This is a genomic window from Mycobacterium ostraviense (genome assembly GCF_002705925.1).
In the GTDB taxonomy this organism is placed as follows: domain Bacteria; phylum Actinomycetota; class Actinomycetes; order Mycobacteriales; family Mycobacteriaceae; genus Mycobacterium; species Mycobacterium ostraviense.
Map to the genome: position 1 here is coordinate 3,194,962 of NZ_NKRE01000001.1, position 54,332 is coordinate 3,249,293.

Genomic DNA, 54,332 nt, shown 5'->3' on the forward strand with positions numbered 1-54,332 from the left:
AAGCCATGACCGCATGGCTCCAACAGCAACGCCACTGGCTCACCGTCGAACGGCTACCGGGCTACGCCCACGACCTCAACCCCATCGAAATGGTATGGGGCAACCTCAAAACCGTCGAACTGGCCAACCTGTGCCCCGACACAATCGACGACGCCCACGCCGCAGCCGAATCCGGACTCAACCGCATCGGCTCCAACTACGACCTGTGTTTCGCCTTTCTCAACCACACCGGCCTTTCTCTATGACCAAGAGTCACCGTATTACCGAAAGCTCTTTAATTGTTCAACGAAGAACGGATATGCGGGAGTTAAACCCTATTCCCGCGCAACAGCTTTCAGCCCGGCAGTCAGGGCCGCAGCCTACTCTGCCAGCATGCCTTCCACGTCGTCCTTGATTGCCACGATCGCGTCGACGGGGGTGAGGTTCTGGCCTTGGCTGTTCTGCCCGAGTTGTGGCCAGCCGGCGCCGTCGGGCCCGCGCAGTTGGTCCCAGATCTCGCGGACTTTGGTCAACAGCTCGGCCTGTTCCTCGTCGGTGAGCGCCATCAACGGTCCTCCGTTCCCTGTAATGCCGCAGGCGGCGGCGAATTGCCGTGGTGTCAGTCCGTCGGCAGAGTTCATGTCGCACCGGCCGAACGGCGGTGCCCCCTGCGGCAGATTCGGGCTGTAACCCGAGCCGTCGGTGTACTGGTGGGCGACCTGGCCGGGAAGGTGGGGATTGGAGCCATATCCGGCCGCGATCACCCGCAGGCCCGGTGGACGCACCCGCCACATATTCCAGAAGTCATATGCGTTGGCATAGCCAATGATTCGCCTGGGCGAACCGGCGTAATCGGCCAGGTTCCAATACAACTGGTTGATCCACGCCGACCCGTCGCCCGGCGGGTTTCCGCCCGATTCGACGTCGAGCATCAATGCCACCCGCCGGTGCAAGCCGCCTCCGGTGTCGATCATGGTGCGCACGGTATTGGCGTTGGCCAGCCAATTCGGACGGACGTAGGTGTAGACGATCCCGAATTCCAAACGCCTGCTGTCCAATGCGGCCCGCATCCACGTGTAGTTGCGCGCAAAGTTGTGATCGCGATAGGTGCCGTCGGAAACCCGAATGGAAAGCACTCGATAGGGATATGAGTCATCAACGGGCACTTGATATTCGGATACGTCGGCGAACAATGTATCGGGCACGGCCCCCAATCCCCTTTTACCGCAAGGTTTGTCGCCCATGGTACAGACCCGGTTCCCGGGTATCGGGCGGGTATTGTCCCGGTCATGGCTGACCGACCCGCCACGGTTGACGACGTGCACCGGATCGCCGCGTCGATGCCACACGTCAACCGCGTGGCCGGGCCGCAGGGCAACCCCATCTACCAGGTGGGCGGCAAGTCGTTCGTGTACTTTCGCACCCCGCGACCGGACGCGACCGACCCGGACACCGGTGAGCGCTACACCGACGTCATCATGCTGTGGGTGGAGTCCGAGGCCGACAAGCTGGCCCTGACCCAGGATCCCGCGTCACCGTTTTTCACCACCCCGCACTTCGACGGACATATGTCGGTGCTCGTGCGGGCTAGCCGATTGGCGGAAATCGGGACCACGGAACTGGCCGAACTGATCCAGGACGCGTGGCTGTCACGGGCTTCGAAGAGGCGCGCCGCACGATGGCTCGCCGCCCAAAACCGGTAGTTTGCCAACCCGCGGAAATTCTGACCGCTAATTCGCCTCGGGTTCGCCTCGGCACCATGTTTGAACATGGGTGCAACGGGTATCTCAGGTGCTGCGGGATTTTTCTCGAAACACAATGGAGGTCACCATGCGTGGGCGCGGAGTCGTCGGGGCGATTGTGCTCGTGTGGTTACTCATCGGAGTCTTCGCGACGTGGCAGCGAGGCTACTTCAAGGGTGAGCAAACAAGTTGCGCTTCAGCGGGAACCGTTGCGGTGACGGTGATCGCGGGACCGTTGAATTACTTCGGTGTGAACCCGAAAGTAACAAATTGCCGTTTGCCGCAGCCCAGCTCAATGCAGCTGGTCGATCACCTCCCCTCAATGTAAAGGAAGTCGCCATGATCGTCGTCGGTGCCATCTTGCTCATTCTCGGATTCGTGTTCGGCATCCATTTGCTGACGGTGCTCGGGATCATCTTGCTGGTGATCGGAGCCGTGCTTTGGGCCCTGGGCTCCATGGGTCGCCCGGTCGCCGGCCGGCGGTACTGGTACTAGCGCTCGGCGCCCAAGCTCGCGTGGCCCGCCTGTGCCCACAGTGACCACGCGACTTTTCACAGCTTGCGCATAGCAACGGCATAGCGTCGGCCTAGTCCGGTGCGGATACTGGGAACCGTGACGAGCCCGCGAACTCCGCCCGGGCGAGTCGTCATGTCCCGCGCCGACGGACAACCGATCAGTGTGCTGGTCGTTGATGACGAACCCGTTCTCGCCGAAATGGTTTCGATGGCGTTGCGCTATGAGGGCTGGAATATCACCACGGCGCAAGACGGCGCGTCGGCGATCGTAGCGGCCCGCGCCGCGCGGCCCGACGTCGTCGTACTCGACGTGATGCTGCCCGACATGAGCGGCTTGGAGGTACTGCACAAATTGCGCCGGGAGAACCCTCGCCTGCCGGTGCTGCTGTTGACGGCCAAAGATGCGGTGGAAGACCGCATCGCCGGGCTGACCGCAGGCGGCGACGACTACGTCACCAAACCGTTCAGCATCGAGGAGGTCGTGCTGCGGCTGCGCGCGCTGCTGCGGCGCACCGGCGTCACCACCGTCGACAGCGGTGCCCAGCTCGTGGTCGGAGATCTGGTGCTCGACGAGGACAGTCACGAGGTGGCCCGCGCCGGCGAACCGATCTCGTTGACCTCCACCGAGTTCGAGCTGCTGCGCTTCATGATGCGCAACTCCAAGCGGGTGCTGAGCAAGGCCCAGATTCTGGACCGGGTATGGAGCTACGATTTCGGCGGCCGGTCCAACATCGTCGAGTTGTACATTTCCTACCTGCGCAAAAAGATCGACAACGGACGCGCACCCATGATCCACACGCTGCGCGGCGCAGGCTATGTCCTCAAGCCGGCCCGTTAACGTTCCGCGGACCTGGTCATTGCGCCTGCGACTGCTGGTCGGACAGGTCGTGGTTCTGGTGCTGGTCTGTATCGGAATCACCGCGGCAACCGAACTGGCCCTGCGCCACCATCTGGTGAAGCAGCTCGACGGCCAGCTCAGCGGGGCCTCCTACCGCTCGGCGTTGCTGTACCCCGAGCCGTCGCACCGGCACGAACCGCGCTACGTGCGGACCGGCCCCGGCCCCAGGTTTCTCGACGCGCCCGGTCAGCCGGCCGGCATGGTCGCGGCGGTGGTCAGCAACGGCAAGACGATCGACGCCGGCTATCTGACCGGCAGTGGCGCCCGGGCCGCGTTGAGCGACAAGGCCCAGGCGCAGCTGGCCGCAATCGCCGGCAGCCGCGCGCCGGTGACCCTGAACCTGGACGGTCTGGGTCGCTACCGTGTCGTTGCGGCCACCAGTCGAAACCGCACCGACGTCATCGTCACCGGCCTGTCGATGTCGGGTATCGACGCCACGATGTTGCGGATGCTGATCATGTTCGGGATCGTCACCGCGGTCGCGCTGCTCGCCGCGACCACCGCCGGGGCGATGATCATCCGGCGGGCGCTGGCGCCGCTGCGGCGCGTCGCCCACACCGCAACCGAAGTCGTCGATTTGCCCTTGGACCGGGGCGAAGTCGCATTGCCGGTCCGGGTGTCCGACACCGACGCGAACCCCTACACCGAGGTGGGTCAACTCGGGTCGGCCCTGAACCGGATGCTCGACCACATCGCGGCCGCGCTGTCGACGCGGCAGGCCAGCGAAACCCGGGTGCGCCAGTTCGTCGCCGACGCCAGTCACGAGCTGCGCACCCCGCTGGCCGCGATTCGCGGCTACACCGAACTCGCGCAACGCATGAGCGACGACCGTGCCGCGGTGGCTCATGCCATGACCCGGGTGGCTTCGGAGACCGAGCGGATCACCCGCCTCGTCGAGGACCTGTTGCTACTGGCCCGCCTGGATTCCGGACGGCCGCTGGAACGCGAACCGGTGGACCTGTCCCGCCTGGCGGTTGACGCGGTCAGCGACGCACACATCGCGGGCCCGGATCACAAGTGGGAGCTGGACTTGCCGCCGGAGCCGGTGGTGGTCACCGGTGATGCCGCGCGATTGCATCAGGTAGTAGCCAACCTGCTTGCCAACGCCCGCATCCACACCGGCCCCGGCACGGTGGTGACGACCCGGTTGAGTGTCGAATCGGCGCGCGCCCTGCTGCAGGTGGTCGACAACGGCCCGGGCATTCCGGCAGGACTGCAGTCGGAGGTATTCGAGCGGTTCGCTCGCGGGGATACCTCTCGCTCCCGCAAGGGCGGCAGCACCGGGTTGGGTCTGGCGATCGTGTCGGCCGTTGTCAAGGCCCACAACGGAACCATCACCGTCAACAGCTCGCCTGGGCATACCGAGTTCGCGGTGCGGTTGCCACTCGACGAGTGGCAACCGCCCGCATCGTCACACGGTTGAATCGCGCTTGGCTGGCCGGGCTGCTAGGGGCAGGTGACGTCGATTTCGAACGGCTTGTTCACGGGCTGCATCGGGTTGGCCATGTCGACGCCGGTCGCCGTGCCAGTGATCTTGTAGGTGCTGCCGCTCTTGCTCGCCTCGGCCTTGCCCTGGCCGGTGCCGGAGGTGTATCCGAGGGTCACGCCGTTGACGTTGCCCAGGCCGACCGACTTCACCTCGGGTGGGTTGGCGTCGGTGAGCACGGCAGCGATGCCGGTGGCTGCCCCACCGATCGCGATGTTGACGTTGCCGGCCGCCGTCGTGCAGACGACCGAGCCGGTCACGTGCTGGTCCTGACCGTCGATGATGACCTTTGTTCCCGAGGCCCCACCGGCGCTTGCCGACGTGGCGCCGCTGCTCGAGCTTCCACCACCGCTGGTCGATTTGTTGCTCGAACATCCGGAAAGGCCCGCGGCCAGAATCGCCGCTCCGGCTACCGCTACAGCCAGTCCACGCTTCACCTGTGCTCCTTTGCCGTCGTAGCGATCCACTGGCTTTGAGGACCGCCCCGGCAGTATGCAAGTTAACCGAACAAAGGTCTAGGGTCCTAAGCAACTATTTCTATCCTCTATATTTCCTGTTAGTCACTTAAGAGGACCTTCCGGGGACCGTCGCGTTAATGGCAATGTATTGCCGGTGAACGCCAAACCCCCTTCCGCGGCCATCGAGTCCGCCCATCGCGAATATGTTCCGCCGAGCGATGACCCGACCGACTTCGACAATGCCGATCGCGGATTCATTGCGGCATTGTCCCCGTGCGTGATCAAGTCGGCCGACGGCCGCGTGGTTTGGGACAACGACGCGTATTCATTCCTGAGCGGACCCGCGCCGACATCGGTGCATCCCAGCCTATGGCGGCAATCGAGACTGGCCGCCAAACAAGGCTTGTTCGAAGTGGTGCCCGGTATCTACCAGGTCCGGGGCTTCGATATTTCGAATATCAGCTTCGTCGAAGGCGATACCGGCATCATCGTCATCGATCCGCTGGTCTCCACCGAGGTCGCCGCTGCGGCGCTGGATTTGTATCGCACCCACCGCGGCGGTGACCGCCCCGTCGTCGCGGTGATCTACACCCACAGCCACGTCGATCATTTCGGGGGCGTGCTGGGCGTCACGTCACAGGCCGACGTCGACACCGGCAAGGTCACGGTGCTGGCCCCGGAAGGTTTCACGGCGCATGCCGTCCAGGAGAACATCTACGCCGGCGGCGCCATGATGCGTCGCGCCGGTTACATGTACGGCTCCTACTTGCCGCGCGGCCCTCAGGGGCAGGTGGGCTGCGGTCTGGGACAGACACTTTCGACCGGTGAGGTGTCGCTCATCGTGCCGACCGTCGACATCAGGCAGACCGGCGAGATACACACCATCGACGGGGTGGAGATCGAATTCCAGATGGCCCCGGGCAGCGAAGCCCCCGCCGAAATGCACTTCTACTTCCCGCGCTTCCGCGCGCTGTGCATGGCCGAGAACGCCACCCACAACCTGCACAACCTACTGACGTTGCGCGGGGCGCTGGTGCGCGATCCGCGTGCCTGGTCGGGGTATCTCACCGAGGCGATCGAGACCTTCGCTGATCGCGCCGACGTCGTGTTCGCCTCACACCACTGGCCAACTTGGGGGCACGACAACATCGTTGAGTACTTGTCGCAGCAACGCGACATGTATTCCTATCTGCACGACCAGACGCTGCGGCTGCTGAACCAGGGGTACACCGGTGTCGAGATCGCCGAAATGTTCCAAATGCCGCCGGCGCTGGAGCGGGCATGGCATACCCATGGCTACTACGGGTCGGTCAGCCACAATGTGAAGGCAATCTACCAGCGCTACATGGGCTGGTTCGACGGCAACCCCGGACGATTGTGGCCCTACCCGCCGGAAGCCATCGCTCCCCGTTACGTCGAGGCGATGGGCGGCATCGATCGGGTCGTCGAGCTGGCCGGTAAAGCCATTGCTGACGGTGACTTCCGCTGGGCGGCAATGCTTCTAGATCATGCAGTGTTCACCGACAGTAACCATGCCGCAGCCCGACACCTCTACGCCGACACCTTGGAACAGCTTGCCTACGGCGCGGAGAATGCGACGTGGCGCAACTTCTTCCTGTCCGGGGCGACGGAGCTACGGGACGGCAACCTCGGCACGTCGGGGCAGGCGCCGTCGCCGACGTTCTTCGACCAGCTGACCCTGGACCAGATCTTCGATGTCGTGGCCATCAGCATCAACGGCCCACGGGCGTGGGACCTGGACCTCGCGATCGACTTCAGCTTCACCGAGCCGGCGGAGAATTATCGGTTGACCCTGCGCAACGGTGTGCTGATCCATCGCAAGGTCCCGGCCGACCCAGCGACGGCGAACGCGACCGTGGCCGTAGGCGACAAGGTGCGGCTGGTTACCGCGGCGCTGGGCGACACCAGTTCACCGGGTTTCGAGGTATACGGAGACGAGACGGTGCTGCAGACCTTCCTGAGTGTCCTCGATCGGCCCAACCCGGCTTTCAACATCGTCACGCCCTAGCCCGTGCCTGACCGGCCGCTGGCGGTGTCGAGTGTGCGCTTGTGGCGCGGACTGTCCGGCCACCCGACCGGTCCGATCGTCAAACTCCCGCCCTACATACACAGTCAAAGCCGTCACTGCACACTCGATACGGCGGCATGACAGCCGATTCGGTGAGCACGTGAGGCATCTCCCGAACGCCTGCCACCACAAGAGGTTTGAGCACGATGCGGCATCGGCGTGCCGAAAAACACGCCAAGGTGTGCCGAAAACAGAGCCAGGCATCCAAGGCTGCGCAAGAAGACACCGTTGACCAGCAGCATTCGTGGTCACCTTGAATTTCCGAGTGGGGCGGGTAGATCCGACCATACTTGGCCACCGAAACGCTTGGGGCACAGGTGAAAACCGCGAGATCAGGCGACGTCGATGACCACCTTGCCCAGGACCTTGCGCTCGGCCACATAGCGCAGGGCCGCAGCGGTGTCGGCCAACGGAAACCGCGCGCCGATGTGGGGCCGGACCGTGCCGGCGGCGAACAGCTGCGCCAACTCACCGAGGTCACGGATGGCATCGGCGGGGTGGTCACTGGCAAAGGTGCGAATCTCCATGCCGCGCACGGCGATGCCCTTGAGCAGAACGAGGTTGAGCGGGATCGCCGGGATGGTGCCGGCCGCGTAGCCGAGGGTGATGAAAGTCCCGCCGCGGGCCAGGCCACGCAATGCCGGCTCCGAGTACCGGCCCCCGACCGGGTCGATCACCACGCGCGCGTTGTCGTCGGTGAGCTCTCGGATGCGGGCTTTCAGGTCCTCGCGGTCGTAATCGACCGTTGCCTGCGCGCCCCGCTGTGCACACAGCTCCAGCTTCTCCGCGCTCGAGGCCGCCGCCAGCACGCGGGCACCCATGGCGACCGCCAGATCGACGGCGGCAAGACCCACACCGCCCGCGGCGCCCAATACCACCACCCAATCGCCTTGCGACACTTGCCCAACCGAGCGCAACGCGTGATACGTGGTTCGGTAGGTGACCCCGAAGGCGGCGGCCGAAGCCAAGTCGGCATCGTCGGGAACGAGCGTTGCCGACGACGCATCCAGCAGCGCCCGCTCGGCGAATGCTCCGACGGCCGTGGTCCCGAACACCCGTTGGCCCGGCCGGAACGGCGTGTCCGCGCCGGCGGTCAGCACCTCGCCGGCGAGTTCGCTGCCCGGCGTGAACGGCACCGGGATCTGAATCTGGTACTTGCCGGCGATCAATAGCACGTCGGGAAAGTTGACCGCCGCGGCGCGCACCCGCAGCAGGAGCTGGCCAGGCCCCGGGACCGGGTCGGGAAGCTCGCAGACAACCAAGTCCTCGGGCGGGCCGTACGCACGGCACACGACCGCACGCATCAACCGGCTCCGGTCACGACGAAGAGGGAAGGGCCGGAACACGATCCACGAGGTCGCCGTACTTGGCGCGGGCGGCCTCACGGCGGACGTCCAGCATCTCGCTGGGCCGCTCGGCGTCTTCGGCGTCGTAGTTCTTCAGCAGCAGCCGGGCCAGGTTGACCTTGTGCGCCTCGGTGGGTCCGTCGGCCAGGCCGAGCGCCACCCCGCCGAGCAGCACGTTGACCAGCGGCAGCTGATCGGTGGTGCCCAGCGCGCCGTGCACCTGGATGGCGCGCAGCCCAATCGATTTGAGTACTTGCGACGCGAGGATCTTGCAGGCACCGATCTCGGCTCGCGCCGCATGCTCGCCGGCGGTGTCGATCAGCCAGGCCGCATGCAGCACCGCCAGCCGGAAGGGCATCAGCTCGGTGTAGGAGTCGGCGATGAACGCTTGCACCAGCTGCTTGTCGGCCAACGAACTACCCTGGGTGAAGCGGCTTTTCGCCCGTCGGGACATCATCTCGATGGCGCGTTGCGCCATCCCGATCGAGCGCATCGCGTGATGCAACCGGCCACCGGCCAGCCGGGTCTGCAGAATCATGAAGCCCTGTCCGGGCTCGCCCAGCAGCGCGTCCGGTCCCACCCGCACGCCGTCGTAGCGCACCAGCGAATGTCCGGGTTCGTGCGGGTGGGCGCCGACCAGGTGGTGGTTGGCCTCGATGGTCAGCCCTGCGGCTCCGGCCGGGACCAGGAATGTCGAGGCGCCGCGATGCACGGGCACGTCGGGATCGGTGATAGCGACCACGATGAAGAATGACGCGACGGATGCATTGGACGAGAAGTACTTTCGCCCGGTGATCACCCAACCGCCACCGTCGCGGACGGCACGGGTGGTGAACACCCGCGGGTCGGCGCCGCCTTGCGGTTCGGTCATCGAGAAGCAGGAGAAGATCTCACCGGACAGCAGGCCCTGCAGGTAGCGGTCCTTCTGCTCCTGGGTACCGAAGCGCGCAATGATTTCGGCGTTGCCGGTGTCGGGTGCCTGGGTGCCGAACACGATCGGCGCCCACGGGCTGCGGCCCAGGATCTCGTTGATCAGCGTCAGCTTCACCGCGCCGAAGCCCTGCCCGCCCAGTTCTGGACTCAAATGCGGTGCCCACAAGCCCTGGTCGCGAACCTGCTGCTTGAGCGGATCGACGATCCGCCGGCGTTGGTCGTCGAGTGGCAGGAACTCGCAGCCCGGGAACAGCACTTCGAGAGGTTCCACCTCGTCGCGCACGAATCCGCGGATCCAGTCGAGCTTCTTCTCGAATTCGGGTTCGGTGGAGAAGTCCCAAGGCACGTGAGTGCTCCTATCTTTCAGGGGATTCCGCCGTCGGCCCGGACAATCGAGCCGGTGGTGAAGCTGGATGCGTCGGAGGCGAGAAACAGTGCGGCGCCGACGATTTCGGACGGATTTCCGGCCCTGCGCAACGAAAGGTGCCCGAACGGATTCTGGGTTGCCTGCTCCAGGTTCCAGGCCTTGCTGATATCGGTCAGAAACGGTCCGGCCATCAGTGTGTTGACCCGCACCGAAGGCCCGAACGCCCGGGCGAGACCTTCCGTCATCGCATTGAGTCCTGCCTTCGCCGCGGCGTAGGGGATGATGTCCGCGCCCGGCCGCAGCGACCCGGTGGAGCTGACGTTGATGATCGACCCGCGCCCGGCCGCCACCATCCGTTCGCCTACCAGTGCCGACAACCGGAACGGCCCTTTGAGGTTGAGGTTGACGACGGCGTCGAATAGCTTCTCGGTGACGTCGGTGAGCTTGTCGTACAGCGGTGACATGCCGGCATTGTTGATCAGCGTGTCGACCTTGCCGAACCGGTCGTAGGCCGCCTCGACCAGCCCGTCGAGCTGGTCCCAGCGTCCTATGTGCACCTGGTAAGCCATCGCGGCGCGCCCGGTCTCGGCTTCGATCTCGGTGGCGGTGGCCACGCAGTTGTCCAGGTTGCGGCTGGCAATCAGCACGTCGGCGCCGCAGCGGGCGAGCGCGAAAGCCATTTCGCGGCCCAATCCGCGGCTGCCGCCGGTGATCAGCACCACCTGGTCGGTGAGATCGAAAAGCCGGTCCGCATAACCCATTTCAGCGAGCCTTAGCGAGCTCGGCCGCGGTGGCGATGAGCTGGGGGACCATCGTCGCGAAGGTTTCGGTGATCTTCGGGTCCACCTCATGGGGTCCCGGCCGAACCGCGGCCGCGTAGGTCTTCTCCAGCACGATGCCCAGTTTCCAGTTGGCCAGCACCAGGTAGTAGTCGATGTTCTCGGTGGACAGCCCGCTGATCGCCTCATAGTGCGCCAGCAGCTCGCTGCGTCTGGGCATGCCGCGCATGTCGAGATAGAACCCATCGGCGCGCGGCTCCTCGCCGTCATAGCCCAGTAGCGCCCACGCCAGGTCCAGCAGCGGATCGCCCACCGTCGCCATCTCCCAGTCCACGATCGCGGCCAGCCGGGCCGGCGCCCCGTGCGCGAACATGACGTTGGCGAATTGATAGTCGCCGTGCATGACGCCCGGCCTGTAGTGCGCGGGGCGGTTGCGGCGCAGCCAGTCGGCGGCCTCCTGCAGGCCGGGTAATTCGCGCACCTGAAAAACGGCCAGGAAGCGCAGCCAGCGATCGACCTGCCGTTCATGGAAACCCTCCGGACGGCCGAACCCGTCGAGGCCCTGCGCTCGCCACTCCACCCTGCCCAGCTTGGCGGCGCCCTCGACGAGCTGGAACGCCAGCCCGCGCCGGGCGTCCGGGTCGGTGTCGAACGGCGCCTGCCACCCGCGGTCCATCGGGCTCCACCCGTCGATCGCCGCCATCACGTAGAACGGCATGCCCAGCACCGAGCCGGTCTCATCGGCCGCAATGAGCTCAGCGTGCGGCACATCGGTGCCCGACAACGCCCGCGCCAGCCGGATTTCCCGCAGCAACCCGTCGACCCGGGCCGCGTCCGCCCGGGGGCCGGGCATCCGCAGCACCATGCGTTGATCGGCGCGCCGAATCAGGTACAGCGTGTTCTGGGATCCGCCGCTCAGCTGCTCGAGTTCCGGCCACGCACCGCCGCCCGGTGCGCCGTTCGCATCGAGCCAACGACCGATGACGCCGGCGTCCAGCTGCGTTCCGCTGGCAGTCGTCATTGGCTGCACACCCGCTCTCGGTTCGGAGAATTCCATTCTCAAGCGGCATGGTAGCGCCGGGCAAGCCGCGTGTAAGGCTTGGCCCCATGCAACTGCTTCTGGTCCGTCATGCTTTGCCGCTGCGCAGCGAACACGGCGAGGGTTCAGATCCGGACCTGTCGGACACCGGCATAGCCCAGGTCGCGCGGCTACCCGAGGCGCTGGCCAAATTCCCCATCTCGCGGGTGGTGAGCAGCCCGCAGCGACGCGCCATCCGGACCGCCGAACCGGTCGCGGCGGCGCTTGACCTGTCGGTCGACATCGACGACCGATTCGCCGAATATGACCGCGACCTTCCGGTGTACATCCCCGTCGAGCAGATCCGTGAAGAAAATCCGCAGGAATGGGCGCGGATGGCTCAGGGGCAGCTACCCAGCGTCGTCGACGAGGATGCCTTCCGCGCGCGGGTCCGCGCGGCCGTCGACAACGTCGTCGTCTCCGCCGACCCGGACGAGACCGTCGCGGCTTTCAGCCACGGCGGGGTGATCAACGTGGTGCTGCACGAGATCCTGGGGACGGCGCGCCTGTTGTCGTTTCCCATCGACTACGCCTCGGTGACGCGGCTGTTGTTCTCCCGGTCTGGTCAGGCGACGGTGGTGACGGTCAATGCGACCGAACATGTGTGGGACCTATTGCCCCGGAACCGGCGTCTGCTCGGCGACGATGCGGGCCGTGGAACGGCCTGAGGAGGAGCCGGGCAATCAGCGTCTGCTCGGCGACGACGCGGGCCGTGCAGAGCCTGGCCGCCGACGGTGGTAAACAAGTTCGGTGACTTCGGTTCACGGACTCGACGGCCTCGACCTGGCCGCACTCGACGGATATCTGCGTTCGCTCGGCGTCGAGCGCGACGGTGAGTTACGCGGTGAGCTGATCTCCGGCGGCCGCTCCAACCTCACATTCCGGGTCTACGATGACGCGACGAGTTGGCTGGTGCGGCGCCCACCGCTACACGGCCTGACGCCGTCGGCCCACGATATGGCCCGCGAGTATCGGGTTGTCGCCGCACTGCAGGACACACCGGTGCCGGTGGCGCGAACGATCGCCCTGTGCGAGGACGACTCGGTGCTGGGCGCGCCGTTTCAGATCGTCGAATTCGTTGCCGGACAGGTGGTGCGCCGTCGCGCTCAACTCGAAGCGCTCGGCAGTCGCATCATCGACCGCTGCGTCGACGCATTGATCCGGGTGCTCGTCGACTTGCACAGCATCGACCCGAACGCGGTCGGGCTCGGCGATTTCGGTAGACCCGACGGCTATCTGGAACGGCAGGTGCGCCGCTGGGGCTCCCAGTGGGACCTGGTGCGGCTGCCTGACGACCGCCGCGACAACGACGTCGCCAGACTGCATTCGGCTCTGCGGCAAGCGATTCCGAAGCAAAGCCGAGCATCGATCGTGCACGGTGACTACCGGATCGACAACACCATTCTGGACGCCGATGACCAGACGACGGTGCGCGCGGTGGTGGACTGGGAGCTGTCGACGCTGGGGGACCCGCTGTCCGACGCGGCCCTGATGTGCGTCTACCGCGACCCCGCGCTGGATCTGATCGTCAACGCGCAGGCTGCCTGGACGTCGCCGCTGCTGCCGACGGCCGACGAGTTGGCCGACCGGTATTCGCTGGTCTCCGGGATGTCGCTGGGGCATTGGGAGTTCTACATGGCGCTGGGCTACTTCAAGCTGGCCATCATCGCGGCCGGGATCGATTTCCGCAGACGCATGTCGGAGCTTGCCGGCGGCAAAGCCGATTCCGTCGACGAGGCGCCCGACGTCGTGTCGCCGCTGATCTCCCGCGGTCTGGCCGAGATCACCAAGCCGATGTCGTGACCCGTCGGGTCGAGTGTGCGGCGTGGCTTCGGCTGTGAGCCGACGGCGGGACGTCACGCGGGTTGCCTCCCGGCTCGCACACTCAAAGCCCAGGACACCCGGTCAACGGGTGGGCGGGCCGGCGGAGCGCAATGCCTGTGTGTGGGATTTCTTGGCGACACGACGCAACTGAATGATCCGCGCGGTGCCGACCGCCACGGTCAGCAACCCGCCCCCGACGGCCGCCAGCAGGATCGCCACCCCCAGCGGCAGGCTCCAGTGCCAGCCCAAGAAGGTGAACGGGGTGGAGGCGGTGTTCTGCGCGATGAAGACCAGCAACAGGATCAGGATCAAAAACCCGGCGATCAACGACGACCACAGGGCGCCGGCCCGGGTCAACGTGGACGCCGGGTCCTTGGCAGTCACACGAGGTCTGGGAGCCGAGGGCGGCTGTTCACGCGGGCCTGAGGGGTTGCTGGTCATAATGTCATCTTCTTCCCATCCTGCGCGGAATGAAACCAAGCTACGCGGGAAACGCGCATGAGGCGGGATTGCGGCGCCCCGATCGTGCTCAAGATAGGGTCACCGGCATGGGGATGCTGCGGCGCGCGCGTCGTGCGACACTTGCCGCGGCGGTCTGCTTGGTGACGGCATGCCCGGTGGCGGCGTGCGGCAACGCCGACCCGTTCGGGGCGTCAAATGGCAGCATCAAGTCGATCGTCGTCGGCTCCGGCGACTTCCCGGAGTCGGAGATCGTCGCGGAAATCTATGCGCAGGCGTTGCAGGCCAACGGTTTCGACGTCGGGCGGCGACTGGGTATCGGCAGCCGCGAGACCTACATACCGGCGCTCAAAGACCATTCCATCGACCTGGTGCCGGAGTACATCGGCAACCTGCTGCTGTACTTTCAGCCAGACTCCGCGGTGACCATGCTGGATGCGGTCGAATTGGAGCTCTACAAGCGGTTGCCCGGTGACCTGTCGATTCTGACGCCGTCACCGGCGTCGGACACCGACACCGTCACCGTCACCAAGGCGACCGCCACCAACTGGAACCTGACGACCATCGCCGATCTCGCGGCGCATTCTGCCGAGGTGAAGTTCGCGGCCCCGTCGGTATTCCAGACCCGCCCGGCCGGGCTGCCCGGGCTGCGCCAGAAGTACGGACTCGACATCGCGCCAGCCAATTTCACGACCATCAACGACGGCGGCGGCGCGGTGACCGTGCGGGCGCTGGTCGACGGAACCGTCACCGCCGCCAACGTCTTCAGCACGTCGCCGGCGATCCGGCAGAACAACCTGGTGGTCCTGGCGGACCCGGAGCACAACTTTCTGGCCGGCAACATTGTGCCGCTGGTCAATTCACAGAAGAAGTCGGATCGCCTCAAGGATGTCCTGGACGCGGTCTCGGCGAAGCTGACGACCGAAGGCATGACCGAACTCAATGCTGCGGTATCGGGTAACGACGGGGTAGATCCCGACCAGGCAGCGCGGAAATGGTTGCGCGACAACGGCTTCGACCATCCTATCCAGCAATGATCAGCTTCGACAAGGTCGCCAAAGTGTACGCCGACGGCACCACCGCCCTGGACCAGTTGAGCCTCGAAGTCCCCCAAGGCAGGCTTACCGTGTTCGTGGGCCCCTCCGGCTGCGGCAAGACCACCGCACTGCGGATGATCAACCGGATGGTCGAGCCGACCTCGGGCACCGTCATCGTCAACGGCACCGACGTATCCAAGGTCCACCCGGTGCGGTTGCGGCTCGGCATCGGCTACGTCATCCAGAGCGCGGGATTGATGCCGCACCAACGGGTGATCGACAACGTCGCGACGGTGCCCGTGCTCAAAGGACAGTCGCGCCGGGCCGCCCGCAAAGCCGCCTACCAGGTGCTCGAGCGGGTCGGGCTGAGTCCCAAGGTCGCCACCCGTTACCCGGCGCAACTCTCCGGCGGCGAGCAACAGCGCGTCGGAGTGGCGCGCGCGCTCGCAGCCGACCCGCCGATCCTGTTGATGGACGAGCCGTTCTCGGCCGTCGATCCCGTGGTCCGCCACGACCTACAGAATGAAATCCTGCGTCTGCAAAGCGAATTGCGCAAGACCGTCGTTTTCGTCACGCACGACATCGACGAGGCGTTCAGGCTCGGCGACGTGGTAGCGGTGTTCGCGCCGGGCGGCCACCTGCAGCAGTGCGACGAGCCGGCCAAGCTACTTTCGCGCCCGGCCAACAACTTCGTGTCGAAATTCATCGGCCTCGGCCGCGGTTATCGGTTGCTGCAGCTCATCGACGGCGCAGGGCTTCCGTTGCACGACATCACCTGCGTGACCGCAAACACCCTGCGCGACAAGCCACTCCCGGATGGCTGGGTGCTGGTGGTCGACGACGGCCACGCGCCGCTGGGCTGGATCGACGCCAACGGCCTGCGGCGCCACCAAAACGGCGCTGCGTTGTCGGACACCGTGACCGTGGTCGGCTCGGTGTTCCGCCCCGCCGGAAACCTCAGCCAGGCGCTGGATGCGGCGTTGTCGTCGCCCTCGTCGATGGGTGTCGCCGTCGACGAAGACGGCAAAGTGATCGGCGCAGTGCTGGCCGCCGACGTGCTGGCCGCGGTGACACGTCGACGGCAGGGCTGAGGCGTGCGTTATCTGCTGACCCACCTCGACACCGCCTGGGTGCTGACCGTGATCCATCTGCGGCTGTCGCTGATTCCGGTGCTGATCGGGCTGGCGATCGCGGTGCCGCTGGGCCTGGCGGTGCAGCACGCGCCGGTGCTGCGGCGATTGACCACGGCAACGGCCAGCATCGTGTTCACCATCCCGTCGCTGGCGCTGTTCGTGGTACTGCCGCTCATCATCAAAACGCGTATCCTCGACGAGGCCAACGTCATCGTCGCGCTGACTGCCTATACGACGGCGCTGTTGGTGCGGGCCGTGCTCGAGGCGCTGGATGCGGTGCCGGCACCGGTGCGTGACGCGGCCGTCGCGGTCGGCTACTCGCCGATCCGCCGGATGATCAAAGTCGAACTGCCGCTGTCGATCCCGGTACTTGTAGCGGGGCTGCGGGTGGTCGTGGTGACCAATATCGCGATGGTTTCGGTGGGCTCGGTTATCGGTATCGGCGGCCTGGGCACCTGGTTCACGGCCGGATACCAGACCGACAAGAGCGACCAGATCGTGGCCGGCATCATCGCGATGTTCACGCTGGCCGTCGTCATCGACATGCTGCTCAGCCTGGCCGGCCGGCTGGCCACACCGTGGGAGCGCGCGTCACATAGCCGCCGCCGGATCAGATCCACCATCGTCGGCGGTGCCCGATGAAAGCGATGAACTTCCTCGGGCAAACCTGGTCCTACGTCTCCACGGCGGCTAACTGGACCGGACCCGCCGGGCTGGCCGCCCGGACGGTGGAGCACTTGGAATACACCGGGCTGGCCGTGACCGCCGCGGTGGTCATCGCCGTCCCGATCGGAATGGTCATCGGGCACACCGGTCGCGGCCAGGTGCTGGTGGTCGCCGTGGTCAACGGGCTGCGCGCGCTGCCGACGCTGGGTGTGCTGCTGTTGGGCGTGCTGCTTTTCGGGCTCGGTATCGGCCCGCCGATCGGGGCGCTGCTGCTGCTGGGCATTCCGTCGCTGCTGGCCGGCACCTATGCGGGTATCGCCGGTGTCGACCCGCTGGTCGTCGATGCCGCTCGAGCGATGGGGATGACGGAATCGCGGGTGCTGCTGCGGGTCGAGCTGCCCAACGCGATGCCGCTGCTGCTCGGCGGGCTGCGCAGCGCGACGCTGCAGGTGGTTGCCACCGCGACGGTGGCCGCCTACGCCAGTCTGGGTGGGTTGGGCCGCTACCTGATCGACGGGATCAAGGAGCGCCAATTCCACATCGCCCTGGTCGGCGCGGTGATGGTGGCTGCGCTGGCGTTGATCCTGGACGCGGTGCTGGCGTTGGCGGTATGGGCGTCGGCGCCGGGCACCGATCGTCTGAGAAAGCCCGTAAGCAGGCCAAATCGCAAAATTGACGTCACAGTTAGCTCCAATTTGGCCACGTCCGACGGACACGTCCTACGGTAGGAGTGTGAACTCCGCTCCCTCTGATCCGGCCCGGCGCGTCTGGTCGGCGATGTTGACTTGGCGCGCCCAGGACGTCTCACGCATGGAATCGGTACGAATCCAGGTGTCCGGCAAGCGAATCAGGGCCAACGGCCGCATCGTGGCGGCGGCCACCGCGACAAATCCGGCCTTCGGTGCCTACTACGACTTGCAGACCGACGAGTCCGGCGCCACCAAGCGGTTCGGGCTGACCGTCACGCTGGCCGAGCGGGAACGGCAGCTTGCTATCGCCCGTGATGAGGAGAACATGTGGCTGGTGACCGACCACCAGGGCGAGCGGCGCGCGGCCTACAACGGTGCGCTCGACGTCGACTTGGTGTTCAGTCCGTTCTTCAACGCGCTGCCGATCCGGCGCCTCGGCATCCACGAGAAGGCCGAGTCAGTGTCCTTGCCGATGGTCTACGTCAATGTCCCCGAGATGACCGTCGACGCGGCCACCGTCAGCTACACCAGCGAGGGACGTCTGGACGCGATCAAGCTCCGTTCACCGGTCGCCGATACCACCGTGACCGTCGACGCCGAGGGATTCATTGTGGACTATCCAGGATTGGCAGAGCGGATCTGATCACCCCGCCAGCCCGGCCTGCGGCGGCCAGTTGCTCGCGCCATCTCTCGGCGCCGATCACCACCGTGATGATGTCGGAGCGCGGGAAGCTCTCGTAGCGGGTGCGTGCGGCGTGGCCGGCGTCGACCATGTCGGCCACCGACCCGTGGCCGGCCAGCGAATCACGGGCGCGGCCCAGCAACTCGATGACCCGGTCGGTGACCGGCACCAACTGGCCGGTGTTGGCTTCACACATCGCGCGCACCAGATCCGGGGCGGTGCCGGCGACTCGGGTGGCGTCCCGGAACGATCCCGCGGCAAGCGCGAACGCCAGCGGCACCTCGGCGGCGGTGATCGCCAGCGCCTCGGCAAGCAGATGCGGTAAGTGGGAGATGGCGGCCGCGGCGGCATCGTGCTCGTTGGATTTGGCGGGGACCACCACGGCTCCGCAGTCCAGTGCCAACGTCATCACCATCGACCACACCTGAGGATCGACGTGGTCGTCCACGGCGATCACCCAGGGGGCTCGGGTGAACAGCCCCCCATGGCCGGCGGCCCAGCCCGAGTGGGCGGTGCCCGTCATCGGGTGACCGCCCACGAAGCGGGCCTGCAGACCGGCGGCGGCGACCTCGTCGAGCACCGCGCATTTGACGCTGGTGACGTCGGTCAGCGGACAGTTGGGGGCCGACTCGCTGATATGGGCGAGCATGTTGGGCAAAGCCGGCACGGGAACCGCCAGCACGATCAACGCTTCGATGTCCGCGGCCCGAGTCAGCGTCGCGGAAAGATCGGTGCTGGCGTCAAATCCTTCGGCCCGGGCGCCGTGGGCTCCCTCCACCGACCGGTTGTAGCCGAAAACCTCGCGGCCGGCCGCTGCCGTGGCTCGCATGATCGAGCCGCCTATCAGCCCCAGCCCGAGCACGCACACGGGTGTCGTCTGCACAGTCCCAAGGTTGGCACACTTGTCCGGTCCGCGCGTAGCCCTAGTTGCTGTTGCGGGTCGGTGCCGGAGCGGGGTCGTCTGGTCACGGGCCTGGTCAGCGACTAGCGTAAGCGGCCATGGGAGCACAACGGGCCTCCGCGCAGGGCCCGTCCGCCGACGCGCCGGACGGATTCGGCGTTGCCGTCGTGCGTGAAGAGGGCAAATGGCGCTGCGCGGCGATGGGTCGGAAGGCGCTGACCAGCCTGGCGGCCGCAGAGACGGAACTGCGTGAACTGCGCAGTTCCGGAGCGGTGTTCGGGCTGCTCGACATCGACGACGAGTTCTTCATCATCTTGCGCCCCGCACCCTCGGGGACGCGTCTGCTGCTGTCGGACGCGACTGCGGCGCTGGACTACGACATCGCCGCGGAGGCATTGGACAGCCTGGACGCCGAGATCGATCCCGACGACCTCGAGGATGCCGAGCCATTCGAGGAAGGCGACCTGGGACTGCTGGCCGACATCGGCCTGCCCGAAGCGGTGCTCGGAGTCATCCTCGACGAGACCGACCTCTACGCCGATGAGCAGCTCGGGCGCATCGCCCGGGAGATGGGCTTCGCCGAGCAACTTTCGGCGGTGATCGACCGCCTCGGTCGGTGACCGCTGACCGCGTCGCTGAGCACTGACGAAGAGCTGATCCGTGCCGCATTGGCGGTCGCCACGACGGCGGGTCCGCGCGACGTGCCCATCGGCGCGGTCGTCGTCAGTGCCGACGGAACAGAACTGTCCCGCGCGGCGAATGCCCGTGAGGCGCTGGGTGATCCGACCGCGCACGCCGAGATCCTCGCCTTGCGCGCGGCGGCCACGGTGCTCGGTGACGGCTGGCGGTTGGCGGGGACGACGCTGGCGGTCACCGTGGAACCGTGCACGATGTGCGCGGGTGCGCTGGTGCTGGCGCGGGTCGCTCGACTGGTGTTCGGCGCCTGGGAACCCAAGACGGGAGCGGTCGGGTCGTTGTGGGACGTGGTCCGCGACCGTCGGCTCAACCATCGCCCGCAGGTGCGGGGCGGTGTGCTCGCCGCGGACTGCGCCGCACCCATGGAGGAGTTCTTCGCCCGCCAGCGATTGGGGTGACCCGCCCCCGGTTCGGTAAGCTGCTCGACGGTGGCGTGTCCGAGCGGCCTAAGGAGCACGCCTCGAAAGCGTGTGACGGCTAACACCGTCCGAGGGTTCAAATCCCTCCGCCACCGCCATAGCCCTGAACCTGTTTACGCAGGTAAATTGCTATTTCTGCGTTTGCTGCGGGGTGGGGGCTCGTCCCGGCAAAACCTCAAAAGATTCGGGTGAGGAACCGGTGGCCGGGTTTCTTCAGACCTGGCCTAGGTAATCGAACAAGGACGCATCTACCTGATCTAGTTTCGCAGGATCCAAAGTTCCGGTGAACTGCCGCAGGTCGGTCTTTTCGATCGACTGAATCGCTGGAATTCGGACCCAGCATTTCTTCGTGACGCCGCCTTCGCCGGCGGCCAGCTTGACGTCGAACCGGGTCTTGAGTGTTGTCTGGCTCGATATCGGGCAGCCGGATACCGTGGGCCAATCAGCTTGGCTGTTGGTGGCATCTCCGCTCAAGACGACGAAATACCTGTGGTCGTGAAGAACCTGCCGAATGACCCTGGGCAGCAGGACAAGTTTGTCGTCGGGAACGAGATAGATACCGCCCTGGATCGTCTGTGTCTGAGCCATCTACCTCAGTGGAAACGCTTGTTGACGCGTTGACGGGGGCCATCGAAGGCCCGTACGTCGGCCGCCAGCACGGACAGGTCACCCTCGTCGGCCTTGTGTGCCATTTTCGCTCGGACGGCACGCAGGTACTCCCTACGCTTGTCGACGGCGAGAGTCAGTTGCCGCGTCTCTTCTCGGATCTCCTCATAGAGGTGCGCAGGAATGAGGTGGATGCCGCCGTGCTCATCTTTGAGCATGACGAATTCTTCCGCTGGGTGGCCGCCCTCGACTACCAGCTGTGAGTTGTCGTTGGCGCGGACCCGACCAGTGTGGAGGACGCTCATCCTCGTTATCGCCTCCTGGGGCTGACAGTGCGATGTGCATGGCATCGCGCTTATGAGATTTAGTATGCCCAACGGGTTGGCATTTGCGCAGAGGTATCCCGGCCTGTCACCCGGCCGGTCCACTGGGCCGATGCCCGCGCTGAGCACACCGTGAGCACATTCTGAGCACAGTTACAGATAACTAGATTGACTACGCAGATGGCTTTAGGCAGCTCAGGCCGTTTTCAACGCCCTGACCAGGTAGCTGAATAGGGTTCCAATCCCTCCACCACCGCCTTTCGTATCGCGGATTTTTCCGTTCTATTCGCGCTGCCAGCTTCGCCGACCTGAAAAAGTCGCCGACGGACCGCCGGTACTCGACTTTTCGTTTCTTTCGTTTTAACTTGGCTTTATGACAGCTGGCGTAGCCGTTGAAGAACGGACCGTTCTACCACCTCAAGAACCGGAAGGCCTCGCGCCGCTGCTGGAAGCGCTCGGGTCTCCGGAGGTTTCCGTGTGCGGCGGCAACGGGCGGGCGATTACCCTTCCCGATTCTGTGCGCGACGCGCTCTACAACGTGGTGCTGGCGCTGTCGCAAGGCAAGGGCATCTCGCTCATTCCGCGCCAGCGCAAGCTCACCACGCAGGAGGCAGCCGACCTGCTGAATATCTCCCGTCCGACGCTGGTGAAGCTTCTCGAAGGCGGACGTATCCCGTTCGAAAAGCCGGGGCGGCACCGCAAGGTCAGCCTGGATGCTCTGCTGGAGTATCAGCGCCAGACACGGGCCAACCGGCGCGCAACGCTAGCCGAGCTGACCCAAGACTCCGCTGCCGAAATCGAGGCAATTCTGAAGGCGCAGTGAGGGATCAAAACGAGCAATGTCGGCGTTCCCGGTGGTGTTGGACGCTTGCGTGCTCGTTCCCTATCCGCTGGTCGATTTTCTGCTGCGGCTGGCCGATGAAGGGATTTATCGGCTGCGGGGCGCTATCTCGATAAGCGGCTGAAGGCGATGCGGGATAGCTTCATTGACGCCGAAGCCACCGGCTCTGACCGCATCAAGGAGGCATCGGGACGAGTGCACCACAAGACATCAGCGGTACTGCACGATGCCGAGTCCATCGATGCGTCGAAAGTCGGCGACGTTGGCGGTGACGACGGGTATGCCCAACTGCAAACTCGCGCAACCGATCCAGACGTCATTGGTACCGATCAGCTCGCCCCGGCGACGCAGCTCCCGCACCACCCTCGCGTAGACGAACGCGATCTGATCATCCACCGGGACGAGGGTGTGTCCCTCGCGCATGGCGGTAACCACAGGGTGGTCGGCTCGGTCGAATCCTTCGGCGAATTCGCCCAGCGCGATCGTCGAAAGGAACAGTTCGGCATCCGGTGACCGTTTGAGGAACCGGTGCGCGGCGCCGTCGTCGTCACGCGGGACCGCTCGCGTTGCAGATCGATGAGAAACGTCGTGTCGACGCTCACCCGGATCGCCACAAGTCCTCGGGCGGTGTGTCGGTGTGCTGCGCTTCGTCGAGGCGCGCGAGAACATCGTCGCGCACCGTCGGGAGTTCAGCGAGTGCCTCCAGAAGCGCCGCGGCCGTGGGCGCCTCGTTGCGCCAATGCGCACGCTTGATGACTTGAGAGAACGATTCGGTTGGCGAACGCCGGGCAGCCCGAAGACATTCGTACGCCTCGAGATCGATCGATATCGTCTTGGTTGCCACGGTGCATGTGTACATGCATGGCACTGTGTAGGCAAGGTCCGACGGCCTTGGCCGCACGCCACGGCCGTGCCACCGCGATTAGCCACTCACCAGCAACGGAAGCGAGATCGTTCCGGCACCACCGGTCACCACGATCACCCAACGGCCGTCGACCGGCAGAGTCACCTCGATGCCAAAGATCGCGAAGCCGACCTCGGCGGCGGTGGCGGCTTCCGGCAACTCGTAGGGCAGGTGTAACGGCTCCTCGTCGGTGGGGGGCCAGATCTCGACATCGACTCGCCGGTCCGGGTTACCGGTTTCGGTCTGCGTCAGCACCACCAGCAGAAACTGCGCCAACCGGTCGGCGGCGAGGGTGTAACGGAACAAGACGCCGCCGGAGACGTTGAGCTTGTTGTCCACCGCCGAAGCCGCTTCGGCCAGGAAGGCCCCCACGATCATCCTGCCGAACCTACCGCTATTCTCGTCAGCTCAGCCCGCGCCGTAGGGCTGGGGCTGGGGCTGCTGGGGCTGCGGCGCGCCGCCGTAACCGAGCTGCGTGGCGGTGTAACGGGCGGCCTCAGTCACCGGCACCGCTTGCACCGCGGTGCCGTAGGCGCAGATCTCGGTCCACACGTCACCGAGCTCGGTGGTGTCGAATCGCATTCCGATGATCGCGTTACCGCCCTTGTTGCGCGCCTCGTTCATCAGCCGGACCATCGCCTCGTTGCGGCTCTCGGCCAGGTTCTTGGTCATGCCCTGCAACTCGCCGCCGAACATCGATTTGAAGCCAGCACCTATCTGCGAGAAGGCATTTCGTGATCGCACGGTGAGTCCGAAGACTTCGCCGCAGACGCGTTGGATCTCCCAACCGGGAATGTCATTGGTAGTGACAATGAGCACCGCACAACCTTTCTGCCGAAATCAGCGATGGCCTGGCTCCCGGTGCAGGGTACCGCTCCGCCGCCGGCTGCGGCGCTGCGGCGCAGCTATTCGGCGGTAGTTTCACCGGGCTTCGTCCTCGCGGCTACCGTCTGAGTCACATTCCGATCGACACGCGGGAGTGGGGCTTCGGTGGACACTGCAGGCGTTGGCACGGGCGATATCGGTGACATCGACTTCGCCGATCTGACCTCACCCACGCTGACCGACGTGCAGCGCCAGGTGTTGGACTTCACCGAGTCGCGTCGCATCCGGTTCGACGTCGACCAGATGCTGGCCGAGGCGATCGACCAGGCAGGAGCCGACGACCTGGACGACACCGACGGCTTCGGTGACCGGCTGGCCGCGCACGTGGCGGCCATCGAGGGCGACGCAGGGCTGACCCAGCTCACCCGCGGCACCTTGCGGCAACGAGCGGTTCGGTTGCTGCGCAACCGCTTGTCGCTGACCGACCTGGTCAAGCGCTATCCCGAGATCGAATCGATCCCGATCGAGAAGCCCTTCATCGTGGTCGGGATGCCGCGATCCGGTACCACGCACTTGGTCAACCTGATCGCCGCGGATCCACGCCGGCGCGCGCTGCCCTACTGGGAAAGCCAGGAACCTATTCCGGCCCGCGGCCAAGGCCCCGACATCTTCGGAGTGGACCCTCGCTACACCCGGACCAAGCAAGAGCACGACGCGCTCATGGTGACCGCCCCGGTGGTGGCCGCCATGCACGACCGCTTCCCCGAGGCCATCGAGGAGGAGGTGGAACTCCTCGACCTGGATATGGCCTCCTATGTGCTGGAATGGCATGCCCGGGTGCCGGACTGGCGCGACTACTATCTGGCGCTCGACCAACACCGCCACTACGCGTATCTGAAAAAGGTGTTGCGGGCGTTGACGTTTCTGCGCGGCCCGCGCACCTGGGTCCTCAAGAGCCCGCAGCATGGTGAGCAGCTCGGCCCCTTGATGGCGACCTTTCCCGACGCGACAGTGGTTTTCACCCATCGCGATCCCGTTGCGGTGATCCAGTCGGCGATCACCATGATGGCCTACTCTGACCGGCTGCGCCGTAACAGCATCGACGCCGCCTGGCTGCTGGACTACTGGAGCGACCGAGTGCAGCGGCTGCTGCGCGCCTGCGTGCGCGACCGCGCCCTGGTGCCGCCCGAGCGCAGCATCGACATCGGCTTCCACCAGCTGAACGGCAACGAAATACCGTTGCTCGAAGAGCTTTACCGGCGCGGGGGAGTCGAATTGACCCCCGAGGTGCGCGGGCGCTTTCAGCAGTACCTCGACGGCAATCCCCGCGGCAAGCACGGCCGGATCCGTTACGACCTGCAACGCCACTTCGGTAACTCGGCCGACCAACTCCGCGAACGGTTCGGCTTCTATTTCGACAGATTCGACGTCCGCGCCGAGTCCTGACCCGATGAAGGAGACTACAGCGATGTTCGAACCGGTTTATCTCAGCCGGCCCGGCGCCGACGAGATACGCCCGGCGGCCGCCGAACGGGCTGAGGAGCTCGCCCCGGGCCTGTGGTGCTCGCCGGGCCTGTCGAATGCCTACCTGCTGACCACCGGCGACGGCCGGGTGATCGTCAACACCGGCATGGGTTTCGAGGGGCCGGTGCACCGCGCCAACTTCGACGCCGTCGACAACTCGCCGGTGCGCTACATCATCCTCACCCAGGGCCACGTCGACCATGTCGGCGGTCTGGACAGCGTCCGTGATCCCGATACCGTCGTTGTCGCGCAGGAGAATTGGACTCTGTGGCGCGACGACAACGAACGTCTCATCCGGTATCGCGCCAGCCGCAGCGCTTTCGCCTTCAAGGACACCCTGAAGACCGGTATCGAAGCGATTCAACGCCGCCTGGGCACCAGCCGCCTGCCCGCTCAGAGCGTCCCGGCCGTCGATCTCGACTTCGAGGACACCCTCACGCTGGAGGTCGGTGGCCGGCGGATCGAATTGCTGGCGGCTCCGGGCGGAGAAACCACCGACTCACTCGTCGTGTGGCTGCCTGACGAGCGAATATGCCTGTGCGGCAACACTTTCGGCCCGGTCTTCGGGCACGTGCCCAACCTCGTCACCATTCGCGGTGATCGCTACCGAGACGCCCTGACCGCCATCTCCTCGATCGAGCGGGTTCGCGACCTGCAACCCGAGCTGCTGGTGACCGGCCACTTCGCGCCGATCAGCGGTGCCGACCGCATCAATGCCGAGCTGACCCGGCTGCGCAATGCCGTCCAACACATCCACGACCAGACCGTCGCCGGGATGAACGCCGGAAAGGACGTCGCGACGCTGATGCGTGAGATCAGCCTGCCACCGGAACACGACGTGGGCCAAGGCTACGGAAAGGTCGCCTGGGATGTGCGGGCGATCTGGGAGAACTACTCGGGCTGGTTTCATCACCGCTCGACGACCGAGCTTTACTCCGTCGGCTTCGACGCCGTCGCGGCAGACGTCGTCGAATTGGCCGGCGCCGACGCACTGCTGGATCGGGCGCGCGCGCACCTGGCCGCCGGACGGCCGCTGCACGCCATCCACCTCGCCGAGTTGGTGCCCAACGATCAGGCGCGCGCACTGCTCAGACAAGCCCACCAGACACTGCTGGCCGACAGTACGAACTTCTGGGAAAGCGCATGGCTCGAGCACCAGATAGCGAGCAACTCATGACCGCGCGGGTGAGCTTCGACTTCACCGGAACCACCGCCCTGGTCACCGGTGGCACCAGCGGCATCGGACACGCGATCGCGACGCTGTTCCGCGATGCCGGGGCGGAGGTCGCGGTCACCGGAACCAAGCCGGCCGCAGCCGACTACGAGACAGACCTGTCGGGCATGACGTATCACCGGCTGCATCTGGTCGATGCCGATTCGGTGGACCGGTTGGTGCAGCGTGTCTCCAGACTGGACGTGCTCGTCAACAACGCCGGCGCGAACTTCCCCGGTGGGCTCGACGAATCCAAGCCGGATGGGTTCGACACGTCGGTGACTCTCAACCTGACCGGTCCCTACCGATTGACGGTCGGCCTTCGCCGCGCCTTGAAGGCGTCGACGGCGTCCGGGGGTGCCAGCGTGGTCAACATGGCATCCATGTCTGCGCTGCGAGCGGTGCCGCTGGTACCCGGCTACGGCGCCGCCAAGGCGGGGATCATCTCGATCACCAGGAATCTCGCGGTCAAGTGGGCCCCGATGGGAATCCGGGTGAACGCGGTGGCACCGGGCACCATCGATACCCCGATGACCGCACCCATGCACATCGCGCCCGAGTTGGTGGCGGCGGAGCTGGCGCATATTCCGTTGCGACGTTTCGGATCGGTCGGTGAGATCGCGCCCACGGTCGCCTTCTTGTGCACCGAGCACAGCAGCTACACCACCGGCGCCGTCTTCGTCGTCGACGGCGCCTCGGACTGTGTCTGATTGTCAGATGGAGCCGGCCCGTTGCTGCTTGGGAACCCGCTCTCCGACACCCGTGAGGCGCTGAGCGCCCCGCGTCGGCTCAGAAACCGAACGACGGGGGCATCTCGCTGACCAGTACCGGGAGCGAGATCGCTCCGGTGTCGGCAGTCACCACCAATACCCAACGGCCGTCGACAGGCAAGCGCAGCTGGATCTCGAAGAAGGCGAACCCGGGAAACTCGGCGACGGCCGCTTCGGGCACTTCGAACTGCAGGCGGATTGTCTCGGCATCCGCGGGAGGCCTTGCCTCGATGTTGAGCTGCCGGTCGTCCGAACTGCCCGGCTCCGACTGCGTCAGCACCACTAAGACAAACCGGGCCAACCTGTCCGGCCCGACCGCAAATCGCGATAGCACGCCGCCCTGCACGTTGAGTTTGTTGTCCACCACGGCAGCGGCGTCGGCCAGGAAGGCACCCGTAAGTATCACGCCGCTGAACCTAACACGCAGCCAGCGAGCCCGAGGGGCCAATCTGGCCCTTGACGGCGATCGCCCGTGTCGGCGCCGGCCCCGTTGGCCCGCGAAATTTTTTGGGGTGCAGGTGAACCGAAACGGTGCTAAGACGGTGGATTGTGCAGAGGTTGGGCGCGGACGTGCGGGACGCCGCCACGAACGTCATCCGACACCACCGTTTTCGAGGGCCGTTTTCGAGGGCCGCTTTCGAGCCGCGGCGATGCCAAGGCTCGCCGAGCAGTGGACTACGGAGTTCTTGGGTAGGACCGATTTTCGAGATTTGCAGATGAAAACTATTCTGTACTACTACTATCGCTACTGACATCGTTTAGGCCCCGGTTACCTCGTCGCTGACCACCACTGACTGGCGCTATACAGGAGAAACACATGCAGTCGATGTCTATCGATCCGGCAGCCGCCGACATCGGTGCGCAGGTTGCCGACAACGCCTCCCAGGGACTGCAGGCCGGTGCGACGGCATCGACCCCGCTGACCTCACTGCTGCCCGCAGGAGCCGACGAAGTCTCGGCCCAGGCGGTGGCCGCGTTCACGGCGGAGGCCGCTTCGCTGCTAGCTCTCAATCAAGCGGCGCAAGAAGAGCTGCGACGGGCCGGAGAAGCCTTCGCCGACATCGCGCGGATGTACACCGATGCCGACGCCGCTGCGGCCACCAGCCTGACCGGCGTGGGACTGCTGCCCGGTTTCCGGATGGCGGCCGGCTAGCCGCCGCACGGCATACCGGTCGCGGCTTCGCGGATCCGCGGCCGGAAAGCGCGATACTGGGCAGGTGCCTGAACGCCAGCCTGACCGCAACGTGCTGGGCGGCCCCCTGCAACCGTGCGGTGCCGACCCGCTGACCGGCTTCTATCGAGACGGCTGCTGTTCCACCGGTCCAGAAGACCTGGGCCGCCATACCATCTGCGCAGTCGTGACCGCCGAATTCCTCGAGCATCAGCGCTCGATCGGCAACGACCTGTCGACGCCCGTTCCCGAGTACCGCTTCCCGGGGCTGCTCCCGGGCGACCGCTGGTGTGTCACCGCGATGAATTGGCTACGGGCTCACCATGATGGCTGCGCGGCTCCGGTGGTACTAGCCGCCACCCACGAGCGCACTCTCGAGGTCGTCGCGCTCGAGACGCTGCAGGAGCACTCCGTCGACGTGCCCGACGATCTGACCGGCTTATAGCGCATCAGCTTGGGCCAAGGCTGCGCGGCTTCGGGCATCGCTGCTGTGACCCACACGACAACTGGGTGTCCTCAATTGTCAAAAGTTTGTCGTCTGTTGTCAAGACGCGAGTTGCGGCGTGCGGCAAGGTGTGTTGGATGGTTCAGCCACCTCCCCTCGGACGGCGAGATCCGCGGGACACAGATCCCACCCGAACAGGCATGGTCCAAGCGGCGTCGAGCACTTATACGGCAATTCGATTCGGGCACAAAGTGATCGAGGCAGCGTGGTGCAGCTAACCGGCCCATGGGGGCCATGAGGGGAGTACACGGATGGAACTGATGTCACCGGTCGACGCGCTGTTTCTGGCCGCGGAGTCGCGCGAGCATCCGCTGCACGTTGGGGCGCTGCAGCTGTTCCAGCCGCCCGCGGGCGCCGGCCGGGCATTCGTGCGCGAGACCCACCGAGCGATGCTCGAATGCCAAGACATAGCACCGCTTTTCCGTAAGCGGCCGAGCTCTTTGCATGGCTCGCTCGCCAACGTCGGCTGGTCCACCGACGACGACGTCGACCTCGGGTACCACGTGCGACGCTCCGCCTTGCCGGCGCCGGGCCGGGTGCGCGAGCTGCTGGAGCTCACCTCGAGGCTGCACGCCAACCTCCTCGATCGCCATCGGCCGCTGTGGGAAACACACGTGATCGAAGGCCTCGAGGATGGGCGGTTTGCGATCTACTCGAAAATGCATCACGCGCTGATCGACGGTGTATCCGGACTCACGCTGATGCGGCAGTCACTTTCGGCCGATCACGACGACACCGACTTCCGGGCGGTGTGGTCGCCCGCACCCTCGCGCTCCTCGCGCAGCCAGCTACGCCCCGGGGGGCTGCGCCGACTCGGTGGAATGCTGGCATCCGTTGGCGGGCTTGCCCCGTCGACGCTTCGGTTGGCGCGTTCCGCGTTGCTGGAACAGCAGCTGACATTGCCCTTCGGGACGCCGCGCACCATGCTGAATGTCGCCGTCGGCGGGGCGCGGCGCTGCGCGGCCCAGTCCTGGGAGCTGGACCGGGTCAAGACGGTCAAAGACGCTGCCGGAGTGAGCCTTAACGACGTGGTGCTGGCGATGTGCGCCGGGGCGCTGCGGGCCTACCTCGACGACAACGACGCCCTGCCGGACGCGCCGCTGGTGGCGATGGTGCCGGTAAGCCTTCGCAACGATCACGACTCGGTGGGCGGAAATATGGTCGGGGCGGTGTTGTGCAACCTGGCTACCCATCTCGACGACCCGGCGGACCGCGTGGACGTCATTCATGCGTCGATGCGCGACAACAAGAAAGTCCTGTCACAGCTGCCTCGGGCGCAAGCGATGGCGCTGTCACTGCTGCTGTTGAGCCCGGCTGCGCTCAATACCGTGCCCGGCCTGACCAAGGTGACTCCGCCGCCGTTCAACGTGTGCGTCTCGAACGTGCCCGGCGTTGGCGAGCCGCGATACTGCAACGGCGCCAAGATGGTCGGCAACTACCCAATGTCCCTCGTGCTCGACGGTCAAGCGCTCAACATCACTTTGACCAGTACCGCCGACAGTCTGGACTTCGGGCTCGTGGGCTGCCGCCGTAGCGTCCCGCACCTGCAGCGGGTGCTCGGACACCTGGAGACTTCGCTGAAAGAACTGGAGCGCGCAGTCGGCCTCTGACGACCTGGCCAGCTCCAAACCTTCCGTCACTGCGTCACAACGAATTTCGCTCACCCACGGGCAATTGCCGTCCGGCCGGCCCGTGCCCGGCAGCTACCGCCATGCAGCCGAACAATCAATTTGACGTGCGCGAAACCTGCGTCATCGTAGCCTATCTCAACAGTTGATAAGGGGTATAGCGCGTGAGATTTATATTCGGTCGTATGTGCCGCGCCGGTAGATCAGGCGCCTCGGAAGGAGTATTCGGTGATGACGCTGCGAGTGGTGCCCGAAGGTCTGGCGGCGGCCAGCGCGGCAGTGGAGGCGTTGACGGCTCGGCTCGCGGCCGCGCAGGCGGCCGCCGCACCGTTGCAGTTTTTCGATTGTGGCGATGGCTTCGGCGAGGTCGTCGATTTGGCGTCGGTGGCGATGAGTGCGACGCACGATGCGTACGATTCCCCCGGCATGGCTCGTATCCGTGCATCCGGTGGTGTACGGAAGGCGCTGCGCGACTGACCAATAGGCGATTTCCAGTCGCGATAGCGCCGGTGCTAGCGCACTTGAGAATCGCCTAATGGCCAGCCCACGGTACTGATGTGGCTCATGTGATTACTGATGCCGTGCCAACCAGCGCCACTACGCGCGCTGCGCGCCGCCGACGACGATGCAAACAGCCCTACGTTGGCCGCCGCGTGCGCCTTTCGTGCCGGCGCCAAACCCGGTAGCGCCCCGCCGCTGGCCGGGTTGGTTGCGCAACACGGTAACCACCGCGCGGCGCTGACGTGGTTGAATCCGCTGTCGACACAGCGACTCGACGGGCGCACCAGGCTGACCAGGGACGTGCTCGGCCGGCTGAATTGGCTCACCGTGTGATACCCCGTGCAAACGATCCGCGCGTGAGCCGCTCAGGCCCGTGCGAATGCCGGCAGCCGGGTCCGGTTTCGGTAGGCCGCCGGCCCGGCCCCGAACCAGCGCTTGCAGGAGCGCGTCAACACGCTCTGCTCGGCATAGCCCAATTCCCTGGTCAGGTGCGACAGGCTGATACCGGTCGTGCGCAGGTAGCGGTCGGCGGTGTCTTTGCGGACTTGATCGACCAGCACCGCGAAGGTAGTGCCTTCGTCGGCAAGCCTGCGCTGCAACGTCTTCGGATGCAGGTGGAATTGCTCGGCTACCAGATCGAGGGTCGCGGCCCCGGTGGGCAGTAATTGGCGAACGATGGCGCGTACCGATTCCACGATCCCGGCGCCCAGTGGGGTGATGCTGCTCAGGTAGTCGACCACTGCGCGGTGGGCGACGTCGTCTCGGTTCAACGGCCGGCTCAGGTCCGCGGTGCGCACGGTGAATCCGCTCCGGCGTTCGGCGAAGTACGGCGTGCAGCCGAAATACTGCGCGTAGTCGGCCGGGGCGGTAACCGGGTCGTGGGATAGGTGCACCGCAAGCGGGGCGTAGTCGTTACCCATCAGCAGGCGTAACACCCCGAGCGAGACGCCCAACGCCAGTTCCAGGGTCTGCGGACAGGGAATCGCTTCGTCGAGGAGGAACTGGATTCCGATGAATGACCGCTGCGCATCGGCCGACGAGGTGATCTGTATGCGGATAACCGGGCTGTACGCCGCCATGAAGGTGCTGAAGATCGACAAGGCGTCGGCCACCGTCGCGGCGGTTCGAGCGGCCACGCCCACCGGTCCCAGGATCTCGATACTCTGTCGCCGGGCCAACCTGCGCCCGAAATCCGGTGTGGCCGTTGCCTCGGCGGCCGATTCCATTGCCCTGATCGCCGCGCGGAATGGTATGAACGCGTCGTAGTTGCCGACGTCTCGGTCGCGGATACCCACGGCCCGCAGCAGGCTGGCCGGGTCACCGCGCAACTCGGCGACCAACTTCGGGTAGTTGGACAGCCCGGTCCCACGCACCACGGACATGCCGTTGACCCTCAGTGGACGGCGCCGCTGTGTCAAGTAACCCGAGGACCCAAGACGCTGACGGGCCATGTGGAAGCAAACTGCGCAGGCGGCTAGCGTCGGTGGATAATGCTTCGCACCGGACTTGCCGCCGGCAAATCGGCAGAGGCCAGGAGGTGTTCATCGAAAACCCGTCCACACCGGTGGTGACCGGGCCGTCGGGCAACCGTAACCCATAAGTCGAAATCCAATCGCGACCAGCTGCAAGGGACCCAGACCATGCGTGAATTCAATGTTGCCGCCGATTTCACCGTCGCCGACAGCGACCACATCGCCGGCAGTGTGTACGCACACGAGCGCGACGACCCCGATCATGTGATCTTCCAGCGGCTGGTCAACGGGGTGTGGACCGACGTGACCTGCGCTGAGGCCGCCCAGCAGATCCGTACCACGGCATTGGGTTTGATCGCCGAAAACGTGAACGCCGGTGATCGAGTCGCGATTTTGTCGGCCACCCGCTACGAGTGGGTGATCCTTGACTACGCGATCCTTTCGCTGGGCGCGGTCACCGTCCCGATCTACGACACCTCCTCGGCCGAGCAGGTGCGCTGGGTGCTAGAGGATTCCGGAGCCGTGCTGGTGATCGCCGAGACCGACGCCCACGTCCAGGTGATCAAGGAGCTCAGCGACGAGCTGCCGAGCCTGCGGAAAATCTTGCAGCTCGAGTCGAGCGGCCCGACTGCCCTCGACGAGCTGGCGGAGGCCGGAAGGGCAGTGGACGTCGGCCAACTCGACCAACGGCTGGCGTCGTTGCGGGCCGCCGACCCCGCGACGCTGATTTACACCTCGGGCACGACGGGCCGCCCGAAGGGCTGCCAGCTGACTCACTCGAATCTGCTGTACGAGGCGCGCGGCGCGGCGTCGTGCTTTCCGACGCTGTTGCGCAAGGGTGAACGGCTGCTGGTCTTCCTGCCGCTGGCGCATGTGCTGGCGCGTTCGCTGTCCATGTCGGCCTTCGCCAACAAGGTCACGATCGGTTACACCAGCGACATCAAGAACCTGGTGGCCACGTTGGCTGTGTTCCAGCCGACGGTGGTGGTGTCGGTGCCCCGGGTATTCGAAAAGGTCTACAACACAGCCGAATTAAAGGCCCAGGATAGCGGCAGGGGCAAGATCTTCGACGCCGCCGCTCGCACCGCGATCGAATGGAGCACGGCCCAGGACACCGGCGGTCCGAGTTTGCTGCTGCGGGCCAGGCACGCGCTGTTCGACCGGCTGGTGTACGGCAAGCTACGCGCTGCGCTGGGCGGCAACTGCCATGCCGCGGTCTCCGGGGGAGCGCCGTTGGGCAAACGGCTGTGCCACTTCTACCGCGGCGTCGGGGTGACCATCTACGAGGGCTACGGGCTCACCGAGACCAGTGCCGCGATCACCGCGAACCGGATCGGCGAAGAGCGGGTCGGCACGGTCGGCAAGTTGTTGCCCGGCAACAGCATGGCGATCGCCAATGACGGCGAGGTGCTGGTGCGCGGCGGTGTGGTGTTCACCGGCTACTGGCATAACGAGAAGGCCACTGCCGAGGCGATCGTCAACGGGTGGTTCCACACCGGCGACCTCGGGTCGGTCGACGCCGACGGCTTCTTGTCGATCGTCGGCCGCAAGAAGGAGATCATCGTGACCGCCGGCGGCAAGAACGTGGCGCCGGCTGTCCTCGAAGACCAGTTGCGCGCGCACCCGCTGGTCAGCCAGGCCATGGTGGTCGGGGACAACCGGCCGTACGTGGCCGCGCTGATAGCGATCGACCCGGAAGGGTTCGACGTGTGGAAGCAGCACCACGGTAAAGACGCGACGGCGTCGGTGGCCGATCTGATCGACGACCCCGATCTGGCCGGCGAGATCGACCAGGCGGTCAAGCAAGCCAATCAGGCCGTTTCCCAAGCCGAATCGATCCGGCGGTTCCGCATTCTGCCGGTCGACTTCACGGTCTTGACCGGTGAGCTGACCCCGACGCTGAAGGTGAAACGCAATGTGGTGGCGCAACGCTTCGCCGCCGAGATCGAGTCCCTGTACAGCAAGCGCTGACGAGCGGCTCGGCTATCTGACAGCAGTCAGAGCTTGTACCCGATGGCGCGCAGTAGCTCGCGCCGCTCGGTGACGTCACGATCGGTCTCGACCCCGAGGGGTGGTTGCCCGTCGACCACGGCCGCGATGCCCCGCCCGCGCTCCGTCACCGCGACCACGACTTCAACGGGATTGGCCGTGGCGCAGTGAATCGTGCAGACCTCGGGCACCGCTTTCACCGGATTGAGGACGCTGATCGGGAAGCCTTCACGCAGGAAGATCACGAAACAGTGTCCGGCCGCGATCGCCAGGGCGGCGTTGGTTGCGAGCTCCACCAACGCGGCGTCGTTACCGCTGTGCCGGACCAATCGCGGCCCGGACGCCTCGCAGAACGCCAGCCCGAACCGTAGTGCTGAACTCACCCCCACCAGCGCCTCGTGGAGGTCATCGACCGTCTTGATGAAGTGCGCCTGGCCGATCACGACGTTGACGTCATCCGGCTTGTCGACGAGCACCACATCCCAGGACAGCGACGTTGTGGAGACAGACTCAGTCACAGACTCATGCTGCCACGTTCGCCGACCTTGCCCACCCTCCAGGCCCCACCGCCCAGCAGCGCCAACTGCTGCTCGTGATGTGGTTCGACGGTGTTGCGGTGGCTGACCGATACCACAACGGTCTCCGGTAGTTCGGTGCGCAGCAATTGATACAGCGAATATTCGAGCCCCGGGTCGAGCGCTGACGTCGCCTCGTCGAGGAACACCGCCCTGGGCCTGGTGAGCAGGATGCGCGCGAACGCGATCCGCTGCTGTTCGCCGGGGGAGAGCACCTTGGCCCAGTCCCGAACTTGATCCAACCGGTCGCGCAGGTGAGCCAGCGCCACTTTGGCCAACACGTCGCGCAGTCGGCGGTCGGCGATATCACCCTCGGCGGCCGGGTAGGACACCACGGCACGCAAATTGCCCAGGGGCACATACGGCAACTGGCTCAAGAACATCGTCGCGTTGTCTTGGCTGGGGTGTCGCAACGTCCCGGATGTGAACGGCCACAGCTGGGCGAGGCTGCGCAGCAGGGTGGTCTTGCCCGACCCGGACCGGCCGACGATCACCATGGAGTCGCCCGGGGCGAGTCTCATGCTGAGCGGGTCCACCAATTGCAGGCCGTCCGGCGTGCGCACCTCGACCTCGTCCAATTCGACCGAGCCGTCGACGCTGGGCGCGGTGTGCAGTTTCGGCAACGCACGGGTCTTGGCGTTGGACTCGACCAGGCCGTGCACCCGCAGGATGGAGGCGCGGTAGCTGGCGAACAGGTCATAGGCATTACGGAAGAAAGACAGCGAATCGTGAACCGTGCCGAACGCCTGCGTGGATTGCATGACGTAGCCGAGTTTGAACGAGCCCGCGAACAACTGCGGCGCCTGAATCAGGAACGGCAGCAGGCCGATCGGTTGGCTCACCGCCACATTGAACCCGGTGAAGGCCACGCTGCGCCGCAGATAGCCGCGATAGTTCCTGATCACCCCCGCGAATCGTCCGTTCAATTCCACACTTTCGGCTCGCTCCCCGCGGTAGAAGCCGACCGCCTCGCCGGCGTCGCGCAACCGCACCAGGGCGTAGCGGAAGATCGCGTTGAGCTTTTCGTTGCGGAAGCTCAACCGGATGAGCGGGCGTCCGATCCAGAAGGCGACCACGGTGGCGAACGTGATGTAGGCGATGACTATCCAGAACAGCGCCCGCGGAATCTGCAGACCCGCGACGGTGATCGGGAACGACAGGTCCCACAGGATCGCGGCGAACGACACCACCGACACCACCGCCTGCACGGCGCCGAACAACAGGGTTTTGGCAGTCCCGTTCGCGGGGATGTTCGCCATGCCGCCAGAGCATGCGGTGAAAGCGTCGATGTCTTGCTGGATGCGCTGGTCGGGATTGTCGATGGGGTGATCGATGAACTGTCCGCGATAGTAGGCGCGGTCACCCAGCCAGTCGCCCATCAATCGGTGCGTGAGCCAGACCCGCCAGCGGATGATGAACTCCTGCATCAGAAACTGGTCGACCACGGCCCGGGTGATGTAGATGACCGCCAGCACGGCAAAGGTCGCGATGGCCACCCAGAAGCCGTGGATGCCGGAATTGCGGACCCGCATGTCGCCGCTGGCGGCCCCCTCGAACGCCACCTGCAAGGCGGTGTACAAGTCGTTGCTGTAGTAGCTCAGCAGAATGTTGATCCGCACCGCGACCATCACCAGCATCAGCAGCAGGCCCAATCGGCCCCACACCGGAATACTGTCGTGGCCCTTGAAGTATCCCCCGGTCACCTCCCAGAACTGCCGGCCCCATGTGGTGTAGCGGGCGATGAGCGTCCCAACGGCCAACAGGCCCGCGCCGCTGACCGTCCAGGCTTCGGCGAGCCACCACAACGACCCGGCAACCTCGTTGCTCCAGTCGATCGACGGCGTGAAGGTATCCATGGTGAACGCTCCTGTGCCATGGCGTCGTGGCGACGCTATGTCGAGAAGCTACCGCGATTTGAGAAGCGGCCCGCTCACATTGAGGCCACCGGTTCGCCGATGCGGCTGAGGCGCCACGGGCCGTTGCCCAACAATTCCAATTCCTGGTGATGATGCGGTTCGACGGTGCTGCGGTGACTGGCGCTGACCACGATGCAGTCGGGCAGCTCCTTTCTCAGCAAGTCATAGAGCGCGAACTCCAGTCCCTCGTCGAGAGCCGAGGTGGCTTCGTCGAGGAACACCGCCTTGGGTCTGGTCACCAGAACGCGGGCGAACGCGATGCGCTGCTGCTCGCCGGGCGAGAGCACTTTGGCCCAGTCCTCGACGTCGTCGAGCCGGCTGATGAGGTTGGGCAAGGTGACTTTGGCCAGGGCGGCACGCAGCGTCAGGTCGTCGACCGCACCCTCCATCGCCGGGTAGCTCACGCCGGCGCGCAGGTTGCCCAGCGGAAGATAGGGCAGCTGCGGGACGAACATGACTCGCTCCCGGCCGTCCGGATAGCGCAGCGTGCCCGAGGCATACGGCCAGAGTCCGGCCAGCGTGCGCAGCAGCGACGTCTTGCCGCAACCGGACTTGCCGGTGATGACCAGGGCGTCGCCGGGCACCAGCCGCATGTTGAGCGGCTCGATCAATTGCGTGCCGGTCGGTGAGCGGACCTCGACGTCGTCGAGTTCTATCGCGACATCGCCGGTGGCAACGGTGCGCAGCTCAGGCAGCTTGCGTGCCTTGGCATTGGCTTCCGCCAGCCCGTTGAGGCGGATGATCGCGGCCCGATAGCTGGCGAATCGGTCATAGGCGTTGCGGAAGAACGACAGTGATTCCTCGATCTGGCCGAAGGCGCCGGCAGATTGGATCACGTCTCCGAGTTTGATGCTGCCCGCGAACAGCCGCGGCGCTTGCACGATGAACGGCAGCGGATTGATGGTCTGGCTCATCGTCACGTTCCAGCCGAGGAAGCCGATCGTGCGTCGCACGTAGCGGCGGTAGTTGGCAATTGTATCGGCGAACCGGGTCCCGAGCTGGGAACGCTCCACGCGTTCGCCGCGGTAGAAGCCGATCGCCTCGGCGGCGTCACGCAGCCGCACCAGCGCATACCGGAAGGCGGCGTTGAACAGCTCGTTGCGGAAGCTGAACCGGATGAGCGGGTGACCGATCCAGAAGGCGACCACCGTGGCCATCGAGACGTAGGCGAACAAGACCCAGAACAGCGCCTTTGGGATGTCGATCCCGAAGACGGTCAACGTGCCGGACAGCCGCCACAAGATCGCGGCGAACGATACCACCGAGACGACCGATCGGACCGCGCCGAACAGCAACGTAGCCGACGTGCCGACCGACGGGCTGTTGGGCGCGCCGCCGACACCAGCGGTGAAAATGTCGATGTCCTGCTGGATGCGCTGGTCGGGGTTGTCGATTATGGTGTCCAGGAACCGGCCCCGATAGTAAGCCCGCCCGTCGAGCCAGTCCGCGGTCAGCCGGTCGGTGAGCCACACCCGCCACCGGATCAAAAACCGTTGCGTGACATACAAATCCGTCATTACCTGGATCACTTGCAGGGTGGCGATGACGCAGAAGGTCCAGATGGCCACCCAAAAGCCGTGGATGCCCGAGTCCCGCACCGCGTTATTGCCGGCGGCGGCGCCCTGGAACGCGGCCTGAAGCGCCGTATACAGGTCGTTGCTGTAGTAGGTGAACAACACCGTCAGCCGCACCGAAGTGATGACCGACAGCAGCAGCGCGCCGAACAATCCCCAGACCGGGACGCTGTGCCGGCCCGTGTAGTACTCGCCGGTGATGCGCCAGAACTGGCTGCCCCAGCGGGTGAACCGGATGACCAGCACCGCGACGACGAGCAGGCATGCCCCGCTGACCGCCCAGGCCTCGACAATCCACCGCAACGACGCAGCCAACTCGTGGCCCCAGTTGATGGAAGGGGTGAACTTTTCCACGGAGGCTCTCCTTCTTCCGTGGCCATATTGGCGACACTAGTTACCAGCTGTGCGTGACGGTATCGCAGTTGCAGCTCATGGGCCCGTGTCCGGCGACCACTTCACGGGTAGTCGAATCATGAACCCCTATGCCGCGAGGAGTGCCACGATGACCGCAATTTCCGACCCGAAGACAACGAAAATCACGCCGTTGCTGCAGGCACTGAGCCGGCGGGTCGACGCCGCCGACGGTGACCGTCGCCGCGACGTCACCAACGCGATGACCGGACAGCCGCTCGCCGGCGTCCCGCAATGCACCCCCGAGGACGTCGTCGCCGCGGCCGGCCGCGCCCGCGCGGTGCAACGTGCCTGGGCGCGGCGCCCGCTGGCCCAGCGCACCGAGGTACTGCTGCGCTTTCACGACCTGGTGTTACGGCGTCAGGACGAGATCCTCGACATCATCCAGTTGGAGAGCGGCAAGGCCCGCGCTCATGCGTTCGAAGAGGTCGCCGACGTATGCCTGACCGCCCGCTACTACGCCCACACCGCCAAGAAGTACCTGTGCCCCAAGCGCCGTCAAGGGGTGCTGCTGGCCCTGACCGAGGTATGGGAACACCGGCTTCCGAAGGGCGTGGTCGGGATCATCTCGCCGTGGAACTATCCGCTGACCCTGGGCATCAGCGATGCGCTGCCGGCGATCGTCGCCGGTAATGCCGTATTGGCCAAGCCCGATAACCAGACGCCGTTCTCGGCCCTGTGGGCGGTGCGGCTACTCGAAGAGGCGGGCATGCCGCAGGGGCTGGTGCAGAGTGTCACGGGATCGGGATCGGAGCTGGGCTCACCGATCATCGAGCAGTCCGACTACGTGATGTTCACCGGTTCCACCGACACCGGCCGCACGGTCGCCGCCCAGGCGGGCAAACGGCTGATCGACTGCTCGATGGAACTGGGCGGCAAGAACGCGCTGCTGGTCCTCGATGACGCCGATGTCGGCAAGGCCGCCGTCGGCGCGGTACGGGCGGCATTCTCCAACGCGGGCCAGTTGTGCATCTCGGTGGAACGCATCTACGTTCCCGACGCCCTGTGGGACGAGTTCACCGGCCGCTTCGTGGCAGCCACTACGGCAATCAAAATGTCTGCCGCGCTTGACTATTCGGCTGACATGGGGTCGTTGATCAGCCAAACACAACTCGACACCGTAAGCCACCACGTCGACGACGCGGTGAGAAAAGGGGCGACCGTGCTCGCCGGTGGCACGCCGCGTCCCGACATCGGCCCGTACTTCTACGAGCCGACCATTCTCAGCGGCGTGCGCGAGGGCATGGCCGCGTTCGCCGACGAGACCTTCGGCCCGGTCGTCTCGCTGTATCGCGTGCACAGTGAGGAGGAGGCCGTGGAAAAGGCGAACGATAGTCTGTATGGCTTGAACTTCAGCGTGTGGACCTCCGATCCCAAGCGCGGACGTGCCGTGGCCACCCGATTGCAGGCCGGAACGGTCAACATCAACGAGGGGTACGCCGCCGCGTGGGCATCGGTCGACGCGCCGATGGGCGGTATGAAGGCCTCCGGGCTGGGTCGTCGTCACGGTGAGCAGGGAATCCTGAAGTACACCGAGCCGCAAACCATCGCGATCGAACGCGGGCTGCCGGTTGGCGTGCCGACCTGGATGCGTGCCGGCCACTACGCACGCCTCATGAGCAGCGGGTTGCGGGTGCTGCGCCGGCTACCGGGCGTCAAATAGCCGGTTCTCGACGGTTCCCGACGCTTCCCGACGGTTCTCCACGGTCCTCCACGGTTCTCCACGGTTCCGGAAGGGACCCGGACAGGGGCATCGGGCGGCTTTAGGTCGGCACCAGCCGGAATAAATTCGGGCGCAGCAGCGATGTATAGATCAAGCGAATCGCTGCGGCGTTGACTACTCACGGTGTGTTCGGGTTTTGAAGGCGATTTTGTTCAAATTCCCGGTACCCCTACCGGTATCAGCGGCGTACGATTCGAGTTAAGTACCCCTCATGAATGGAAAGACCATGGTTAAGTTCTCAATGCTGGCTGCTGCCGGGTTGGCTGTCGGGGCCATTGTGGCAGGTGCAGGAGCTGGCGCGGCGCCGGCATACGCCGACTCCACCGCTGACTCCACCTTCATCCAGCAGCTCGACAAGGCCGGAATCCCCTACGTGAACCCGTACTTGGCGGTCGGCCGGGCCACAGCCATGTGCCTGTACCTGAACCAGGGGCACACCGAGGCCGAGGCGTTGTTGTTCACGGCTCAGACCGACCGTGCCAACGCCACGTCATTACAGGACGCCCAATTCGCTCAGCTCGCCGAGGCCATTTACTGCCCGAACGAGCTTTCCTCGGCCCACTAGCGAATTCTGCGACTTTGCAATAGTTGCCTTGGTTTCGTATTCGCGGAACCAAGGCAACTATTGGTTGTGTGGGCATTGCCTGCTCGACGATTGTGACGGGCTTCGCCGCGCGGTTGATCCGGTATGGAGCGGGTACCGAATTAGCCCATTTTTATGCCATAGCTGATCGGTCGGATAGCCAACCTTTCAGGTGCTACCCGACCGGAATGCCGTAATTCAGCGGTGCCCGGGCGCGTTCGGATTGCAGTCGATGCGGTCGGGGATGAAGCAGTCCGGAATGATCCAGTCGCTAAGCGGATCATTCGGGTTGACGCGTACCGAACCTTTTGGCAATTCCGGAGCCTTGCCCGGTTCCAGGGTGAACGTATTGGAGAAGATCGCCGGCATGTCCCTGGCCAGCCGCAGCAGTGCCCCGCCCTGCCGTACGCAGATGAGTCCAACGGCGGGTGGCTGCTTGGACGGGTCCGGCATCGCCTCCGAACTGGGATAGACGAGATTGCACAGATCCTGGGCACTCAGGATGTGGTAGGGCGGATCGTCGGCTTGTGCCGGCGGACTACCCATGAACCCGGCACTGGCGAGCCCCATTCCAACCGCTGCTATTGCGAGTTCTCGACGCATTAACGCCCCTCACCACTCGTGGGTCAGCTAGTGTGACACGGGCGAATAGTAACGCCCTTACGGCTCAGATTGAAGAAAAGTTTGCAAGTTGATGACTTTCGTCATCAAGAAGATGGTCCGGGAGCCGGCCGGCAATCGGTCAGCCCAGTACGGGGACCCGGCGATGGTGGCCCAGTTCGTCGAGCGCGGCTTGCATCAGCGAACGCACCTGGGCGTCGACCTCCGCCGCCTCAGCGTCCTTGCCGAATTGGGCGGCGACGTCGATCGGCTCCAGCACCTGGTAGACGATTTTTGCGGGCAGCGGCATATTGGCCGGGAAGAATACCGTCAAGCCGAACGGTAGGCCGATGGTGACCGGCAGGATCTCGATGCGAATCCGTTTGAGCCCCAGGCGCTTTGCCAGCCAGTTGCCGCGGGTGACGAAGAGTTGGGTCTCCTGGCCTCCGATCGACACCGCGGGCACGATCGGTACGCCGGCCTGCATGGCGGTCCCGACGTATCCGGTGCGACCGCCGAAGTCGATGACGTTCTGCGCCAATGTCGGCCGGAATGCGTCGTAGTCACCGCCGGGAAATGCCAGCACGACCGCACCCGAACGCAACGCCTTGACCGCGTTGTCCCGATTGGCGTGAATGACGCCGAGGCGGCCCAGCGCCGCGCGGAACGGGGTGAAGAAAACCCCATAGTGGGCAAGGGTGTACAGCGGACGACCGTAGCCGAACCTGCCGTAGAAGGCGGGCGCGAGCACGTTCCAATCGGGCGTCAACACCCCGCCGGAGTGGTTGGAAACCAGCAGAACGCCACCGGTCGGGGGAAACGATTCCAGGCCGTGTACTTCGGCCCGGAACCAGCGCTTGATGAGCGGGGTGACCGTGCCGATCAACGCCTTGGTGAAGGCCGGATCCCACTTGGCCATCTCGGAGTCATCAATCTCCTTGCCGCTCACGTCTTCTGCCCATCAGTAGTCGAAGTGCCGGTGACTCGATTATCCTCCCGCCCCGGTGCTCGGACCGAGGACTAATGGCTGCGGTTGCGAGGTCTAAAGTCCCCCGTCGGCAACTCCGCGAATCGGTAGCGTCTGGTCTAAACCACGACATCGCACAAGTGGGCAGGAGTGTAGCGATGACCGTATTGATGACCGGGTTCCCCGGCTTTCTCGGCAGTGCGTTACTACCGCGCATCCTCAAACGTACGGACAGCACGGCAATCTGTCTCGTGCAGTCCAAATTCGCCACCCTGGCCAAGCACCGCGTGGCCGAACTCGGCGCTGCCGAACCGTCGGTGAGCGGGCGGATCGAGCTGGTCGAGGGCGACATCACCCAACCCGGGCTGGGGCTTGCCGCGGCCGTCCTTGCTGAGGTAACCGAGGCATGGCACCTCGCCGCTGTGTATGACCTGGCGGTGGCGCGCGAGGTAGCGATGCGGATCAACGTCGACGGCACCCGCAACGTCCTCGACGCACTTGAACAGTGTCCCAACCTGACCCGGCTGCACTACTTCAGCACCTGCTACGTCAGCGGACGTTACGCCGGCCCGTTCGGCGAGGACGAGCTGGAAGTGGGTGCGCCGTTCAACAACTATTACGAGGAGACCAAGCATCTTGCGGAGGCGGACGTGAGATGGCGGATGTCGGCCGGGATGCCGGCGACCATCTATCGTCCCTCGATCGTGGTCGGTGACAGCCGAACGGGCGAGACGCAGAAGTTCGACGGGCCCTACTTCGTCATGCAGTGGCTGTTGCGGCAGCCCCGGCACGCGATCCTGCCGGTGGCGGGAGATCCCACCATGACGCGGGTGAACGTGGTCCCGCGTGACTTCGTCATTGACGCGGTGAATTACCTGAGTGGGCTGACCATTTCCGAGGGCCGCACCTATCAGCTGGCCGATCCCCAACCGCTCACGGTCGAGGAGATGACCGCCGCGCTGGCCCGGGCGACCGGCCGGAAGCTGGTCAAGATTCCGTTACCGCGCAAGCTGGCGAAGGGCTCGTTGGCACACGTTCCCGGGCTGTACCGGTTGATGCGGATCCCGCCGGAGGCGGTCGACTATTTCACCCATCCCACTTTCTATTTGACCGACCATTGCCGCGCCGACCTTGCCGACGGCCCAGTCGGGCCTCCGCCGTTCACCGGCTACGTTGACCGGCTCGTGGATTTCATGCGCCGCCACCCCGAAGTCGGTTCCGCGGCGATGTTCTGACGGTGCCGCGCCCTTGTGCAGGTCTTCGAATGATCCGCCTTGCGCACGGGACGGCCACGCCGCTGCCGTTGTTTTGGGCGATCCGGTGATCTAGCTGAGCGCGGCACTGTCGGTGACAAATCCAAAGCACTGCTTCACGTTGTAAAGCGTTGCCTCCCAGCAATATTCCGGTGAACTGGTCGCCGTGCAGTCGGTGACCAGGATGCAATCGTAGCCAAGGAAGTTGGCGTCTTGCAGTGTGGTCATGACGCACTGATCGGCGTTGACACCACCGAACAGCAGCGTGGTCAGGCCGATATTTCGCAGGATGCTGTCTCATTGGTGTCCCAGAAGCCGCTCATCCGAAACTTATCCACGCGTATGTCGGCCGCTGCCGGCTGACGCTCGTCGACAAAAGCGGCAGCCCAACTGTCGCGTTGTAGGACGCGGGCGCCGGCGTGGGGCAGCGGATCACCAATGCCGACGCCGGTGCCCACTGGGTTAAGGCATGCAACAGCGATGGACTCAGATTCAGCCGGTCCGGCCGATTGCCCCAATTGACCCAAACTACTGGCACGCCGCAGTCCCGCAATGCGGGCAGCAGGCTACGGAGGGGGCCGATGGGTTTGCGGACAGGCGTGATGTCAACGCCAATGTGGTCGAGCCAGCCACCTTTTGCGCAGAAATCGTTCTGCATATCGATCACCACCATCCCGGTTCGGGAAAGGTCGATCAATAGGTCCTGCGGTTCGGCGGCAATCCGGACGGGGCGCGGACGGGGTGTGTTGCGGACGGTGTCAACGAGATCTTCCGACACCTGCCATGCTGTCGCCGCCGCCGCGCCGAGCGGCACTAGCTTCGCGCCCATCCAATCTCCGCACGTCGAGCACAGGCCGTGGTGCGTAAGGTCTACCAGAACCTCGGGCGACCCGCATCCGCAAACCATTTTGAGGTTCAACCGGGATCATGACCACGAGCGCGTCCGCTGGATAACCGCCCGCCTGCGGCCGTAGGGCGATGCTGAACAGGCAACAAAGTCGTTCGACACGCTTTAATTGGTGCATGGAATTGATGATGCCCAACGACTCGATGTTCCTGTTCGCCGAATCGCGGGAGCATCCCATGCACGTGGGCGGCTTGTCGTTGTTCGAACCGCCGCAGGGGGCTCGTCCGGAGTTCGTTCGGCAGTTCTACGACGCTCTGGTTGCCAACGACGAATTCCAGCCCACGTTCCGTAAACACCCCGCGACGATCGGGGGTGGAATCGCCCGTTTGGCGTGGGCCTACGACGACGAGATCGACATGGACTACCACGTCCGCCGCTCCGCCCTGCCGTCGCCGGGACGGGTTCGCGACCTGCTGGAGCTGACCTCGAGGCTGCACACCAGCCTGCTCGACCGGCATCGCCCGCTGTGGGAACTGTACGTGGTGGAGGGGCTCAACGACGGCCGGTTCGCGATGTACACCAAGATGCACCATGCCCTGATCGACGGTGTCTCCGCGATGAAGCTGATGCAGCGCACCCTGTCGACTGACCCGGACGACACCGAGGTGCGGGCGATGTGGAATCTGCCCCGGCCGACGCGCCCGCCGTCCGGTGGATCGTCGTCTCCGTTGAGCTCGCTGGTCAAGATGGCCGGATCGGTTGTGGGCCTTGCCCCTTCGACCTTGAAGCTAGCCCGCGCCGCCCTGTTCCAGCAGCAGCTGACGCTGCCGTTCGCGGCACCGCACACCATGTTCAACGTCAAGATCGGCGGTGCGCGCCGGTGCGCTGCGCAATCCTGGTCGCTGGAGCGGGTCAAGGCCGTCAAGCAGGCAGCCGGGGTCACCGTCAACGACGCCGTCCTGGCGATGTGCGCCGGTGCGCTGCGTTACTACCTGATCGAACAGGACGCGCTGCCCGGCACGCCGCTGATCGCAATGGTCCCGGTGAGCCTGCGCTCCAAAGACGATTCCGACGGCGGCGGCAACAAGGTCGGCAGCCTACTGTGCAACCTCGGCACTCACGTCGAGGACCCCGCGGAGCGGATCAGAATCATCAGCGAGTCGATGCGCGCCAACAAGAAGGTGCTCGCTGAGTTGCCACAACTGCAGGTGCTTGCGCTGTCCGCGCTACACATGGCGCCGTTGACATTAGCGGGCATACCGGGCTTCCTGTCGACGGTGCCGCCGCCGTTCAACATCGTCATCTCCAACGTGCCGGGCGGCACGGAGCCGCTGTACTACGGCGGCGCCCGGCTCGACGGCAGCTACCCGATGTCCAACATCCCCGACGGCCAAGCGCTGAACATCACCCTGGTGAACAATGCGGGCAACCTCGACTTCGGACTGGTCGGTTGCCGTCGTAGCGTGCCGCACCTGCAGCGGCTGTTGCTCCATTTGGAATCGTCGCTGAAGGATCTGGAGCAGGCCGTCGGAGCCTGAGGATCACCCGGATGCCCAGGCTCAGCGCGGGATTGCTGCTGTATCGGGCACCGGCCGGCGTCGTCGACGTCCTCATCGCGCATCCCGGTGGCCCGTTCTGGGCGCGCAAAGACGATGGGGCCTGGTCGATTCCGAAAGGTGAATACCCCGACGGCGAAGACCCCTGGCCGGCAGCCCGGCGCGAGTTCACCGAGGAGCTGGGCTTGCCGGTTCCGGACGGGCCGCGAATCGACCTGGGCGCGGTGAAACAACCGAGCGGCAAAGTGGTTACCGTCTTCGCCGTCGAAGCCGACCTCGACATCACCGACGTGCGCAGCAACACCTTCGAGCTGGAATGGCCGAAGGGGTCCGGCGCGGTACGAGCGTTCCCCGAGGTCGACCGGGTCGGCTGGTTTCCGGTGGCGCAAGCGCGTGCCAAGCTGCTCAAGGGGCAGCGGGCATTCCTTGACCGGCTGATGGCACAGCCGTCCGTGGCAGGCTTAAGCGAGGGTTCGTGACGGCGTATGTTCGCATGATGCAGACATTGCGCACACCCGACGAGCGGTTTCACGACCTCCCTGACTTTCCTTACCCGCCAAGGTATTGCGAGTTGCCCGACGGCGAAGGCGGGACACTGCGGGTCGCCTGGGTGCAAGACGGGCCGGACCGCGCCGACCCCGTGTTGATGCTGCATGGTGAGCCGTCATGGTCCTATCTGTACCGCAAGATGATTCCGGTCCTGGCCGCCGCGGGCCATCGGGTTATCTGCCCGGACCTGGTCGGTTTCGGCCGATCAGATAAGCCGACCCGTCGCGAAGACCACAGCTATGCGCGTCATGTCGAGTGGATGCGCGCACTGGCTTTCGACGTCCTGGACCTGCGCAACGTGACCCTGGTCGGACAGGACTGGGGCGGGCTGATCGGATTGCGGCTGGCCGCCGAGCATCCCGAGCGCTTCGCGCGGCTGGTCGTCGCCAACACCGGACTGCCCAACGGAGAGCAGCCGATGGCCGAGATCTGGTGGCGCTTCCGGGAGGCGATCCAGACCGCGCCGAAGCTGGACATCGGCGGGTTCGTACAGGGCGGCTGCCGCCGTCAGATGAGTGACGCGGTGCGTGCCGGCTATGACGCTCCATTTCCCGACGACGACTACTGTGCCGGCCCGCGCGCCATGCCCGGCCTGGTGCCGACCTCCCCGGACGACCCGGCGGCAGCGGCGAACAAGACGGCGTGGACGAAACTGTGTGTGAGTCCGACGCCCATGCTGGTGGCGTTCAGCGACAGCGACCCCATCACCGGGCCGATGGCCGAGATCTTCAAGCGTGAGATGCGCGGTGCGCAGGGCGTCGATCACCCGGTGGTGCACGGCGCCGGCCATTTTCTGCAAGAGGACGCCGGCGAAGAGCTGGCCGACTACATCGTGAAATTTCTGCGCCGCTGACCAAGCCCGCGTCGCCGGAAGACCACGAACACAACCACCGCCGCCACGATGCCAGCCATCAGGAATCCGGCGAGCAGGATCACCACGATCGGGATGGCGACGTTGTCGTAGACGACGACCAGTTGCCGGTAAGCGTCATCGTTGGGTGCGTTGCCGAACGTGAAATCCGAAGAGGTTTGCGACGGTTGGTACACGTCGACCTGAGTCTTGGTCAGATAGGACCCGCGGTTGCCGGCCAATTCCCGCAGCACCGGGTCACGAACCTGGCCGGTGACCGTGCCCGCGAACTGGACCTGGGCGGAGTGTCTGTCGGCGTCGGTGCGTTGCTGGCGATGCTCGGACAAGGTGTGGACGACGACGTGCTGCGGGCCCGGCGCGGCCACGGCGAGGCGCACCGCGGATGCTACGCGCCACCGTGGTTGCGGCCACCCACTTTGACCGGGGCGCACTTGAGGTACGGGCACAATGTCAGCATGACGACACGGCCCCTGGAGCCCACCGAATATGCCGAACCGCAGGCATTGCTGCTGCAACTGCTGGACCCGGCGATTCGGGCCAACCCGTATCCGGTGTGTGCGCAGCTTCGTGACCATGGGCCGCTGCAGCTGCCGGAGGCTGACTTCGTCCTCTTCTCGACTTATCACGACTGCGACGAGGTGTTGCGGCACCCGTCGTCGAGCAGCGACCGGTCCAAGTCGAAGATCGCTCGGCGGCAGGCGCAGAGTGCACCGGCTCCCGACCACGAAATCCCGCCCGGCTTCTTGTTCCTCGATCCGCCCGATCACACCCGGCTGCGCAAGCTGGTCAGTAAGGCCTTCGCTCCGAAACTGGTGAACGCACTGCGACCCGACATCGGTGCGCTGGTGGGCGGACTGCTGGACGGGATCGCCGAGAAGGGCCAATTCGACGTGGTCGGCGACTTCGCCTATCCATTGCCGGTGGCGGTGATCTGCCGGCTGCTCGGGGTGCCGCTGGAAGACGAGCCACAGTTCAGCCGGGCATCGGCATTGCTGGCGCAGTCGCTGGACCCCTTTCTCACCTTCACCGGCCAGCATTCCGAGGACTTCTCCGACCGGCTGGCGGCGGGCACCTGGCTGCGCGAGTATCTGGGCGGGTTGATCGCTAGGCGCCGGTCGCAGCCCGGAGACGACTTGATGTCGGGCCTTATCGCGGTAGAGGAGTCCGGCAATCAGTTGACCCACGAGGAGATCGTGTCGACCTGCATGCTGCTGCTGGTCGCCGGACACGAGACCACGGTGAACCTGATCGGCAACGCCATCTTGGCGATGTTGCGGGACCATCGGCACTGGGTTGCGCTGGGCGCCGACGCTGCCCGGGCGCCGGCGGTCATCGAGGAAACCATGCGCTACGACCCGCCGGTGCAACTGGTTGGCCGAATTGCGGGCGACGACATGGCGATTGGGGACATCGCGGTGGCTAAGGGGGACACGATGATGTTGCTGCTGGCGGCGGCGCATCGCGATCCCGCCGAGTACGAGCGACCAGACACCTTCGATCCGGATCGTGGGCCGTTGCGGCACTTGGGGTTTGGCTATGGGGCGCATTACTGCCTGGGCGCCCCGCTGGCGCGGTTGGAAGCCGGTGTGGCGTTGTCGGCGATCACCGCGCGATTCCCCGACGCCAGGTTGGCCGGTGAGCCACACTACAAAACGAACGTCACGCTGCGCGGGCTTCAGACGTTGTCCGTCGTGGTCTAGTTCTGGTCAGTCGGTTAGCCGTTGGGCGCAGCGGTGGGTCTGGTCACTTGAGTCACTTGAGTCACTGGGGATTGGGGGGTATGCGTTGTGCCCGCCTATCCGCGACAAATCCGTTGTGCTGCTGGGATTGTCGCGGATAGGTGGGCACATTAGGTAGCGAGTCCGTCTTGTGACTGGTGTGGTGGCTGCGGCTCGGGATGGCGTCTGGGGTGCCGATAGGTTAGGTGCTATGGATTGGCAGGCGATCACGGCGGCCTTTGACCGGTTGGATGCCGCGCTGGATGTGGTGGCGGGCCTGAACTTCGACGCATTGACCACCGCGCAGTGGTTGACGCTACTGGGGCGCTGCGAAACAGCGCGCCGGCGCCTCCCGGTGCCCGAGCATCAGCTGATCAATCACCTGGCCCGCCAGCCAGGCCAGCGCCGCAGAACTGGGCGGCAAACTGTCGCATGCGATTGCTGAGTGGACGTTGATCAGCCGTGCCGAGGCCAGCCGGCGCATTAAAGGTGAGCTGAGCACACTTATGGCGTTGCGCTCGTCCGTCTAACCGCGGTCGCCGTTCTCACCGCTTTCGCCCTCATCGCCGGGCGGAGTCTGGGCGGCCAAAATGATCGAGATCGGTATCGGTGTGGACAGCTCGAATTTGCCTTGCTCGTCATAGTAGGCACCGATCGTGTACTCGCCTTCGGTCCCGATCGGGAATGAGAGTTCTTGGGTAAAGCACCGGTATTTGGATGCTTTATCGTCGTCGTCCGGCCAGTGCCAACTGGCTTTGAGGGTTCCGCACGGCACCCCGGCGGGATCCTTGCACACGACATGGAGTTCCGGGTCATAGTCACCCCCTGCTTTGGCATGTACCACCAGAACAACGGGAACCTTTGCCCAGAGCGGCATTTGGTCGACCTGAAACCAGGTCATCGGGATGCGCGTCGCATTGATCGCGCCGTATTCGTCCAGCGTGGCGGTGCCGGCAACGAACAATGACGATACGTGCAGCATCACGACATCATAAGGACATCGAATAGCTGAATCCGAACGTTCGAATTGCGGGCGCGCCGCGTAGGGCTGCGCACAGGGACGCGGTGTAGCGACAACGGCGGATATCGGCGCCTATCAGGTGGCGACGTTGACGGTGACGCCGTCGTCGCCCTGGTCGAAGCCGGTCAATGCGTGACCCTAGCGGAAGTCGACGCCGTACTTTTCGGCGGCGGCTGCCAGCACCTCGATGAGCCTGGGTTGTTCCACCCGAAGTGTGTACAGCTGGTGGTTCGGCACCTGCGCGAAACTGAATGTGAAGCCGGCGAAAAATGAGCCGGGGGCGGGTTGCGGGGGTTCATCCGTCTCGGTGAGAGCGCTGTAGAGGCCGCGGTGGTCGAAGATCCGGACTCCTTGGCCGACAATGCCCGCCGCGCGAGGTTGCCGGTTAGGCCCGGGACTGCCGTCCAACACCACCGGCCGGATCCCGGCCAATCCCAGTTCGCAGGCCAGCATCAGCCCATTCGGGCCGGCTCCGGCGATGACGACCTGGACCACGGGGTGAGATTACCTAGCCCGCCGCGGTGCCCGGTCCCAGGCCGGTCACGATGTCGTCCAGACGGAACGACACCGGCTGTTCGAGTTGGGCGTAGGTGCACGAGCGTGGATTGCGGTCCGGGCGCCACCGGTTGAACTGGGCGGTGTGGCGAAACCGGGGGCCTTCCATGTGGTCGTAGCGCACTTCGACGACGCGTTCGGGGCGCAGCGGCACGAACGACAGGTCTTTGCCGGCGTTCCAGCGGGAGAATTCGTTCTTGCGCGGGGTGCGTTCGCCGGCTTCGTGGGCGGCCCAATTCCACGGATGGTTATCGAAAGTTGTTACCAGCGGCTGCAGTTCGGTGAAGAGTCGCCGCCGTTCGGCCATCGGGAAGGCGCCGATCACACCGACGGAAGCGAGTTGGCCGTCCTCCTGGTAGAGCCCCAGCAGCAGCGAGCCGACCGCCCCATCTTCCGGGCCGCCGGACTTGTGCACCCGGTACCCGGCCACCACGCAGTCGGCGGTCCGTTCGTGCTTGATCTTGAACATGACCCGCTTGTCCGGCTGATAGGTGATGGTCAGCGGTTTGGCGATGACGCCGTCGAGACCGGCACCCTCGAACTCGGAGAACCAGCGCTGTGCGGTCTGCAGGTCGGTGGTGCCCGGGGTGACGTGGATCGATGGGCCTGAGCCGGACAGCACATCCACCAGCGCCGCCCGGCGTTCAGTGAACGGACGCTTCGTGTAGTCGTCGTCGCCGAGAGCCAGCAGGTCGAATGCGATGAACGACGCCGGGGTGTGCTCGGCAAGCATGCGCACCCGCGAATCTGCCGGATGGATGCGCTGTTGCAGGGCCTCGAAATCCAGGCCATGCCCGGTGGCGATGACGATTTCGCCGTCGACCACGCAGCGCTGCGGCAGTTCGGCCCGCACTGCGGCGACCAGCTCGGGAAAATAGCGGGTCATCGGCCGCTCGTTGCGGCTGCCCAGCTCGACCTCGTCGCCATCGCGAAAACAGATGGACCGGAAGCCGTCCCATTTCGGTTCGTATGACGCGCCGGCCGGGATGGTCTTGACGGACTTGGCCAGCATCGGCGAAACGGGCGGCATCACGGGTAGGTCCATGGGTTCATTCTGGCGTGCGGCATGCTGGACTCCAGCTATGGCCGCTGCAGCAGAAGAACTCGACGTCGACGGCATCCGGGTACGGGTGACCAACCCGGACCGGGTGTACTTCCCGCAGCTCGGGTCCGACGGCACCAAACGCCGGCTGGTGGAGTACTACCTCGCCGTGGGCCGGGGCCCGATGCTGGCCGCGCTCCGCGACCGGCCCACGCATCTGCAGCGCTTCCCCGACGGCATCGACGGCGAGGAGATCTATCAGAAGCGGGTGCCCCAGCACCGTCCCGACTACCTGCAGACCTGCCAGGTGACGTTCCCTTCGGGACGCACCGCCGACGCGCTGAAGGTGACCCACCCGGCGGCGATCGTCTGGGCGGCGCAGATGGGTACCGTGACGCTGCACCCGTGGCAGGTGCGCTGTCCTGACAGCGAGCACCCCGACGAACTGCGCATCGATCTGGATCCGCAGCCCGGCACCGGTTTTGCGCAGGCGCGGGCTGTCGCCGTCGACGTGTTGCGGCCGCTGCTCGACGAACTCGGCTTGGTCGGCTACCCGAAGACATCCGGGGGACGCGGGGTGCATGTGTTTTTCCGGATCGCCACCGACTGGGACTTCATCCAGGTGCGCCGGGCGGGCATCGCACTGGCCCGCGAGGTGGAGCGACGCGCGCCCGACGTGGTGACCACGTCCTGGTGGAAGGAAGAACGCGGCGAGCGCATCTTCATCGACTTCAACCAGAATGCCCGCGATCGCACCATGGCGTCGGCGTATTCGGTGCGCCGCACCCCGATTGCCACCGTGTCGACACCGTTGACCTGGGACGAGCTGGCCGGCGCCGACCCCGACGACTACACCATGGCCACAGTTGCCGACCTGGTGCAGCGTCGCGATGACCCCTGGGCCGGGATGGATGACGTCGCGCAGTCGATTGCGCCGTTGCTGGACATGGTGGCCGCGGACGAAGAGCGCGGGCTCGGAGATATGCCGTATCCGCCGAATTACCCGAAGATGCCGGGGGAACCGAAACGGGTGCAGCCGAGCCGGGATACCGATCTGAAGAGGGGCACCCGAAGCACCTAGCCGCGCGCCGCACCGAACCGCGGTCAGTGCACCGGTTGTGGGCTCGCGGCGTTGCTCTTCGGGTCGATCAGGATCTTCGCGTGCGCCTCGGGGTCGCCGAGCGCGTCGAACGCGGCCTCGACACCGGGCAGCCCGACGGTCCCGGTGATCAGCGGCGCGGCGTTGACCTTGCCGTCGGCGAGCATGTGCAGCGTGTCGCGGAATTCGAGCGGGGTGTAGCCGAGCACGAACCGCAGGTCGATCTCTTTGTTGATCGCCATCGCCGGGCGGATCTGGTCTGCACCCATGCAGACCCCGACCACCACAACGCGGGAAAACAGCGGCGCGCTCGCGATGATGCCGTCGATAATGCCTGGGACACCGACACATTCGAAGATGACCGGGTGCTTGGGCGTTGCCGCGCCGGCCGCTTCGGCGGCGCGCCACAGATGCCACCAGGGCAGCCGCAGCCGGTGCAGCCTTTCGACGGTGCCGACCGCGAGGTCGAACGCATCGAGGATGCTCTTGAGGTAGCCCTTGCCCGGTCCGTGGGCGGCGGCCGTCTCGTAGGGGGAGTCCTGCGCGGGGTCGACGACGACGTCGGCACCGCAGGCGGTGGCCAGCGCGCGCCGGCCCGGGGAGAAGTCGCTGGCGATCACGGTGCGCACGCCGTGTGCCTTGAGCATGCAGATCACCGCGAGGCCGATGGGGCCGCAGCCGATCACGATTGCGACGTCGCGGCTGCCCACGTCACCGCGCCGGACGGCGTGCCAGCCGACGGCCATCGGCTCGGTCAGCGCAGCGATCTCCGGCGACAGACCGTTAGGGATGGGAAACGTCAGCGACTGCTCGACGAGCAGTTGCTCGGCGTAGGCGCCCGGAGCCATTGTCGACAACCCGATCCCGTGCACCTCGTTGCCGCGTCGCAGCAGTGGCATGGCCACAACCGGGGTGCCGGGCCGGGGAGTCTTGCGGGTGCCGGGGCCGTAGTCGAGCACCTCGCCGCAGAATTCGTGTCCGAACACCACGTGCTGATCGGATCGCATGAAGGCGTGGTAGCCCG

62 protein-coding genes, 1 tRNA gene and 2 pseudogenes (1 of these 65 running past the window's edge) are annotated in these 54,332 nt (G+C 65.4%); 37 read left to right on the forward strand and 28 right to left on the reverse strand.

All coding sequences use genetic code 11. The annotated features are described in order from the left end of the window. Positions 1–245: transposase (locus tag CDN38_RS14595; protein WP_180276330.1), on the forward strand; the 245-nt coding region annotated here is incomplete at its 5' end. 114 nt (positions 246–359) lie between these two features. Here CDN38_RS14595 and CDN38_RS14600 read toward each other — a convergent pair. Beyond that, positions 360–1,184, reverse strand: a complete 825-nt coding sequence (locus CDN38_RS14600) for a glycoside hydrolase family 25 domain-containing protein (RefSeq protein WP_075509746.1) — start codon at positions 1,182–1,184, stop codon at positions 360–362. An 84-nt stretch (positions 1,185–1,268) separates the two neighbouring features. On the opposite strand from CDN38_RS14600, the gene CDN38_RS14605 reads away from it, so the two are divergent. The 5 genes from CDN38_RS14605 to CDN38_RS14625 all read left to right on the forward strand — a co-directional run bounded on the left by CDN38_RS14605 (position 1,269) and on the right by CDN38_RS14625 (position 4,557). Beyond that, complete coding sequence (locus CDN38_RS14605; RefSeq protein WP_075509747.1) at positions 1,269–1,682, forward strand: MmcQ/YjbR family DNA-binding protein; 414 nt, start codon at positions 1,269–1,271, stop codon at positions 1,680–1,682. Positions 1,683–1,797: 115 nt separating this feature from the next. Continuing rightward, positions 1,798–2,049: a hypothetical protein gene (locus tag CDN38_RS14610; RefSeq protein ID WP_082276359.1), complete on the forward strand. Its 252-nt coding sequence runs from the start codon at positions 1,798–1,800 to the stop codon at positions 2,047–2,049. 11 nt (positions 2,050–2,060) lie between these two features. Next, entirely contained in the window at positions 2,061–2,216 is a 156-nt protein-coding gene (locus tag CDN38_RS29460; RefSeq protein WP_023368814.1) for a DUF6131 family protein, read from the forward strand. A gap of 153 nt (positions 2,217–2,369) precedes the next feature. Beyond that, entirely contained in the window at positions 2,370–3,074 is a 705-nt protein-coding gene (locus tag CDN38_RS14620) for a response regulator transcription factor (RefSeq protein WP_075509748.1), read from the forward strand. After that, on the forward strand, positions 3,052–4,557 hold the full coding sequence (locus CDN38_RS14625) for a sensor histidine kinase (RefSeq protein ID WP_075509749.1): 1,506 nt from the start codon (positions 3,052–3,054) through the stop codon (positions 4,555–4,557). Before CDN38_RS14620 ends, CDN38_RS14625 begins: the two co-directional genes overlap by 23 nt. A gap of 23 nt (positions 4,558–4,580) precedes the next feature. Here the strand turns inward: CDN38_RS14625 and CDN38_RS14630 are convergent, their stop codons facing one another. Beyond that, the gene (locus CDN38_RS14630; protein WP_075509828.1) at positions 4,581–5,057 is read right to left on the reverse strand and encodes a lipoprotein LpqH; all 477 of its coding nucleotides are present in this window, start codon (positions 5,055–5,057) and stop codon (positions 4,581–4,583) included. Positions 5,058–5,226: 169 nt separating this feature from the next. Between CDN38_RS14630 and CDN38_RS14635 the strand changes: the two genes are divergently transcribed. Next, the gene (locus CDN38_RS14635; RefSeq protein ID WP_075509750.1) at positions 5,227–7,107 is read left to right on the forward strand and encodes an alkyl/aryl-sulfatase; all 1,881 of its coding nucleotides are present in this window, start codon (positions 5,227–5,229) and stop codon (positions 7,105–7,107) included. A gap of 392 nt (positions 7,108–7,499) precedes the next feature. Here the strand turns inward: CDN38_RS14635 and CDN38_RS14640 are convergent, their stop codons facing one another. From CDN38_RS14640 to CDN38_RS14655, 4 genes are read right to left on the reverse strand one after another with little or no spacing between them, the layout of a single operon-like run. Then, positions 7,500–8,471 carry an NADPH:quinone oxidoreductase family protein gene (locus CDN38_RS14640; RefSeq protein WP_036419126.1) on the reverse strand — a complete coding sequence of 324 codons (972 nt, stop codon included), beginning with the start codon at positions 8,469–8,471 and terminating at the stop codon, positions 7,500–7,502. 13 nt (positions 8,472–8,484) lie between these two features. Continuing rightward, positions 8,485–9,792 carry an acyl-CoA dehydrogenase family protein gene (locus CDN38_RS14645; protein ID WP_075509751.1) on the reverse strand — a complete coding sequence of 436 codons (1,308 nt, stop codon included), beginning with the start codon at positions 9,790–9,792 and terminating at the stop codon, positions 8,485–8,487. Between the two features lie 17 nt (positions 9,793–9,809). Next, positions 9,810–10,574 (reverse strand): SDR family NAD(P)-dependent oxidoreductase, encoded by a 765-nt coding sequence (locus CDN38_RS14650; RefSeq protein WP_075509752.1) that lies wholly within the window; start codon positions 10,572–10,574, stop codon positions 9,810–9,812. A 1-nt stretch (position 10,575) separates the two neighbouring features. Further along, complete coding sequence (locus CDN38_RS14655) at positions 10,576–11,613, reverse strand: phosphotransferase family protein (protein ID WP_075509753.1); 1,038 nt, start codon at positions 11,611–11,613, stop codon at positions 10,576–10,578. Positions 11,614–11,699: 86 nt separating this feature from the next. Here CDN38_RS14655 and CDN38_RS14660 point away from each other — a divergent pair, with 86 nt between their 5' ends. Together CDN38_RS14660 and CDN38_RS14665 are read left to right on the forward strand one after the other, a co-directional pair. Further along, positions 11,700–12,338 (forward strand): histidine phosphatase family protein, encoded by a 639-nt coding sequence (locus tag CDN38_RS14660; protein ID WP_075509754.1) that lies wholly within the window; start codon positions 11,700–11,702, stop codon positions 12,336–12,338. Positions 12,339–12,420: 82 nt separating this feature from the next. Beyond that, on the forward strand, positions 12,421–13,473 hold the full coding sequence (locus CDN38_RS14665) for a phosphotransferase family protein (RefSeq protein ID WP_075509755.1): 1,053 nt from the start codon (positions 12,421–12,423) through the stop codon (positions 13,471–13,473). Between the two features lie 102 nt (positions 13,474–13,575). On the opposite strand, the gene CDN38_RS14670 is transcribed toward CDN38_RS14665, so the two are convergent. After that, the gene (locus CDN38_RS14670) at positions 13,576–13,935 is read right to left on the reverse strand and encodes a LapA family protein (protein ID WP_075509756.1); all 360 of its coding nucleotides are present in this window, start codon (positions 13,933–13,935) and stop codon (positions 13,576–13,578) included. A gap of 107 nt (positions 13,936–14,042) precedes the next feature. Here CDN38_RS14670 and CDN38_RS14675 point away from each other — a divergent pair, with 107 nt between their 5' ends. Genes CDN38_RS14675 through CDN38_RS14695 form a run of 5 tightly spaced genes read left to right on the forward strand, consistent with a single transcriptional unit; the run spans position 14,043 to position 18,121 of the window. Next, a complete protein-coding gene (locus tag CDN38_RS14675) occupies positions 14,043–14,990 on the forward strand; it encodes an ABC transporter substrate-binding protein (RefSeq protein ID WP_075509757.1) in 948 nt (315 codons plus the stop codon). Continuing rightward, positions 14,987–16,081 (forward strand): ABC transporter ATP-binding protein, encoded by a 1,095-nt coding sequence (locus tag CDN38_RS14680; protein ID WP_075509758.1) that lies wholly within the window; start codon positions 14,987–14,989, stop codon positions 16,079–16,081. Before CDN38_RS14675 ends, CDN38_RS14680 begins: the two co-directional genes overlap by 4 nt. A gap of 3 nt (positions 16,082–16,084) precedes the next feature. Continuing rightward, positions 16,085–16,765 (forward strand): ABC transporter permease, encoded by a 681-nt coding sequence (locus CDN38_RS14685; protein ID WP_075509759.1) that lies wholly within the window; start codon positions 16,085–16,087, stop codon positions 16,763–16,765. Positions 16,766–16,770: 5 nt separating this feature from the next. Then, positions 16,771–17,517, forward strand: coding sequence for an ABC transporter permease (locus CDN38_RS14690; protein ID WP_075509829.1), 747 nt, complete (start codon positions 16,771–16,773; stop codon positions 17,515–17,517). Between the two features lie 4 nt (positions 17,518–17,521). Beyond that, positions 17,522–18,121: a putative glycolipid-binding domain-containing protein gene (locus CDN38_RS14695; RefSeq protein ID WP_075509760.1), complete on the forward strand. Its 600-nt coding sequence runs from the start codon at positions 17,522–17,524 to the stop codon at positions 18,119–18,121. On the opposite strand, the gene CDN38_RS14700 is transcribed toward CDN38_RS14695, so the two are convergent. Next, positions 18,084–19,028, reverse strand: a complete 945-nt coding sequence (locus CDN38_RS14700) for a prephenate dehydrogenase (RefSeq protein WP_075509761.1) — start codon at positions 19,026–19,028, stop codon at positions 18,084–18,086. The genes CDN38_RS14695 and CDN38_RS14700 overlap by 38 nt on opposite strands. A gap of 131 nt (positions 19,029–19,159) precedes the next feature. Between CDN38_RS14700 and CDN38_RS14705 the strand changes: the two genes are divergently transcribed. The 3 genes from CDN38_RS14705 to CDN38_RS14715 all read left to right on the forward strand — a co-directional run bounded on the left by CDN38_RS14705 (position 19,160) and on the right by CDN38_RS14715 (position 20,274). Further along, complete coding sequence (locus CDN38_RS14705) at positions 19,160–19,681, forward strand: tRNA adenosine deaminase-associated protein (RefSeq protein WP_075509762.1); 522 nt, start codon at positions 19,160–19,162, stop codon at positions 19,679–19,681. A gap of 15 nt (positions 19,682–19,696) precedes the next feature. Continuing rightward, entirely contained in the window at positions 19,697–20,155 is a 459-nt protein-coding gene (locus CDN38_RS14710; protein WP_075509763.1) for a nucleoside deaminase, read from the forward strand. Positions 20,156–20,184: 29 nt separating this feature from the next. Further along, a tRNA-Ser gene (locus CDN38_RS14715) sits at positions 20,185–20,274 on the forward strand. A gap of 115 nt (positions 20,275–20,389) precedes the next feature. Here CDN38_RS14715 and CDN38_RS14720 read toward each other — a convergent pair. Together CDN38_RS14720 and CDN38_RS28980 are read right to left on the reverse strand one after the other, a co-directional pair. Beyond that, entirely contained in the window at positions 20,390–20,764 is a 375-nt protein-coding gene (locus CDN38_RS14720; protein ID WP_075509764.1) for a type II toxin-antitoxin system PemK/MazF family toxin, read from the reverse strand. Positions 20,765–20,769: 5 nt separating this feature from the next. Then, positions 20,770–21,087: a hypothetical protein gene (locus CDN38_RS28980; RefSeq protein ID WP_142361285.1), complete on the reverse strand. Its 318-nt coding sequence runs from the start codon at positions 21,085–21,087 to the stop codon at positions 20,770–20,772. Positions 21,088–21,478: 391 nt separating this feature from the next. Here CDN38_RS28980 and CDN38_RS14730 point away from each other — a divergent pair, with 391 nt between their 5' ends. Next, positions 21,479–21,928 (forward strand): helix-turn-helix domain-containing protein, encoded by a 450-nt coding sequence (locus tag CDN38_RS14730; RefSeq protein ID WP_075509766.1) that lies wholly within the window; start codon positions 21,479–21,481, stop codon positions 21,926–21,928. Between the two features lie 16 nt (positions 21,929–21,944). Next, positions 21,945–22,070 carry a hypothetical protein gene (locus CDN38_RS31840; protein ID WP_267888225.1) on the forward strand — a complete coding sequence of 42 codons (126 nt, stop codon included), beginning with the start codon at positions 21,945–21,947 and terminating at the stop codon, positions 22,068–22,070. A gap of 86 nt (positions 22,071–22,156) precedes the next feature. Here CDN38_RS31840 and CDN38_RS32420 read toward each other — a convergent pair whose 3' ends face one another. From CDN38_RS32420 to CDN38_RS14755, 4 genes are all read right to left on the reverse strand, one after another. Continuing rightward, positions 22,157–22,615 carry a type II toxin-antitoxin system VapC family toxin gene (locus CDN38_RS32420; protein ID WP_332909386.1) on the reverse strand — a complete coding sequence of 153 codons (459 nt, stop codon included), beginning with the start codon at positions 22,613–22,615 and terminating at the stop codon, positions 22,157–22,159. Beyond that, positions 22,545–22,805, reverse strand: coding sequence for an antitoxin VapB family protein (locus CDN38_RS14745; RefSeq protein ID WP_244307468.1), 261 nt, complete (start codon positions 22,803–22,805; stop codon positions 22,545–22,547). The genes CDN38_RS32420 and CDN38_RS14745 overlap by 71 nt, the downstream gene beginning before the upstream one ends. A gap of 63 nt (positions 22,806–22,868) precedes the next feature. After that, complete coding sequence (locus CDN38_RS14750) at positions 22,869–23,228, reverse strand: hypothetical protein (RefSeq protein WP_075509768.1); 360 nt, start codon at positions 23,226–23,228, stop codon at positions 22,869–22,871. A 30-nt stretch (positions 23,229–23,258) separates the two neighbouring features. Continuing rightward, positions 23,259–23,669: a YbjQ family protein gene (locus CDN38_RS14755; RefSeq protein ID WP_075509769.1), complete on the reverse strand. Its 411-nt coding sequence runs from the start codon at positions 23,667–23,669 to the stop codon at positions 23,259–23,261. A 171-nt stretch (positions 23,670–23,840) separates the two neighbouring features. Here CDN38_RS14755 and CDN38_RS14760 point away from each other — a divergent pair, with 171 nt between their 5' ends. From CDN38_RS14760 to CDN38_RS14770, 3 genes are read left to right on the forward strand one after another with little or no spacing between them, the layout of a single operon-like run. After that, positions 23,841–25,121 (forward strand): sulfotransferase family protein, encoded by a 1,281-nt coding sequence (locus CDN38_RS14760; protein ID WP_075509770.1) that lies wholly within the window; start codon positions 23,841–23,843, stop codon positions 25,119–25,121. A 22-nt stretch (positions 25,122–25,143) separates the two neighbouring features. Continuing rightward, complete coding sequence (locus CDN38_RS14765; protein ID WP_075509831.1) at positions 25,144–26,376, forward strand: MBL fold metallo-hydrolase; 1,233 nt, start codon at positions 25,144–25,146, stop codon at positions 26,374–26,376. Then, on the forward strand, positions 26,373–27,122 hold the full coding sequence (locus CDN38_RS14770) for an SDR family NAD(P)-dependent oxidoreductase (RefSeq protein WP_075509771.1): 750 nt from the start codon (positions 26,373–26,375) through the stop codon (positions 27,120–27,122). Before CDN38_RS14765 ends, CDN38_RS14770 begins: the two co-directional genes overlap by 4 nt. Positions 27,123–27,201: 79 nt before the next feature. Here the strand turns inward: CDN38_RS14770 and CDN38_RS14775 are convergent, their stop codons facing one another. After that, positions 27,202–27,588, reverse strand: a complete 387-nt coding sequence (locus tag CDN38_RS14775) for a hypothetical protein (RefSeq protein WP_075509772.1) — start codon at positions 27,586–27,588, stop codon at positions 27,202–27,204. A gap of 411 nt (positions 27,589–27,999) precedes the next feature. Here CDN38_RS14775 and CDN38_RS14780 point away from each other — a divergent pair, with 411 nt between their 5' ends. The 5 genes and pseudogenes from CDN38_RS14780 (at position 28,000) to CDN38_RS14800 (ending at position 31,320) form a co-directional block, all read left to right on the forward strand. After that, on the forward strand, positions 28,000–28,335 hold the full coding sequence (locus CDN38_RS14780) for a PE family protein (RefSeq protein WP_075509773.1): 336 nt from the start codon (positions 28,000–28,002) through the stop codon (positions 28,333–28,335). 91 nt (positions 28,336–28,426) lie between these two features. Then, positions 28,427–28,798, forward strand: a complete 372-nt coding sequence (locus CDN38_RS14785; protein ID WP_075509832.1) for a DUF2237 family protein — start codon at positions 28,427–28,429, stop codon at positions 28,796–28,798. A 320-nt stretch (positions 28,799–29,118) separates the two neighbouring features. Next, positions 29,119–30,468, forward strand: a complete 1,350-nt coding sequence (locus CDN38_RS14790) for a WS/DGAT/MGAT family O-acyltransferase (RefSeq protein WP_099319397.1) — start codon at positions 29,119–29,121, stop codon at positions 30,466–30,468. 249 nt (positions 30,469–30,717) lie between these two features. Next, positions 30,718–30,816: pseudogene (locus CDN38_RS14795) on the forward strand (PE family protein); the annotation flags it as partial. A gap of 246 nt (positions 30,817–31,062) precedes the next feature. Continuing rightward, the gene (locus CDN38_RS14800) at positions 31,063–31,320 is read left to right on the forward strand and encodes a hypothetical protein (RefSeq protein ID WP_075509775.1); all 258 of its coding nucleotides are present in this window, start codon (positions 31,063–31,065) and stop codon (positions 31,318–31,320) included. Between the two features lie 32 nt (positions 31,321–31,352). Here CDN38_RS14800 and CDN38_RS14805 read toward each other — a convergent pair whose 3' ends face one another. After that, positions 31,353–32,369 (reverse strand): AraC family transcriptional regulator, encoded by a 1,017-nt coding sequence (locus tag CDN38_RS14805; RefSeq protein WP_075509776.1) that lies wholly within the window; start codon positions 32,367–32,369, stop codon positions 31,353–31,355. A gap of 258 nt (positions 32,370–32,627) precedes the next feature. Between CDN38_RS14805 and CDN38_RS14810 the strand changes: the two genes are divergently transcribed. Next, positions 32,628–34,430 carry an AMP-dependent synthetase/ligase gene (locus tag CDN38_RS14810; protein ID WP_075509777.1) on the forward strand — a complete coding sequence of 601 codons (1,803 nt, stop codon included), beginning with the start codon at positions 32,628–32,630 and terminating at the stop codon, positions 34,428–34,430. Positions 34,431–34,456: 26 nt separating this feature from the next. On the opposite strand, the gene CDN38_RS14815 is transcribed toward CDN38_RS14810, so the two are convergent. The 3 genes from CDN38_RS14815 to CDN38_RS14825 all read right to left on the reverse strand — a co-directional run bounded on the left by CDN38_RS14815 (position 34,457) and on the right by CDN38_RS14825 (position 38,867). After that, positions 34,457–34,966 (reverse strand): adenosine-specific kinase, encoded by a 510-nt coding sequence (locus CDN38_RS14815; RefSeq protein ID WP_075509778.1) that lies wholly within the window; start codon positions 34,964–34,966, stop codon positions 34,457–34,459. After that, complete coding sequence (locus tag CDN38_RS14820; RefSeq protein ID WP_075509779.1) at positions 34,963–36,879, reverse strand: ABC transporter ATP-binding protein/permease; 1,917 nt, start codon at positions 36,877–36,879, stop codon at positions 34,963–34,965. The genes CDN38_RS14815 and CDN38_RS14820 overlap by 4 nt, the downstream gene beginning before the upstream one ends. Before the next feature lie 74 nt (positions 36,880–36,953). After that, positions 36,954–38,867: an ABC transporter ATP-binding protein/permease gene (locus CDN38_RS14825; RefSeq protein ID WP_075509780.1), complete on the reverse strand. Its 1,914-nt coding sequence runs from the start codon at positions 38,865–38,867 to the stop codon at positions 36,954–36,956. Positions 38,868–39,015: 148 nt separating this feature from the next. On the opposite strand from CDN38_RS14825, the gene CDN38_RS14830 reads away from it, so the two are divergent. Together CDN38_RS14830 and CDN38_RS14835 are read left to right on the forward strand one after the other, a co-directional pair. Further along, positions 39,016–40,587 (forward strand): succinic semialdehyde dehydrogenase, encoded by a 1,572-nt coding sequence (locus tag CDN38_RS14830; RefSeq protein ID WP_075509781.1) that lies wholly within the window; start codon positions 39,016–39,018, stop codon positions 40,585–40,587. Between the two features lie 286 nt (positions 40,588–40,873). Continuing rightward, on the forward strand, positions 40,874–41,212 hold the full coding sequence (locus CDN38_RS14835; RefSeq protein WP_161951595.1) for a DUF732 domain-containing protein: 339 nt from the start codon (positions 40,874–40,876) through the stop codon (positions 41,210–41,212). A gap of 216 nt (positions 41,213–41,428) precedes the next feature. On the opposite strand, the gene CDN38_RS14840 is transcribed toward CDN38_RS14835, so the two are convergent. Continuing rightward, positions 41,429–41,800, reverse strand: coding sequence for a hypothetical protein (locus CDN38_RS14840; protein ID WP_075509783.1), 372 nt, complete (start codon positions 41,798–41,800; stop codon positions 41,429–41,431). Between the two features lie 172 nt (positions 41,801–41,972). After that, positions 41,973–42,779 (reverse strand): lysophospholipid acyltransferase family protein, encoded by an 807-nt coding sequence (locus CDN38_RS14845; protein ID WP_099319024.1) that lies wholly within the window; start codon positions 42,777–42,779, stop codon positions 41,973–41,975. Between the two features lie 176 nt (positions 42,780–42,955). Between CDN38_RS14845 and CDN38_RS14850 the strand changes: the two genes are divergently transcribed. Beyond that, complete coding sequence (locus CDN38_RS14850) at positions 42,956–44,032, forward strand: SDR family oxidoreductase (protein ID WP_075509784.1); 1,077 nt, start codon at positions 42,956–42,958, stop codon at positions 44,030–44,032. 90 nt (positions 44,033–44,122) lie between these two features. Here CDN38_RS14850 and CDN38_RS31845 read toward each other — a convergent pair whose 3' ends face one another. Continuing rightward, a complete protein-coding gene (locus tag CDN38_RS31845; RefSeq protein WP_201258258.1) occupies positions 44,123–44,341 on the reverse strand; it encodes a cysteine hydrolase family protein in 219 nt (72 codons plus the stop codon). A gap of 28 nt (positions 44,342–44,369) precedes the next feature. Next, positions 44,370–44,969: a cysteine hydrolase family protein gene (locus CDN38_RS31850; protein WP_201258256.1), complete on the reverse strand. Its 600-nt coding sequence runs from the start codon at positions 44,967–44,969 to the stop codon at positions 44,370–44,372. A 104-nt stretch (positions 44,970–45,073) separates the two neighbouring features. Here CDN38_RS31850 and CDN38_RS14860 point away from each other — a divergent pair, with 104 nt between their 5' ends. From CDN38_RS14860 to CDN38_RS14870, 3 genes are read left to right on the forward strand one after another with little or no spacing between them, the layout of a single operon-like run. Further along, positions 45,074–46,435, forward strand: coding sequence for a WS/DGAT/MGAT family O-acyltransferase (locus CDN38_RS14860; RefSeq protein WP_075509785.1), 1,362 nt, complete (start codon positions 45,074–45,076; stop codon positions 46,433–46,435). Between the two features lie 11 nt (positions 46,436–46,446). After that, the gene (locus tag CDN38_RS14865) at positions 46,447–46,932 is read left to right on the forward strand and encodes an NUDIX hydrolase (RefSeq protein WP_075509786.1); all 486 of its coding nucleotides are present in this window, start codon (positions 46,447–46,449) and stop codon (positions 46,930–46,932) included. Positions 46,933–46,949: 17 nt separating this feature from the next. Further along, complete coding sequence (locus tag CDN38_RS14870; RefSeq protein ID WP_075509834.1) at positions 46,950–47,855, forward strand: haloalkane dehalogenase; 906 nt, start codon at positions 46,950–46,952, stop codon at positions 47,853–47,855. On the opposite strand, the gene CDN38_RS14875 is transcribed toward CDN38_RS14870, so the two are convergent. Next, positions 47,828–48,250 (reverse strand): DUF2330 domain-containing protein, encoded by a 423-nt coding sequence (locus CDN38_RS14875; RefSeq protein ID WP_075509787.1) that lies wholly within the window; start codon positions 48,248–48,250, stop codon positions 47,828–47,830. The two genes, CDN38_RS14870 and CDN38_RS14875, sit on opposite strands and share 28 nt — an antisense overlap. 78 nt (positions 48,251–48,328) lie before the next feature. Between CDN38_RS14875 and CDN38_RS14880 the strand changes: the two genes are divergently transcribed. Then, positions 48,329–49,573, forward strand: a complete 1,245-nt coding sequence (locus CDN38_RS14880; RefSeq protein WP_075509788.1) for a cytochrome P450 — start codon at positions 48,329–48,331, stop codon at positions 49,571–49,573. A 229-nt stretch (positions 49,574–49,802) separates the two neighbouring features. Continuing rightward, positions 49,803–50,079 (forward strand): annotated as a pseudogene (locus CDN38_RS14885) (DUF222 domain-containing protein); the annotation flags it as partial. A 38-nt stretch (positions 50,080–50,117) separates the two neighbouring features. On the opposite strand, the gene CDN38_RS14890 reads toward CDN38_RS14885, so the two are convergent. The 3 genes from CDN38_RS14890 to CDN38_RS14900 all read right to left on the reverse strand — a co-directional run bounded on the left by CDN38_RS14890 (position 50,118) and on the right by CDN38_RS14900 (position 52,212). Continuing rightward, positions 50,118–50,573, reverse strand: coding sequence for a hypothetical protein (locus tag CDN38_RS14890; RefSeq protein ID WP_233026887.1), 456 nt, complete (start codon positions 50,571–50,573; stop codon positions 50,118–50,120). A 177-nt stretch (positions 50,574–50,750) separates the two neighbouring features. Further along, complete coding sequence (locus tag CDN38_RS14895; protein ID WP_075509790.1) at positions 50,751–51,107, reverse strand: FAD-dependent oxidoreductase; 357 nt, start codon at positions 51,105–51,107, stop codon at positions 50,751–50,753. 13 nt (positions 51,108–51,120) lie between these two features. Next, the gene (locus CDN38_RS14900; protein WP_075509791.1) at positions 51,121–52,212 is read right to left on the reverse strand and encodes an ATP-dependent DNA ligase; all 1,092 of its coding nucleotides are present in this window, start codon (positions 52,210–52,212) and stop codon (positions 51,121–51,123) included. 37 nt (positions 52,213–52,249) lie between these two features. On the opposite strand from CDN38_RS14900, the gene ligD reads away from it, so the two are divergent. Next, complete coding sequence (ligD, locus tag CDN38_RS14905) at positions 52,250–53,290, forward strand: non-homologous end-joining DNA ligase (RefSeq protein WP_075509792.1); 1,041 nt, start codon at positions 52,250–52,252, stop codon at positions 53,288–53,290. 23 nt (positions 53,291–53,313) lie between these two features. Here ligD and CDN38_RS14910 read toward each other — a convergent pair whose 3' ends face one another. After that, positions 53,314–54,332: the 3' portion of a zinc-binding dehydrogenase gene (locus CDN38_RS14910; protein WP_075509793.1), read on the reverse strand. The gene runs 166 nt beyond the window's last position; the window shows 1,019 of its 1,185 coding nt (coding positions 167–1,185); its start codon lies off the right edge, out of view; the stop codon is at positions 53,314–53,316.

What these genes read in the sequence shown, in the direction of transcription:
- CDN38_RS14835 (WP_161951595.1), top strand. Translation starts at nt 40,874, where the DNA reads ATGGTTAAGTTCTCAATGCTGGCTGCTGCCGGGTTGGCTGTCGGGGCC.
- CDN38_RS14660 (WP_075509754.1), top strand. Translation starts at nt 11,700, where the DNA reads ATGCAACTGCTTCTGGTCCGTCATGCTTTGCCGCTGCGCAGCGAACAC.
- CDN38_RS14890 (WP_233026887.1), bottom strand. Translation starts at nt 50,573, where the DNA reads ATGCTGCACGTATCGTCATTGTTCGTTGCCGGCACCGCCACGCTGGAC.
- CDN38_RS14800 (WP_075509775.1), top strand. Translation starts at nt 31,063, where the DNA reads ATGCCGTGCCAACCAGCGCCACTACGCGCGCTGCGCGCCGCCGACGAC.
- CDN38_RS14880 (WP_075509788.1), top strand. Translation starts at nt 48,329, where the DNA reads ATGACGACACGGCCCCTGGAGCCCACCGAATATGCCGAACCGCAGGCA.
- CDN38_RS14900 (WP_075509791.1), bottom strand. Translation starts at nt 52,212, where the DNA reads ATGGACCTACCCGTGATGCCGCCCGTTTCGCCGATGCTGGCCAAGTCC.
- CDN38_RS28980 (WP_142361285.1), bottom strand. Translation starts at nt 21,087, where the DNA reads ATGAGCGTCCTCCACACTGGTCGGGTCCGCGCCAACGACAACTCACAG.
- CDN38_RS14650 (WP_075509752.1), bottom strand. Translation starts at nt 10,574, where the DNA reads ATGGGTTATGCGGACCGGCTTTTCGATCTCACCGACCAGGTGGTGCTG.
- CDN38_RS14870 (WP_075509834.1), top strand. Translation starts at nt 46,950, where the DNA reads ATGCAGACATTGCGCACACCCGACGAGCGGTTTCACGACCTCCCTGAC.
- CDN38_RS14655 (WP_075509753.1), bottom strand. Translation starts at nt 11,613, where the DNA reads ATGACGACTGCCAGCGGAACGCAGCTGGACGCCGGCGTCATCGGTCGT.
- CDN38_RS14810 (WP_075509777.1), top strand. Translation starts at nt 32,628, where the DNA reads ATGCGTGAATTCAATGTTGCCGCCGATTTCACCGTCGCCGACAGCGAC.
- CDN38_RS32420 (WP_332909386.1), bottom strand. Translation starts at nt 22,615, where the DNA reads ATGTTCTCGCGCGCCTCGACGAAGCGCAGCACACCGACACACCGCCCG.
- CDN38_RS14620 (WP_075509748.1), top strand. Translation starts at nt 2,370, where the DNA reads ATGTCCCGCGCCGACGGACAACCGATCAGTGTGCTGGTCGTTGATGAC.
- CDN38_RS14605 (WP_075509747.1), top strand. Translation starts at nt 1,269, where the DNA reads ATGGCTGACCGACCCGCCACGGTTGACGACGTGCACCGGATCGCCGCG.
- CDN38_RS31840 (WP_267888225.1), top strand. Translation starts at nt 21,945, where the DNA reads ATGTCGGCGTTCCCGGTGGTGTTGGACGCTTGCGTGCTCGTTCCCTAT.
- CDN38_RS14830 (WP_075509781.1), top strand. Translation starts at nt 39,016, where the DNA reads ATGACCGCAATTTCCGACCCGAAGACAACGAAAATCACGCCGTTGCTG.
- CDN38_RS14820 (WP_075509779.1), bottom strand. Translation starts at nt 36,879, where the DNA reads ATGGATACCTTCACGCCGTCGATCGACTGGAGCAACGAGGTTGCCGGG.
- CDN38_RS14730 (WP_075509766.1), top strand. Translation starts at nt 21,479, where the DNA reads ATGACAGCTGGCGTAGCCGTTGAAGAACGGACCGTTCTACCACCTCAA.
- CDN38_RS14840 (WP_075509783.1), bottom strand. Translation starts at nt 41,800, where the DNA reads ATGGGGCTCGCCAGTGCCGGGTTCATGGGTAGTCCGCCGGCACAAGCC.
- CDN38_RS14750 (WP_075509768.1), bottom strand. Translation starts at nt 23,228, where the DNA reads ATGATCGTGGGGGCCTTCCTGGCCGAAGCGGCTTCGGCGGTGGACAAC.
- CDN38_RS14790 (WP_099319397.1), top strand. Translation starts at nt 29,119, where the DNA reads ATGTCACCGGTCGACGCGCTGTTTCTGGCCGCGGAGTCGCGCGAGCAT.
- CDN38_RS29460 (WP_023368814.1), top strand. Translation starts at nt 2,061, where the DNA reads ATGATCGTCGTCGGTGCCATCTTGCTCATTCTCGGATTCGTGTTCGGC.
- CDN38_RS14675 (WP_075509757.1), top strand. Translation starts at nt 14,043, where the DNA reads ATGGGGATGCTGCGGCGCGCGCGTCGTGCGACACTTGCCGCGGCGGTC.
- CDN38_RS14610 (WP_082276359.1), top strand. Translation starts at nt 1,798, where the DNA reads ATGGAGGTCACCATGCGTGGGCGCGGAGTCGTCGGGGCGATTGTGCTC.
- CDN38_RS14680 (WP_075509758.1), top strand. Translation starts at nt 14,987, where the DNA reads ATGATCAGCTTCGACAAGGTCGCCAAAGTGTACGCCGACGGCACCACC.
- CDN38_RS14780 (WP_075509773.1), top strand. Translation starts at nt 28,000, where the DNA reads ATGCAGTCGATGTCTATCGATCCGGCAGCCGCCGACATCGGTGCGCAG.
- CDN38_RS14640 (WP_036419126.1), bottom strand. Translation starts at nt 8,471, where the DNA reads ATGCGTGCGGTCGTGTGCCGTGCGTACGGCCCGCCCGAGGACTTGGTT.
- CDN38_RS14765 (WP_075509831.1), top strand. Translation starts at nt 25,144, where the DNA reads ATGTTCGAACCGGTTTATCTCAGCCGGCCCGGCGCCGACGAGATACGC.
- CDN38_RS14860 (WP_075509785.1), top strand. Translation starts at nt 45,074, where the DNA reads ATGGAATTGATGATGCCCAACGACTCGATGTTCCTGTTCGCCGAATCG.
- CDN38_RS14770 (WP_075509771.1), top strand. Translation starts at nt 26,373, where the DNA reads ATGACCGCGCGGGTGAGCTTCGACTTCACCGGAACCACCGCCCTGGTC.
- CDN38_RS14690 (WP_075509829.1), top strand. Translation starts at nt 16,771, where the DNA reads ATGAACTTCCTCGGGCAAACCTGGTCCTACGTCTCCACGGCGGCTAAC.
- CDN38_RS14865 (WP_075509786.1), top strand. Translation starts at nt 46,447, where the DNA reads ATGCCCAGGCTCAGCGCGGGATTGCTGCTGTATCGGGCACCGGCCGGC.
- CDN38_RS14670 (WP_075509756.1), bottom strand. Translation starts at nt 13,935, where the DNA reads ATGACCAGCAACCCCTCAGGCCCGCGTGAACAGCCGCCCTCGGCTCCC.
- ligD (WP_075509792.1), top strand. Translation starts at nt 52,250, where the DNA reads ATGGCCGCTGCAGCAGAAGAACTCGACGTCGACGGCATCCGGGTACGG.
- CDN38_RS14720 (WP_075509764.1), bottom strand. Translation starts at nt 20,764, where the DNA reads ATGGCTCAGACACAGACGATCCAGGGCGGTATCTATCTCGTTCCCGAC.
- CDN38_RS14705 (WP_075509762.1), top strand. Translation starts at nt 19,160, where the DNA reads ATGGGAGCACAACGGGCCTCCGCGCAGGGCCCGTCCGCCGACGCGCCG.
- CDN38_RS14850 (WP_075509784.1), top strand. Translation starts at nt 42,956, where the DNA reads ATGACCGTATTGATGACCGGGTTCCCCGGCTTTCTCGGCAGTGCGTTA.
- CDN38_RS14625 (WP_075509749.1), top strand. Translation starts at nt 3,052, where the DNA reads ATGTCCTCAAGCCGGCCCGTTAACGTTCCGCGGACCTGGTCATTGCGC.
- CDN38_RS14745 (WP_244307468.1), bottom strand. Translation starts at nt 22,805, where the DNA reads ATGTACACATGCACCGTGGCAACCAAGACGATATCGATCGATCTCGAG.
- CDN38_RS14805 (WP_075509776.1), bottom strand. Translation starts at nt 32,369, where the DNA reads ATGTCCGTGGTGCGTGGGACCGGGCTGTCCAACTACCCGAAGTTGGTC.